The organism is Kitasatospora sp. NPDC002227 (genome assembly GCF_040296285.1).
In the GTDB taxonomy this organism is placed as follows: Bacteria; Actinomycetota; Actinomycetes; order Streptomycetales; family Streptomycetaceae; genus Kitasatospora.
On record NZ_JBEOWY010000054.1, the window covers coordinates 1 to 57006 of the forward strand.

Genomic DNA, 57006 nt, shown 5'->3' on the forward strand with positions numbered 1-57006 from the left:
CACTTCCCCATCAGCGCCGACGGCCTGAACGTCACCACCGACACCGCGGGCAACATCAGCCTCAAGGACGCCAAGGGCAAGACCCGCCTCCACGCGCCCACCCCCCTGCAGTGGGACTCCACCCCCGCCGCCCCGGTCCCGCCGCTGACCGGCGCCAAGACCACCAGGACCCTCTCGGCCTTCGCCGCCCCCGCCGCCGCTGCCACCCCGGCACCGACCGGGGAGTCCACCTCGCAGGGCCCCGGCGAGGGCGCCCACGAGGCGAAGATCGCCGTCAAGGCCGACAGCGCCGGCTTCGACCTGACCCCGGACCAGAACGTCCTCGGCAAGGGCACCGGCCCCTGGTACATCGACCCGACGATCAGCGCCGACAGCCCGACGGCCCACTCCGCGCAGGTGCAGGAGTACCACTCGACCACGTCGTACTACGACTCGGTCAGCGACCTCGGCACCGGCTACTGCGGCTACAGCGACTGCACCGGCTCCGGCCGCGAGCGCGCCTACTTCAGCATCGCCGTCAACTCGGCCATCTACAACCAGCCGAGCGGCGCCCCCTCCGCCCCCACCGTGTACAGCTCGACGCTGTACGCCAACGCGGACGGCGCCTCCAGCCCCGGCACCAACACCCCGCTCGGCCTGTACTGGACGAACGGCATCGGCCCCGGCGTCACCTGGGCGAACCAGCCCTGCGGTGGTTCGGGAACCTTCGGTGGCTGCAGCAAGATCGGCAACTCGTACTGGATCACGGGCACCGGCCCGATCAACTACGACGTGACCTGGCACATGCAGCAGGCCGCGATCAACAAGTGGGGCGCCCTCACCGTCGGCATCGCGCCCGACGACGAGAACAACAAGTACTACCGCCACCACATCGCCAGCAACCCGCACATCACCACCAACTACGACCTGCAGCCGAGCGCCTGGTACCCGCGCACCAGCCCCCAGCCGGGCTTCGCGAGCACCAACAAGCACAACGACTGCCAGACGCTGCAGCCCGACGGCAGCCCCGCGCCCTACGCCTGGTACAACCCGGGCTGGGTCGGCGCCAACCAGAACATCCAGCTCGCCCTCAACGACTGGTCCCCGGCGGGTCTGCCGCTGCACGGTCACTTCCACATGTGGGACGACAACGACAGCACCTGGTCGTTCGCCCAGGACACCGCGACCACCGGCTCGTACAACACCGAGGTCATGCCGGTCGGCTCGCTGACCGACGGCCACCAGTACGGCTGGGTCGGCAGCGCCAGCGACGGCCAGCTCACTTCGCCCGACACCTCCTGGTGCTACTTCCGGGTCGACAAGACCCCGCCGACGGTCGGCGTCAGCTCCACCGACTTCCCGCCGTCCGGCACGCCGAACCCCACCCCGGCCAAGTACGCCAGCGACACCGGCACCTTCACCCTCCAGGGCAACGACCCGGCGCCGGGCGCAGGCCTCAACGCCTCGGGTCTGGCCTGCTTCAAGGTCAGCACCAGCTCCACCCCCGTCACCGGCTGGCACTGCGGTGACCAGGGCACGGTGACCGCCGACGGCACCGGCAAGGCCTCGTACACCGCCCAGCCCACCGCCTGGGGCACCAACACCCTGTACGTCCAGGGTCAGGACAACGCCGGCAACTACAGCCAGCCGGCCGTCTACAACTACTACGCGCCCTGGAACCCCGCCTCCAAGCCGGTCTTCGGCGACGTCACCGGTGACGGCAAGCCCGACATCGTGCTGCCGGACGGCAACGGCAACCTGCGCACGATCCAGAACACCGGTGACCCGACCAACGCCGGCTGGGTCTCCGCCCTGGGCGTCGTCGCGCCCGGTGGTTCCTGGACCAACGCCCAGGTCACCCACCGCAGCACGCTGCGCACGCCGGTCTTCCCCAGCGACGACCTGGTCGTGCACAAGCCCGGTGACAAGATGATGTTCCTGTACACCAACACCGGACAGGGCCACTACGGGCAGGCGACGCCGTTCTACCCCAGCGGCAGTGCCACGCCGGTGCAGGTCAACTGTGTGGACACCAGCGGTGCCGCGGTCGACCCCACGGGTCCCCAGGGCTGCCCGACCGGCGTCGGCCTCGACTTCTCCCAGGTCAGCCAGGTGCTGGCGCTCGGCAACCCCGACAAGGAGAGCACGGCCGCTCCGCTCAGCAAGACCTCGCTGGTCGTCGTGATCAACGGCTCGCTCTGGCTGATGCCTCCGGGTGGCGCCGCGACGCTGCTCAAGAAGACCGACACCCAGCTCTCCAACAAGCCGTGGGACGGCTCCGCCAACACCGACGGCTACGACCTGATCGGCCCCGGCCCCGCCAGCGGCACCTGGGCCGCCAACGGGGTCACCAGCAATGGCGACCAGGCCACGCTCTGGGCGCGTGACCGCAGGACCGGCCAGATCCTCGCCTACGCGATCACCAAGACGACGGCCACCGGCGCCACCAACTACGGCAACCTGGCGGACCCGGCCGCGATCAGCACGCCGACAACTCCCGGTGCCACCGTCATCGGCGCCAATGTCGACCCGGCGACCTACCCCACGGTCGGATCCGTCGGCGACTTCACCGGTGACGGCGTGCCCGACCTGTACGCCCAGAACTCGGCCGGCAAGGTCGTCGTCTGGCCCGGTGTGGTCGGCGACCCGGCCCAGCACCCCGGCCAGGTCACCGGTTTCGGCCAGTCCTACGTCGTCGGCGACCCCCGTGGCCCGCAGGGGCGCTACCTGCTCGCCGGGAACGCCAACGACCTGACCGGGCAGAACAACGGCACCGTCAAGAGCGACGTCACCTTCACCTCGGCCAACCTCGGCGGCGGCACGGCTCCCGCCGGCAGCACCAACGCCGCGGTGTTCAACTCCGCCACGACCTTCGACCCCAAGACCAGCACCACCTGGGGCGAGGTGGACAGCGGCCTGCGGGTCGACACCCAGAAGTCCTTCACCGTCACCGCCTGGGCGAAGGAGGACCAGTCCACCGACGGTGTGGTGGTCAGCCAGGACGGGGCCTCGACCAGCAACTTCATGATCTGGCCGGGCACCTTCCAGACCGGTGTCACCACCTGGACCTTCGGTATGTCGACCTCCGACTCCGGCTGGTCCTACGACCACACCAACCCGCTCAACAACAACACCAACGCGACGCAGAACGCCGCCGCCCGCGTCCAGTTGGGCGTCTGGACCAAGCTGACCGCCAGCTACGACGCGACCACCGGCCAGATGAACCTGTTCGTCAACGGCGCGCTGGCCGCGACCGGCCGGCACACCACCACCATGGCCCCGACCGGCAGCCTGGTGATCGGCCGCTACCTCAACGGCGGCAAGCCGAACAACCCGTGGCTGGGCGGCATCGCCGACGTCGCCGTCTACCCGTACGCGACCTTGCCCGGCAGCACCGCCGGCCCGGTGGTCTCGGGTGTCGGCAGCAACCTGTGCATGGACGAGAACGGTGGCGTCCCCACCCCCGGCACGAAGATCCAGGTCTGGACCTGCAACGGCTCCTCGGCCCAGACCTGGACGTTCAACGCCGACGGCACGGTCAGCCTGCCCTGGGGCGGCTGCATGGACGCGACCAACTCGGGCACCTACGACGGCACGCCGATCCAGTGGAACACCTGCTGGGGCAACGCCCAGAGCAACAAGGCCCAGCAGTTCGTCCCCCGGGCGGACGGCACGATCTTCAACCCGGGTTCCGGGAAGTGCGTCTCCGACCCGAACGGGAACCTCACCCTCGGGACTCAGCTCGTGCTGTGGGCCTGCAACACCGCTCCCGACCAGAACTGGACGCTCAAGCCCAGCTCCTGACGGGTCCGCCTGAGAAGTGAGGCCTGCCTCCCGGTCGACCGGGAGGCAGGCCTCTTCTCGTTCCCCGCGACGGCAGGTCAGCCGCCGGACTCCGGGCCGTGGAAGGCCCCGCCCGGGCCGAAGACCCGGGCGGCGAAGTGCTCGGCGATGCGGCGGTGGCCGCCCTGGTCGGGGTGGAGCTGGTCCGGGAGCGGGTGGTCGGCGTGGTCGGCCTCGCCGTAGAGCTCGCGGCCGTCGAGGTGGTGGAGGTACGGGTCCTCGGCGGCGCGCTCGGCGGTGATCCGGGCCAGTTCGGCACGGATCACGGTGAGGGTCAGGCGGCCGGCGGCGGCCTCGGCCGGATCACCCGTGGCGCGGAAGACCGGCCTCGGGCCGGAGAAGTCCGGGGCGAGCGGGCCCGGGGTGGTCTCGTGGACCGGGCAGAGCAGCGGCGAGACCACCAGCAGCGGGGTGGTCGGGTGCCCCTCCCGGACGGTGTCGAGGAAGCCGTGCACGGCCGGGCCGAAGGCCCGCAGCCGCATCACGTCCAGGTTCACCAGGTTGATGCCGAGTTTGAGGCTGATCAGGTCGGCCGGGGTGTCCCGGATCGTCCGGGCCAGGAACGGGTCGAGCAGCGCGTTGCCGCCGAGGCCGAGGTTGACCAGGTCGGCCCCGGCGGCGGCCGCCGCCAGTGCGGGCCAGGTGCCGGTCGGGCTGTCGGCCGCCGAACCGTGGCTGATCGAACTGCCGTGGTGCAGCCAGACCCGACGCCCCGAGGGCGCGGCAGCCCGCACCGGCGCGTCGGTGCGCAGCGCGATCAGCTCGGCGGTCTCGTTGTGCGGCAGCCAGAGCTCGACCTCCTTCTCCCCGGCCGGCAGCCCGGCGAAGCGGACGGTGCCGGGCGGGCCCTGCTCCGTCGTCACGGCGCCGGTGGTGAGGTCGACGGTGTGGACGGTGCCGCCGCCGGCGGTGGCCTGGGCCACCAGCTCCCCGCCGACCAGCAGGTCGTAGCGGCCGGCCTCGAGCGGGGCGCCGACGTACGCCGTCCTGGTCGGGTGGACGTCGAGCTCGATGCTGCGCGCGCTGGTGCGGAAGACCAGCCGGACGCCGGAGGGCTTGGCCTCGGCGGCCAGCAGCCCCGGATCGGGGTACTGCCGCCGGGCGCGGGCCGGGAGGCGGTGCGGCAGCAGGCCGCGCCCGGTGCGCTCGGCCTCGAGCGCACCCCGGAGCAGCTCCGGGGCGACGGGGGTGGTGATCCACTTGGTCATGGCTGCGACTCCTCGTCGGCTCCGGTCGTCAGCTCCGGACGCGCTCGGCGAACTCGGCGATGCGCTCCATCATCCGGGCGACGCGCTCCTCGTTGGTCAGCGACTCCTGGGCGGCGTTGATGCCCTGGGGCTTGCGCAGGCGACGGGAGTAGAGCGGGCAGGCCAGGTCGGCGCAGATGTAGACGCCCACCGAGTTTCCCTCGCGCCCGGCCGGGCCGGCCTTGTTGGCGGCCATCAGGTTGACCCCGGTGCCGGGGTGCGTGGTCAGGCAGATCGAGCACAGGCTCCGGCGCACCGCGTTGCGCGGGCCGGTGGAAGTCCGCAGGGCGATGCCGACGGGCTTCTCCCCCTCGGCCCCGGGGATCACCAGATAGCCCCGGTCGGGCGCCGATGGATCTCGCCAACCGAGGAAGTCCAGGTCGTCCCAAGGGAGTTCGGACAGGCCTCGGGGGAGGTTGAGGCGCTTGGCCTCGCCCTGGGTGCAGTTGACGAAGGAGGTACGGATCTCGGACTCGCTGAGCGGCTTCATGGTGCTCACGCTACGTTTGCCTAGGAGCCCTAGGCAAACGACTTTTCTCCCTAGGTAGGATGGTCGGACCGACGCGACCCCGAAGGAGCCCCTGTATGACCGCACGCCCGGGCCTGTCCACCGACCGCGTGGTGGCGGCCGCCGCCGAACTCGCCGACCAGGTCGGGTTCGACAAGGTGACCGTGTCGGCGGTGGCCCGGGGGTTCGGGGTGAAGGACGCGAGTCTGTACTCGCACGTCCGCAGCCTGCGGGAGCTGCGCGAGCGGGTCGCGGTGCTCGCCGCCGAGGAGCTGGCCGGGCGGGTCGGCACCGCCCTGATGGGCCGCTCGGGCCAGCAGGCCCTCACCGCCTTCGCCGAGGCCTACCGCTCCTTCGCCCTGGAGCACCCCGGCCGGTACCGCGCGATCGAGATCCGGCTGACCCCCGAGCGCTGGGCCGAACTCGGCGGCAGGCAGCTGGGCGTGGACCACACCTACGCCCTCCTGCGCGGCTACGGCCTCACCGAGCCCGCCACCACCGACGCCGCCCGCTTCCTCCTCGCCACCCTCCACGGCTACGTCAACCTCGAACGCCACGGCGGCTTCGACCACCCCCGCCCCGTCCCCGCCTCCTGGCCCAGCGCCCTCCGCGCCCTCCACCAGACCCTCAGCACCTGGCCCACCGAGTAGCCGACCCACCGGCCGGACGGGCCCCAGGGCCGGTCCGGCCCTAGCGGGGGATCATCGGCCAGGCCGGCTCCACGAAGGCGGAGGGGTTGGAGGTCTTGCGCAGGTAGGCCTGGAGCGAGGCGGACTGCTCGGCGGCCGCCCTGGTCTGCAGGGTGTGCAGGTCGGCGGGGGCCAGCTCGCCGACCACGGCGTACGCCTCGCCCATCCGGCGGGCGACGCGGGCGGCGGCCAGGGCGTCGGCCCCGGCGTTGTGGGCGTCGTCGAGGCGGACGCCGTAGTGGTCGCAGAGCGCCTGCAGCGCCCGCTTGCCCCGGCGGTAGCGGTCCACGTGCTTGTCGAGCACCAGCGGGTCCACCACCGGCGCCGGCGTCCGGCCGAGCCGCTCGGCGAGCGAGGGCACGCCGTGCCGGCGGCACTCCCGGTCGAGCAGCGACAGGTCGTACCGTGCGTTCATCACCACCAGCGGCGTGCCCGCCGCCAGCACCTCGGCCACCGCCCCGGCGATCTCCGCCACCGCCGGGCCGGGCGCGGTGCCGTGCGCCCGGGCCCGGTCGGTCGATATCCCGTGGATCGCCGAGGCCTGCTCGGGTATCGCCACCCCCGGGTCGAGCAGCCAGGACCGCTCGGCCGTGACGGTGCCGTCCGCCTCCAGGCGGACCAGTGCGGCCGTGACGATCCGGTCCGTCTCCACGTCCGTGCCGGTGGTCTCCAGGTCGAAGCCCACCAGCGGCCCGCTCACCCAGCCCGTCGCACCGCTCGCCTCACCTGCCCGGCTCATCCCCGTGCCCCTTCCGACTTGCGACCTGCTCTCCGCGTCCAGCTGCCCCATCATCCCCGCCCGCTGTGACAGTGCCGCCGCTGCCCCCGGAGCTGACGGAGTACCGGCCGCACACCGACGGGCCCGGCGCCGCTCGCGACGGGCTGCCCGGCCCGGCCCGCACGTCATGTGCCCGACAAGATCTGTAAGGGAGCCTTAAGCACCCCCGGAAGCCTGTTGCCCCGGCGGCACGGGGTGTCCGATGCTTGGCCGAACCCGGCGGGTCGGCCCGCCGGAGAGCCACGGGGGTAGGCGTGCGTTTCGGCATCTTGGGTCCGCTGTCCGTCGGCACGGACGACGGCGAGGTGGTCGTCACCGGCGACCGGCAGCGGAGCCTGCTCGCGACCCTGCTGGTGCACGGCGGCGCGACGGTGCCCTTCGACACGCTGGCCGACGCGGTCTGGGACGGCCGCCCGCCCGAGGGCATCCGCAGCGCGCTGCACACCTGCCTGGCCCGGCTGCGCCGCCAGCTCGGCCCGGCCGCGGCCGCCCGGATCGTCCACCAGGCCCCGGGGTACCGCTTCGAACTGCTGCCGGGCGAGCTGGACCTGCACCGCCTCGACGCCGCCGCCGAGTCCGGCCGCCGGGCCGCCGCCCGGGGCGAGGACACCCAGGCGTACGCGCTGCTCACCGAGGCCGCCGCGCTCTGCCAGGGCACCCCGCTGGCCGACGTGCCCTCCGAGGTGCTGCGCGAGCGCTGGGCCGAACCGATCGGCCAGCGCCTGCTCGCCGTCCAGCTCGACCAGGTGGACGCCGGGCTGCGGCTCGGCCTGCCCGGCGAGGTGCTGCCCCGGCTGCTGACCCTGCGCCAGGAGCACCCGCTGGACGAGCGGGTGCACGAGCGCCTGATGCGGGCCCTGCACCAGGACGGCCGCACCTCCGACGCGCTGGCCGCCTTCCGCTACGCCCGCGGGCTGCTGGTCCGCGAGCTCGGCCTCGAGCCCGGGCCGGCCCTGCAGCGCCTGCACTCCCGGCTGCTCACCGACGCCCCCGAGCGGCCCGGCCCGGAGCCGGAGGAGCTCGCGGCCGAGGCGCCCGGCCCCTGCCCGCCGGCCCAGCTCCCACCCGCCCTGGCCGACTTCACCGGGCGCGAGGAGGAGCTGGAGAAGCTGGTCGGGCTGCTGGCCGAACCCGGCGGCGCGGTGCCGATCGCGGTGCTCTCGGGCTGCGGCGGCCTGGGCAAGAGCGCGCTCGCCGTGCAGGCCGCCCACCGGCTGCGCCGGCACTACCCGGACGGCCAGCTGCACGCCGCCTTCGCCAGCCACAGCGGGCGGCCCCGGACCACCGCCGAGGTGCTCGGCTCCTTCCTGACCGCGCTGGGTGCCGAGACCGTCCCGGCCGGGGACGAGGACCGCGCCGCGCTCTTCCGCAGCCTGGTGGCCGACCGCCGGGTGCTGATCGTGCTCGACGACGCCCCCGACGCCGCCGCCGTCCGCCCGCTGCTGCCCGGCGGGGCCGGCTGCGGGGTGCTGGTGAGCAGCCGGGACCGGCTCTCCGCGCTGTCCGGCGCCGCCCTCTTCGACCTCGAGGTACTGCCCGCCGGGCAGGCCCGCGAGCTGCTCGCCAAGGTCGCCGGGGCGGAGCGGATCGCCGCCGAGCCGCAGGCGGCCGAGCACATCCTGACCGCCTGCGCGGGCCTGCCGCTGGCGCTGCGGATCGCCGGCGCGCGGCTGGTGGCCCGGCCGGGCTGGAGCCTGGCGCACCTGGCGGCCCGGCTGGCCGACGAGCGCGGGCGGCTCGGCGAGCTGCAGGTGGGCGACCTCGCGGTGGGGGCGAGCTTCGCCGTCTCGTACACCTCGGTGCGGGCCGCCGACGCCACCCAGGGCTCGGCGGTGGCCCGGACCTTCCGGCTGCTCGGCCTGGTGAACGGGCCGACCATCGGGCTGAGCACCGCGAGCGCGCTGCTCGACCGGCCGGTGCCGGAGGTGGAGGAGGAGATGGAGCACCTGGTCGACGCCCACCTGCTGGAGTCGGCCCACCCGGGGCGGTACCGCTTCCACGACCTGCTGCGGGTCTACGCCAAGGGCGCCGCCCAGCGTGAGGAGGCCGAGCGCGACCGCGAGCAGGCCGTGCACCGCCTGCTCGGCTTCTTCCGCGAGGGCACGGCGGCCGCCGCCGAGCAGCTCAACCCCGGGCGCCGGGAGCTGGCCGCCGGCCCGGCCGCCGAGCGCTGGTCGCCCTTCCCCGACCGCGCGGCGGCGCTGCGCTGGCTGGACGCGGAGCACGAGAACCTGGTGGCCGCCGCCCGCCAGTCGGCCGAGCTGGGCCTGGACTCCTACACCTGGGAGCTGGCCCGCAACCTGGCCCAGTACTTCATGCTCGGCGGCCACGTGGACGACCACATCGACACCCACCGGCTCGCCCTGACGGCCACCCAGCGGCTCGGCGACCGGGCCGCCGAGCACACCTGCTCGGCCAACCTGGCCGCGCCGTACTGGCAGCTGGGCCGCTTCCAGGAGGCGCTGGCCGCCCTGCAGCACAGCCTGGCGCTGACCGTGGAACTGGGCGACGCCCAGGGCGAGGCCGCCTGCCTGCTGCGGATCGGCGTGGTGCAGGCGGCGACGGACGACCGCGAGGGAGCGGAGGCGACCTACCGGCGGGCGCTGCCGGTGCTACGGGCGCTGGAGCGCCGGCACGACGAGGCGATGCTGCTCGGCAACCTCGGCAACACGCTCTCCGAACTGGGGCGCCACGAGGAGGCGCTGACCACCCTGCGGGAGGCACTCGCGCTGGCCCGGGAGATCGGGAGCGTGCGCACCGAGGGCTCCGCTCTGGTCAGCATCGGGGAGCTCCTGCTGCGCCTGGGCCAGCCGGGCGAGGCGCTCGACCAGCTGCGGCAGGGGCTGGCGGCGGCCCGGACCGGCGGGTACCTCAGCGGCGAGGCCGAGGCGCTGATCGGCGTCGGCGAGGCCTTCCGCCAGCTGGAGCTGCCCGGCCCGGCCGAGGAGCACGTGCGCCAGGCGCTCGGCATCCTGGAACACCGGCTCACCCGCCCCGACCTGCACGCGGCGGCCGTCCGTACCCTGGAGGCGATCCGGGGAGGTGCCCGGCCGGTGCCCGCCGAGCTCACGTAAGCCGGAAGTAATCGATCGGTAAGGCCTCTCGGCGAAGGTGGTGGCCACGCCTCGGGAGCACGGGGGTCTCACGAGACGGCGGCACCCCTCCGGCCACGGCCGGAGGGGTGCCGTGGTTGTCAGGCGAAGAGCGCCCGGCCGAGCCAGTCGGCGTTGTCCTTCACGCCCGGCAGGACGAAGAAGTAGCCGCCGCCGGTCGGGGAGATGTAGTCGACCAGGGGTTCGTCGATCAGCCGGGTCTGGGTCGCCTCGAACTGGCGGACCACGTCCTGCTGGTAGCAGCAGAAGGCCAGGCCCATGTCGAGGTTGCCGACCTTGTCCACCCCGCGGTCGTAGTTGTAGCCGCGGCGCAGGATGCGCGAGTCGTCGGTCTTGTCGGTGCGCGGGTTGGCCAGCCGGATGTGCGCGTCCATCGGGATGGCCTTGCCGTCCGGGTCCTTGGCGTAGTCCGGGATGTCCAACTCGTCCGCGCCGTCCAGCGGGGCGCCGGTGTCCTTGCGGCGGCCGAACATCTTCTCCTGCTCGGCCAGCGAGACGCGGTCCCAGAACTCGACCAGCATCCGGATGATGCGGATGACCTGGTAGCTGCCGCCGACGGCCCAGGCGGGCTCGCCCGCGCCGTCCTTGACCCAGACCAGCTTGTCCATCTCGCGGCCGGACTTCACGTCCGGGTTGGCGATGCCGTCCTTGAAGCCGAGCAGGTTGCGCTGGGCGCCGTCCGGGCGGGACGGGCTCTGGAAGCCGTCGATCCGCCACTTGATCTGCATCGCGCCGCGGGTGTGCCGGGCGATGTCGCGCAGCGCGTGCAGCACGGTGTCCTGGCTGTCGGCGCAGATCTGCAGGCTCAGGTCGCCGTGGAGCTCGGCCTCCTGCAGGTTGTCGTTGGGGAAGGTCTTCATCGGCGCGAGCTTGACCGGCTTGAGCTTGGCCAGGCCGTAGCGCTCGTCGAAGAGCGAGGCGCCCAGGCCGACGGTGACGGTGAGGCTGTCGGTCGGCACGACCGGGCCCAGGATGCCGTTGTCCGCCGGCGGCGCGCCTACGCCCAGGTCCGGCGGGGTGCCGCCGGCGGTGAGGAAGCGGATCCGCTCGGTCAGGGTCTTGAGGAGCTCCTCGAGCGCCTTCCGGTCGGCGGCCGTCACCACGAAGGAGACGAAGATCGCGTACCCGGGGGTGGGGGTGAGCACACCCGCCTGGTGCTCGCCGTGGAAGGGCACCACCCGGCTCTTGGGGGTCGTGCTGCTGTCCGCGCTGGCCGTCCCGGAGGAGAGGGCGAAGGCTCCGCCGGCCAGGGCGGCCGCACCGGCGCCGGCGCCGAGCGCGGCCGTCAGGAAGCTGCGGCGGGCGGGCCCGGCCGGGCAGCCGTCCGCTACGGGAGCGACGGGGGCGGCGGCCATGGCGGCGTGCGGGAACGGGCAGGAGCCGGTCTCGGTCTGGTGAGTGGTCATCAGGCGGACTTCCGGATCTCGAGCAGGTCGGGTACGGGGGCGAGGTCTTCGAGCAGCTGGCCGGTGGCACCGTTCAGCTGGTGGCGGGCGGCGGGGGCGAGCCTGTCGACCGGGGTCCAGCTGCCGTCCGGCTGGTGCGCGGCGGTGAGCAGCGCGCCGACCCGGGCCACGCCGGCGTCGATTTTGGCGAGCAGCTCGGGCGAGCGCTGCTTGACCAGCGGCTGCAGGACGGTCAGCAGCTCCTGGGTGCCCGCCAGGTTGGCCTGGGCGGTGGCCAGGTTGGTGCCGCTGCCCTGGTCGGTGTCGCCGGTGAGCTCGAACTGGAGGGTGTTCTCCAGGATCTCGTGGGTGCGCAGCGGCAGGTCGCCCGGGTCGAAGTCCTGGGTCGGGAAGGCCTTGCCGAGGCCGTCCACGTCGGTGGCCAGCTGGTCGGCGATCGGGCCGAGGACGTCGGGCGCCTGGCCGTGCCAGAGGCCGTACTCGATGCGCAGGAAGCCGCTGAAGTCCTTGTCCTGCGCCTTGTCGGCGAGGCCGTCCGGGCGGCCGTTGATCTTCTTGTCGAAGTCGGCGAAGGTGCCGTAGGCGGCGCCCAGCGAGGCGTACTGGGTGTGCGCGGTGACCCAGTCGGCCTTGGCGGCGGGCAGGTCGCCGGCGTGGATGTCGGCCTGCAGCTTCTGGGTCTGGGTCAGCAGGGTGGCCAGGCCCTTGGTGACGTACGCCTTGTACGCATCCAGCGGGGCCTTGAGGTCGTCCTCGGCCACCGGGATCACGGACTTGACGGCCGCTCCGCCGGTGACGTGCACGGCGGCGGAGGTGACGGACTTGCCGCCGGTGGGCACGCAGCGCCAGGCGTAGTCGCCGGTGCCGATGGTCGCGGTGAGCGCGCGGGTGGTGGCCGGGGCCAGGCCCTCGATCTCGCCGTAGACCGAGCCGGTGGTCGGGTTGACCAGGTAGACCTCGGAGGTCTTGTCACCGGTGTTGTGCATCTGGAAGACCTGCTGGCCGGGCTGCGGGGCGGTGAAGCCCTTGCCGCACTCGGTCTCCGAGACGGCCACGGTGGCGGCCTCGGCCGGCTTGCCGTCGCTGACCGCGATGACGGTGACCGCGACCACGGCGGGGACGGCGACCAGCGCGGCCGGCACCAGCCAGCGCGGGCGGGTGGACTCCTTGACGGCCTCGGGCGCGGGAGCCGCCTCGGCCGCCGGCCTGCCCGCCCGCACGCCCGTCACGAACAGCGTCATGACGATCGCCAGGTAGGCGACGTACGCGACGACCTGCAGCCAGGTCATGGTGACGGTCAGGTTGAACACGCCCTGCACCAGGGTGGCGTACCAGGAGGAGGCGTCGATGCTGCCGCTGAGGTCGAAGGCGTAGGCGTGGCCGCCGGGCAGCACGCCGCCCTCCTGCAGGTCGCGCAGGCCGTAGCTGAGCACGCCGGCCGCGATGACGATCAGGACGGCGCCGGTGACGGTGAAGAACCGGGTCAGGTTGATCTTGAGCACCCGGCGGTACAGGCCCCAGCAGAGCCCGGCCGCGAGCACCAGGCCGACGGCCGCGCCGATCAGCGGGCCGGTCGAGCTCTTGGCGGTCTGGATGGTGCTCCACAGGAAGAGCGAGGTCTCCAGGCCCTCCCGGCCGACGGCCAGGAAGCTGGTCAGCACCAGGGTGCCCGCGCCCATCGCGAGCGCGGCCGTCACCTTCTCCCGGATCTCCGAGGAGAGGTTGCGGGCCGAGCGGCGCATCCAGAAGACCATCGCGGTGACGAACGCGACCGCGATCAGGCTCAGGGCCCCGCCGAACGCCTCCTGCGCGGTGCCGGACAGCTTGGCGGCGGTGAAGGTCAGCACCGAGCCGAAGCTCAGCGCCAGCGCGAGCGCGGCCAGCACGCCCGTCCAGACCTGCGGGAGCCGGTTCTTCTGCTCCGACCGCACCAGCGTCGCCACCAGGATGGAGACGATCAGCCCCGCCTCAAGGCCTTCCCTGAGACCGATCAGGAAACTTGGAAACGCTTCGTCCCACATGTCGCCGAGGGCTCCTCTCCGGGACCAGCCCGGCCTTACCTGTCCGTTTATGCCCAGCACGCAGCGGTGCCCCGGACGGACGTACCGGCCAGGGCTCCCTTGCTTAGCTTAGGCATACCTTAGAGACCCGCCGGTCGAGCGTCCACACCGGGGGTCGAACTATCGGACAAGCAGACCGACGCACCCTCAGGAGACGGCGCGCGAATCACCCCACACGCCCTCGAACTCCTCGCGGTAGGTCTCGAGCAGGCCGGGCTCCTGACCACCCGGGAGCTGACCGGCGCCGCCGCGCAGCACCAGGGCGGGGGACTCGATGCCGCGGGCCCGGCGCAGGTAGGGCTGGACCACGCCGATGTCGCCCGAGCGGCGGCGGGGGCCGGGCTGACGGGGGCCCTCGACCAGGTAGGCGGTGAAGCGCGGGGTCTCGTCGAAGACCCGGATCTCGAAGCCGCCCTGGTCCCGCAGCCGGGCCCGGACCCGGCGCACGTGCATGATGTTCATCTCGATCGAGCGGGCCAGCTCGCCCCGGCCCAGGCCCAGCTCGCGCTCGCGCCGGCGCACCGCACTGCTGGCCGGGTTGAGGAAGAGCAGCCGCATCCGGCAGCCCTCGGCGGCCAGCTGCACGAGCCGCTTGCCGGTGTAGTTCTGGCAGAGCATGCCGAGCCCGATGCCCACCGCGTCCAGCCGGCGGGCCCCGGCCAGCAGGTCCTCCACCGGCAGCTCGCGCTGCAGCCGCACCCGGTCCGGGTGGACGGCCACCACGTCCGCGTACCGGCCGGCGACCAGCTCCTCCACGATGTCGGCCGGCACCCCGCCCGCCCCGCCGTCGAGCACGGTGAGCAGCCGGGCCGCCGCCCGCTCGGCCTGGGCCAGCACCGTCTGGGAGAGGCTGCGGTTGCGCGAGACGACGTGCCGGGCCACCTCCAGCTCGTCCAGCGCCAGCTCCACCTCGCGGCGGTCGACCACGTACGGCTCGAAGCAGGGCCAGTGCTGCACCATCAGCTCGCGCAGCTGCGGCAGGGTCAGGAAGACCAGCGGGTCGTCGTCGGCCGGGTCGAGCAGGTACCCCTTGCGGCGGCTCACCTCGCGGACGGCCCCGGCCCGGTGCACCCACTCCTCCCCGGCGGGCCCGGCGGCGGCCGTCACCCAGTCCTCCCCGTGCGCGGGGGCGTAGACCGGGCGCAGCACCTCGTCCACCAGGGCGCGCAGCCGCTGCTCGACCAGGTTCAGCCAGACGTACGCGCGGCCGGTGAGCCGCACCCGCTGGTGGGCCAGCTGCCACTGCTCGGCCGACCAGGCCAGCGGCGCGCTCTCCGGGCCGGGCTGGGCGGGCAGGGAGGTCCGGGTGCCCGGGGCCGAGCGCATCACCATCGTGGGCGCCTCGCTCCGGCTCTCGGGCCCGCCCCGGCCGTCGGAGGGGACCACCATGCGCTACCTCACCTCTCGGCCCGCCGGGAGTGACGGGCCGTCCGCTGACAGAGTCTCAACCCTGGTGCCTGCGGCAGAGCCTGTCTGCGCACGGTGACCGCGGGCTCCGGACGAGCCGGAGCACACCGGAAGATCAAGGGTACTGCCCCCGCCGGGCGGCACGCAGCCCCTCTTGACGCTCCGTCTCAAGCGGCACTCAACACCCGCCCGGGACACTCCGCGGACACCCGTTCGGGCGAACAACAGCTGAATGAACCCCGACGGCGCACCCGCGTCGGTGAGTATGCCCCTTGTGCCGTACGTCACGGTGCGCGGGGTCAGGTCTAGCGGGGCAGCTCGCCGGGCAGAGCCCTGGGAGCATCAATTCCCAAGACGAAAAGGGAAGTTGAGGGACTATGCAGGTCTGGCCGGGGCAGCCGTACCCACTCGGCGCCACCTACGACGGGGCCGGTACCAACTTCGCCGTGTTCTCCGAGAGCGCCGACCGGATCGAGCTGTGCCTGCTCGCCGAGGACGGTTCGGAGACGACGGTGGAGCTGCGCGAGACGGACGCCTTCGTCCGCCACGCCTACCTCCCGGGCGTCCAGCCCGGCCAGCGGTACGGCTTCCGGGTGCACGGCCCTCACAACCCCGGCCTCGGCCAGCGGCACAACAGCTCCAAGCTGCTCCTCGACCCGTACGCCAAGGCGATGAGCGGCCACATCGACTGGGACGAGTCGGTCTACGGCTACCACTTCGGCGCCCCCGAGCGCCGCAACGACCTGGACTCCGCCCCGCACACCATGCACTCGGTGGTCATCAACCCGTACTTCGACTGGGGCAACGACCGCCCGCCGCGCACCGACTACCACCGCACCGTGCTGTACGAGGCCCATGTGAAGGGGCTGACCAGACTCCACCCCGGCATCCCCGAGGAGATCCGCGGCACCTACGCGGGCCTGGCCCACCCCGCGGTGATCGAGCACCTGGCCAAGCTGGGCGTCACCGCGATCGAGCTGATGCCGGTGCACCAGTTCGTCCGGGACCACCGGCTGCGCGACCTCGGGCTCTCCAACTACTGGGGCTACAACACCATCGGCTTCTTCGCCCCGCACTCCTCCTACTCCTCCCTCGGCGACCGGGGGCAGCAGGTGCAGGAGTTCAAGTCGATGGTCAAGGCGCTGCACGCGGCCGGGATCGAGGTGATCCTCGACGTGGTCTACAACCACACCGCCGAGGGCAACCACCTGGGCCCGACCCTCTCCTTCCGCGGCCTGGACAACGTCTCCTACTACCGCCTCGCCAAGGACCAGCGCTTCTACGAGGACACCACCGGCACCGGCAACAGCCTGCTGATGCGCTCGCCGCACGTCCTTCAGATGATCATGGACTCGCTGCGCTACTGGGTCACCGAGATGCACGTGGACGGCTTCCGCTTCGACCTCGCGGCCACCCTGGCCCGGCAGTTCCACGAGGTCGACCGGCTCTCCTCCTTCTTCGACCTCTGCCAGCAGGACCCGGTGGTCTCCCAGGCCAAACTGATCGCCGAGCCCTGGGACCTCGGCGAGGGGGGTTACCAGGTCGGCAACTTCCCCCCGTTGTGGACCGAGTGGAACGGCATGTACCGGGACACCGTCCGCGACCTCTGGCGCGGCGAGGACGCCAGCCTCGCCGAGTTCGGCTCCCGGCTCACCGGCTCCTCCGACCTCTACCAGGACGACGGCCGCCGGCCCATCGCCTCGATCAACTTCGTCACCTGCCACGACGGCTTCACCCTGCGGGACTTGGTCTCCTACAACGACAAGCACAACGCGGCCAACGGCGAGGACAACCGGGACGGCGAGAGCTTCAACCGGTCCTGGAACTGCGGGGCGGAGGGGCCTTCCGACGACCCGGCCGTGCTCGCCCTGCGGGCCCGCCAGCAGCGGAACCTGATCGCCACCCTGCTGCTCTCCCAGGGCGTGCCGATGCTCTCCCACGGCGACGAGCTGGGCCGGACCCAGGGCGGCAACAACAACGCCTACTGCCAGGACAGCGAGCTCTCCTGGGTCAACTGGGCCGACGCCGACGCCGAACTGCTCGAATTCACCCAGGGCATGATCTGGCTCCGCCGCGACCACCCCGTCTTCCGGCGCCGCCGCTTCTTCCACGGCCGCCCGGTCTCCGGCACCCACGACGACCTCACCGACATCGCCTGGTTCACCCCGGCCGGCGTCGAGATGACCGACCGCGACTGGTCCACCAGCTACGCCAAGTCCCTCACCGTCTTCCTCAACGGCCACGCCATCTCCGAGCCGGACCGGCGCGGCGGCAAGATCGTGGACGACTCCTTCCTGCTGATGTTCAACGCCCACTTCGAGCCCCTGGAGTTCACCGTCCCCGCCGACCACGGCCACGAGTGGTCCACCGTGGTCGACACCACCCTGGCGACCCTCCCCCGCCCGGGCACCGGCACCCAGGTCAAGGCGGGCGACACCCTCTGGCTGACGGAGCGCTCGCTGCTGGTGCTCCAGCGGCCTGCCTAGCCCCCCTGGATGTCGGTGGAGAGCGCCACCTCGCGCCACTGGTCGAGCTCCCGGCGGACCAGGGCCAGCTTCGCCTCCACCCGCTCCAGCGTGTCGGAGCCCAGCTGGAGGCGCAGCGGCGGCTCGGCGGCCTCGGTGACGTCGATGACGGCCTTGGCGGCCTTCACCGGATCGCCCGGCTGCCGGCCGTCGTAGTGGGCCAGTGCCTCGCGCACCGGCGCCGTGCCCTCGGCGTAGTCGGCGATGGAGGCGGGCTCGGTCCACAGGCTGGAGCTGCTCAGGAAGTCGGTCCGCAGCCCGCCCGGCTCGACGATCGTGACCCGGACCCCGAGCGGGGCCAGCTCACCGTGCAGCGCCTCCGAGATGCCTTCGAGGGCGAACTTCGAGGCGCCGTACAGGCCGATCGCCGGTGCGGTGGCGAACCCGCCTCCGGAGCTGATGTTCAGCACGTGCCCGGACCGCTGCGCCCGCAGGGTCGGCAGCGTCGCCCGCAGGGTGTTGAGCACCCCGAACAGGTTGACGTCGAACAGCGCCCGGGCCGCCGCGTCCGGGACTTCCTCGACCGCACCGAGCAGCCCGTACCCGGCGTTGTTGACCACCACGTCGATCCGGCCGAACCTGGCCAGCCCGGCCGCCACGGCGGCCGCCAGCTGCTCGGGCGCGGTCACGTCCGCGTCCAGCGCGAGCAGCCCCGCCGGCTGCTGCGGGTATGCCTTGAGCACCGCCGCCGCATCCCGCGCGGTGGCGATCACCTGATGCCCCCGCGCCAGCGCCTGCTTGGTGAGCTCCGCGCCGAGGCCCCGCGACGCTCCCGTGACGAACCAGACACTCATGTTCTCTCCCCTTCGAACCTGTCCGACGGGGGTCGACGCTAGGACTTGGAGTGCACTCAAGGTCAAGTTGCACTATTCAGGGGCGCGGGGCCCCTCTGAATTCACTGCGTGCGCGGCCGGCAATGCACTCTGCCGCAGCTCGTCCGGTGACCCAGTTGCACTATCCCTCCCACACAGGAGGGCTGATCGCTGCGGAAGGCTCTACAACGCCTCTTCCGGCACCGCGCAGTTCCCCGCGCCCCTGACAGTGCAGCCTCGGATAGTGCAGAAGGGTCATCTACGTTCGTCCCCGGCCGTTCCGGGTACGGATGCTCCCATGACCGACGCCCCACCGACGGCCAGCTACCGGCTCCAGCTCCAGCCCGGCTTCACCCTGCGCGACGCCGCCCGGGCCGTGCCGTACCTGGCCGCGCTGGGCGTCAGCCACCTGCACCTCTCCCCCCTGCTCGCCGCCGCCCCGGGCTCCACCCACGGGTACGACACCGTGGACCACACCCTGGTCAGCCCCCAGCTCGGCGGCGAGGAGGCGCTGCGCGAGCTCGCGGCGCAGGCGCACTCGCATGGCCTGCGCCTGCTCGCCGACGTCGTGCCCAACCACATGGCGCTGCCCGTCCCCGAACAGCTCAACCAGCCGCTCTGGCAGGTGCTCCGGGACGGCCCGGACTCGCCGTACGCGCCCTGGTTCGACATCGACTGGACCGCCCAGCCGGGCCCGCCGGACGCCCCCGACCGGGGCAAGCTGCTGCTGCCGCTGCTCGGCGGCCGCCTCGGCGAGGTGCTGGGCGAGCTGGCCGTCGAGGGCGACGTGCTGCACTACCACGACCACACCTTCCCGCTGCGGCCCGGCACCGCCCAGCTGCCGCTGCCCGAGCTGCTCGCCCGGCAGTGGTACCGCCTCGCCTGGTGGCGGCTGGCGGACGCCTCGCTGAACTACCGCCGGTTCTTCACCGTCAACGAGCTGATCGCCGTCCGGGTCGAAGTCCCCGAGGTGTTCGAGGCCACCCACCGCACCCTGCTGCGGCTGCACGCCGAGGGGGTGCTCGACGGCTTCCGGATCGACCACCCGGACGGCCTGGCCGACCCCCGCGGCTACCTGCGCCGCCTGGCCGGGGCCACCGGCGGGGCTTACACGGTGGTGGAGAAGATCCTCACCGGCCCCGAGGAGCTGCCCACCGACTGGCCCTGCGCCGGCACCACCGGCTACGACGCGCTGCGCCGGATCGACGGCGTACTCACCGACCACCTGGGCGCCGAGCGCCTGATCCACGCCTACCGCCACGACACCGGCGCGGGCACCGCCGAGGAGGCCGCCCGGCAGGGCCGCGCCGAGCTGACCGGCCCCGGCGGCGGCCTGGCCGCCGAGCTCGAGCGCCTGGCCCGGCTCGCCGAACGGATCTGCGCCGGCGAGCCCGCCCTCGCCGACCACCCGCCGCAGGCCCTGCGCACCGCGCTGCGCGAGCTGCTGACGGCCTACCCGGTCTACCGGCCGTACGTCCGCCCGGGCGAGCCCGCCCCGCCGGAGGCGGTCGCCGCCGTCGAGACGGCGCTGAGCGGTTTCGGCGCCACCGGCGAGCTGGTCCGCGACCTCGCCCTCGGGCGGCTCGGGCGCGGGGCGGCCAAGGACGAATTCTGCGTCCGGCTGGCCCAGACCGCCTCCGCGGTGGCCGCCAAGGGGGTCGAGGACACCGCCTTCTACCGGTGGAACGCGCTGCTCAGCCTGAACGAAGTCGGCGGCTCGCCCGCGCACCCGGGAGTCTCCCCCGAGGAGTTCCACCGCTGGTGCGCCCACCAGGAGCGCAACTGGCCGCAGTCGATGACGGCGCTGTCCACCCACGACACCAAGCGCAGCGCCGACGCCCGCGCCCGGCTCGCCGTGCTCGCCGAGCTCGGCACCGGCTGGGTCTCCGAGCGCGCCGCCTGGACGGCCGCCGCCGGACCCGGCCCCGATCCGGACACCGACTGGCTGCTCTGGCAGACCCTGGTCGCCGCCTGGCCGATCTCCGGCGAGCGCCTCACCGCCACCCTGCTCAAATCCGCCCGCGAGGCCAAGCGGCAGACCTCCTGGACCGACCAGGACACGGCGTACGAGCAGGCCCTGGCCACCCACGCCCACCGGGTGCTCGACCACCCGGGCCTGTGCCCGCGGATCGACGGGTTCGTCCGCACCCTCGCGCCGTACGCCCGCAGCAACACGCTGGCCGCCGCCCTCCTGCACCTCACCGTGCCCGGTGTGCCCGACCTCTACCAGGGCGGCGAGGAGCCGCTGTACACCCTGGTCGACCCGGACAACCGCGCGCCGGTGGACCTCTCCGCGCTGGCCGTCCGGCTCACCGACTCACCGAACCCCCGCCCCGGCGACCTGGCCCGGGAGAAGCTGCACCTGACCACCACCGCCCTGCACCTGCGCCGCACCGCGCACCTCGGCCCGTACCAGCCGCTCGCCGCCACCGGCCCGGCCGCCGCCCACCTGCTCGCCTTCGCCCGCGGCCCCGAGGTGATCACCGCCGTCACCCGTCTCCCGCACGGCCTCGCCCGCACCGGCGGCTGGCAGGACACCACCCTCGACCTCCCCCAGGGCAGCTGGACCGACCTGCTCACCGACCGCCCCGTCACCGGGCCCGTCGCCCTGGACGAACTGTTCACCCCGTACCCGGTGGCCCTGCTCACCCGGACGGCCCTGTGAGCGCTCACCTGGGCGGCCGTGTGAACGCTCACGCGGACGACCTTGTGAGCGCTCACGCGGACGGCCGTGTGAACGCTCACCCGAACCCACCCAGGAGGCCTCTGTCGTGACCGACTACCAGGTCTGGGCCCCGAACGCCCACGCCAGTGTCGAGGTCGAGGTGGACGGCACCCGGTACGCCCTGGAGCCGCTGGACGAGGTGGGCTGGTGGGGCGGCGAGGCCCCGGCGGGCGACTACGCCTTCCGCCTGGACGACGGCCCGGCCCTGCCCGACCCGCGCTCGCCGCGCCAGCCGTCCGGCCCCGACGGCCCGAGCCGCGCCGTGGACCACACCGACTTCGCCTGGTCCGACACTGCCTGGCGCGCCCGCCCACTGCCCGGCGCGGTGGTCTACGAGCTGCACATCGGCACCTTCACCCCGGCCGGCACCTTCGCCGCCGCCGTCGACCGGCTCGACCACCTGGTCGAACTCGGCGTCGACTTCGTGGAGTTGATGCCCGTCTGCCCCTTCCCCGGCCGGCACGGCTGGGGGTACGACGGGGTCTCGCTGTGGGCGGTGCACGAGCCCTACGGCGGGCCCGAAGGGCTCAAGCGCTTCGTGGACGCGGCCCACCGCAAGGGCCTCGGCGTGATCCTGGACGTGGTGCACAACCACCTCGGCCCCTCGGGCAACTACCTTCCGGTGTACGGCCCTTACTTCACCGACCGCTACCACACGCCCTGGGGCGCAGCGGTCAACCTGGACGGCCCGGGCTCCGACGAAGTCCGCGCCTACCTGCTCGGCAGCGCACTCGCCTGGCTGCGCGACTACCGGATCGACGGCCTGCGGCTGGACGCGGTGCACGCCCTCGCCGACAGCCGGGCGGTCCCCTTCCTCGAGGAACTCTCCACCGCCGTGGACACCTTGGCCGATGCCACCGGCCGGCCGCTGTTCCTGATCGCCGAGTCCGACCTGAACGACCCCCGCACCACCGCCCCCCGCGACGCGGGCGGCCTCGGCCTCACCGCCCAGTGGAGCGACGACTTCCACCACGCCCTGCACGCCCTGCTGACCGGCGAATCCACCGGCTACTACCGCGACTTCGCCGCCCGCCCGTTCGAAGCGCTGGCCCGCACCCTCACCCGCGGCTTCTTCCACGACGGCACCTGGTCCTCCTTCCGCCACCGCACCCACGGCCGCCCGTTCCCCGCCGCCCACGGGCACCGCCTGCTCGGCTACCTGCAGACCCACGACCAGATCGGCAACCGCGCCACCGGCGACCGCCTCTCGGCCACCCTCTCCCCGGGCCGCCTGGCCATCGGCGCGGCACTGGTCCTCACCTCGCCCTTCACCCCGATGCTCTTCATGGGCGAGGAGTGGGGCGCCACCACCCCCTGGCAGTACTTCACCAGCCACACCGACCCCCAGCTCGCCGAGGCCGTCCGCCAGGGCCGCCGCCGCGAGTTCACCGACTTCGGCTGGCCCCCCGAGGAGATCCCCGACCCCCAGGCCCCCTCGACCGTCCTCGCCTCCACCCTCGACTGGTCCGAGCCCGCCCTCCCCGGGCACGCCGACCTCCTCGCCTGGTACCGCAAGTTGATCCACCTGCGCCGCGCCCACCCGGCCCTCACCGACCCCGACCTCACCGCCGTCCGCGTCACCCACACGGACACCGCCCTCACCCTCCACCGCGGCCCCTACCGCATCCTCGCCACCCTCACCCCCCACACCTTCGCCCTCGAATCCCCCCACCCCGAAACCCTCGCCACCTTCGGCACCGCCACCCTCACCGACCCCCGTACGGTAAGACTGGCCGCCGATTCAGTGATCATCCTTCGCTGAGCCGCACCACCAGGGGCGCGAGGAACCGCGCGCCCCGCCGTGCACTGTCCGCAGCCCCGAAAACCCACCCCGGCCCCCACCCACGCCGGGCTACCAGAGCTGCGCGGTGATCCGCCCCCGCAGGGAAGCCGCGTCGAGCCCGTACGCCCGCAGGTGCTCCTCCATCGACCCGTAGCGCCGGTGCTCCTCCTTCGGCACACCGAGCCCGAGCACCCGGTGCGGCCGGTCCGCCAGGGCCGCGTGCACCTCACCCGCCGAAGTCCCCGCCAGGTACGGCTCGACCAGCACCACCTCCGCCCGGCCGTCGCCGATCGCCGCCCGCAGCCCCTCGCCGTCGAAGGGCCGCACCGTCGCCGCGTACAGCACCGTCACGTCCAGCCCCTCGGTGGCCGCGAGCACCGCGTCCAGCATCGGCCCGACCGCGACCACCGCCCCCCGCGACCCCTGCCGCAGCATCAGCAGCTTGCCCGGTGCCACCGGCCGGGCCGCCGCGTTCCGGTGGGCGGAGAGCCGGACGTACACCTTCTCGTCGCCGTCCGCCGCCGCGTGCCTCAGCAGCGCCTCGGCCTCGTCCGGGTGTCCGGGCACGTGGACCGTCCAGCCCGGCAAGGTGTCGAGCAGGGCGACATCCCCCGGCGCCATGTGGGTGCGACCGCCCGCCGGCCAGTCGTACGAACCGGCGGCGCTCACCAGGACCGCGCCGACCCCCTGGTGCCCGAGGTCCAGCTTCACCTGCTCGAAGGGCCGCTCGACCAGGAAGCTCGCGAAGGTGTGCGCGATCGGCCGCAGGCCGGTCAGGGCCAGCCCGCCCGCCGCGCCGATCATCAGCTGCTCGCGGATACCGACGTTGATCACCCGGTCCGGGTGTTCCTCGGCCGCCGGGGCGAACCCGGCCGCGCTGATGTCGGCGAGCACCACCGCGAGGCGCGGGTCCTCGTCCAGCAGGCGGGTGGTGACGTCGATGAAACGGTCGCGCATGGTCTCCATCGGAGATTCTCCCTCTGAAAGAAAGTCAGTTCTTCGGCTCGACGCGGGCGATGACCGCATGCGGGCGCCCCGGGTGCGGGGCCGTGTAGGCGGCGTACAGCTCGGCGTGGTCGCGGCCGTTGACGGTGGCCGTCGACCAGCCCTCGCCGGCGAAGCGGGCGGCGATGCCGCCGGTCCAGCCGTGGGTGGCCGAGGAGTTGTCGATCACCACCACGTTCAGCTGCTCGAGGCCCGCGGCCCCGGCGAAGGCCACCGCCTCGTGGTTGCTGCCCTCGTCGAACTCGGCGTCGCCGATCAGCACCCAGACTGCCTGCCCGGTCAGCCCCTGGGCCCGCAGCCCCAGCGCCGTGCCCACCGCGAGCGGCAGGCCGTGCCCGAGCGAACCGGAGCCGATCTCCACGCCCGGCACCAGCAGCCGGTCCGGGTGGTGGCCGAGCGGGGAGTCGTAGCCGCCGAAGCCGTCCAGGGTCTCGACCGGAAAGAAGCCCTTGGCCGCCAGCACGGCGTAGTAGGACATCGGCCCGTGGCCCTTGGAGAGCAGGAAGCGGTCCCGCTCGGGCTTCTCCCGGGTCTCGGGGGTCACCCGCAGTACCCGGTCGTACAGCACCCAGAGGGCGTCGAGGGTGGAGTTGGCGGCCGGCACGTGCTTCTCGGCGCCGGTCATCCGGGCGATCAGTCCCGGCAGGTCGGCGAACCCGTAGCTCTTCGTGGGAGTCTCAGCGATCTCTGCGGTGGTCATGAGAGAAGCGTGCAACTTCAAGTCAACTTGAAGTCAAGCGGCTATCCTGGCGACCGTGACCCTCTCCCGCCATGACCAGCTCACCATCGGGCAGCTCGCCGAGCGCAGCGGCCTGGCCACCTCCGCACTGCGCTACTACGAGAGCCTGGGCCTGATCCACGCCGAGCGCACCGCCGGCGGCCAGCGGCGCTACGCCCGGGCCACCCTGCGCCGGGTCGCCTTCGTCCGGGCCGCCCAGCGGGTCGGCCTCTCGCTCGAGGAGGCCGGCGAGGCGCTCGAGCGGCTGCCCGCCGAGCGGGCCCCCAGCACCGCCGAATGGAGCGGCGTGGCGGCCACCTGGCAGGACCGGATCGATCAGCAGATCGCCGAACTGGAACACCTGCGCCGCAAGTTGACCGGCTGCATCGGCTGCGGCTGCCTCTCGCTCACCCGCTGCGCCCTCTACAACCCGCAGGACCGCGCCGCCGCCACCGGCCCGGGCGCCCGCCACCTGGAGCTGCCCCGGCCCGAGGAGCTCGCCCCGTAGGCCGGGTCCGTCCCCTATGCTGCCTCCCGGCGCCACCGAACACCCGGCGGCGCCGAACCGCCCGGGGGAGAGACCGAGATGACCGCACATCAGCAGGTGTCGATGGACTGGCTGACCGATCCCACCGACGAGGGGCGCGCCCCGGCCGACCTCCGCCCCGAGGTGCCGCACCCCGCCCGGATGTACGACTACTACCTGGGGGGCAAGGACAACTTCCCCGCCGACCGCGAGGCCGCCGAGCGCGTCATGGCGATCAGCCCGATGGTGAGGATCAGCGCCCTGGCCAACCGGGCCTTCCTGCAGCGCGCCGTGCGCCACCTCGCCGAGCAGGGCGTCGGCCAGTTCCTCGACATCGGCACCGGCATCCCCACCGTGGGCAACACCCACCACGTCGCCCAGCAGGTGAACCCGCAGGCCCGGGTCGCCTACCTGGACAACGACCCGATCGTCCTGGTGCACAGCCGCGCCCTGCTGGCCAGCGCCAGCAAGGGCACCGCCACCGTCGTCCAGGCCGACCTGCGCGACCCGGCCGCCATCCTGGCCGACCCGCACGTACGCGGGGTGCTCGACCTCGGGCAGCCGGTGGCCCTGCTGCTCTTCGCCGTCCTGCACTTCATCGACGAGTCGGACGACCCGTACGGCCTGGTGAAGCAACTGGTCGACGCGCTGCCGTCGGGCAGCTACCTCGCCCTCTCGCACGGCACCGGCGACTTCGTGACCGCCGAGGACGCCACCAAGGGCCCGGCCGTCTACAGGAGCGCCACCGCGCAGCTGACCATGCGCACCCGCGAGCAGGTGCTGCGCTTCTTCGAGGGGATGGAGCTGGCGGAGCCCGGCCTGGTCACCGCCCCGCTCTGGCGCCCGGACCAGCCCGAGCAGCCCACCGACGCGACCACCGGCATCTGGGCCGCCGTGGGCCGCAAGCCGTAGCGCCGCACCCGGGCCGAACGGGCCGATCCGGACTGACGATGCGTCAGTTCCGGTCGGCCCGTCGTGCTTCCCAGTCCTGGAATTGCCTGACAGCGGACAGAAGTCCTCATAGAGTGCAGGCACCGGACACCCTGGAGGCATGATCGAATTGGCGTACGCGGCAGGAAAGTTGGCCCGTCGGCGAGTGTTCCTGCTCTGCCTGGCGATGCTCGTGCTGGGCAGCCCCTGGGTGCAGAAGGTGCTGCAGTCGCCGGACTCGCGCACGCCCGCCACCGCCTGGTACCGACGGGTGCTCGCCACCCCGGGCTGGGAGCCCTCCCTCGCCTTCGACCACTACACCCGACCCGTCCTGTACGACTGGTCCGCCGGCCTGTCGGTCCTGGTGCTGCTGCTCGGCTGCTACCTGCTGCTGCCGCGCCTGGTCCCCGCCGCCCCGGCCGGTCCGGTCCGCTGGATGACGGCCATCGGCACCTGCACGGCGGTCTCGGCGGTCTCCGCCCTGCCCGAGTGGGCGCTGAACAGCGGCCTCCAGGACCTCGGCACACCGGTGGCGGCGCTGCTCGCCACCTCCCTGGAGTACTCGATCGCCTTCGGCCTGCTGCTCGGCCTGGCCGCCGCCGCCACCCTCGCCCCCACCGCCGGGGCCGCTCTGCCCCGCCTCCTCCGCCGCCGCCCAGGACGGACCACCACCATGGCCGCACCCGCCACCCCCGCCCTCGGCAGCGCCCCGGGCGACGTCACCCGGTACCTCTGCGCCGCCGCCTACCTCGACCCGGCCTTCGCCCGGATCGTGGTGCAGGACGTGCTGAGCGACGAGTTCGGCGCGATCGCCCCCTCCCCCGGGGTGGACCTGGTGCCCGTGGCGCGGCACTGCCTGACCGCCCGCGAGCTGCAGCGACGGCTCCACCGGCGCATCCTGCCGGTCTGGTTCGCGCTACTGCTGATCTCCCCGCTCTGGCTGCTGATCGGCCGCCTCGCACTGACCGTCCTCGGCTACGGCGCCAAGCAGCCCGCCCCCCGGCACCCCGTGCGCGGCCGCGCCGAACCCGACGCCGAGGCCGCCCTGTGGCGGGTGGCCGCCGCCGCTCTGGCCGCGCTGGTGCTCACCGTGGGGATCGACCTGCTGCTCGGCCTGCTGCCGGTCGGCGGCGTGTTCAGCTGGCTGCTCGGCAGCTACCTGTTCGGCATACCGCCGGTGCTCGCGCTGATCGGCGCCGGGGCGTACGCGTACCGGCTGATGGCCGAGCACCTGGGCGACACCGACCAGCGGCTGCGCGCGCTGCGCCGGGAGACCTTCGACCCCGAGGCCGTCCCCCAGCCCGCCCCGCAGGCCGCCTGGATCAAGGACCGGCTGGCCGCCGTCGCCGAGACGCAAGCCGGCAACGTGAGCGTCTACAGCGGCTTCACCCCCTTCCTCGGCTACGCCGCCACCTACGGCACCGCCCGGATCGCCGCCCCGCTGCTGCCCGCCGAGCCGTTCGGCCGGCCGGCCGCCGAGATCACCGAGTTCGACACCTGGGAGCTGCTGACCGAGGTCCGCAACCGGCTCGCCGCCCTGGCCGAGGCCCCGCCCGCCGCCGATGAAGTGGCCCTCACCGGGCTGCTCCTGGAGGACCGGGTCTTCGTGGACGGCGCCACCCTGCACGGCGACCGGCGCTTCCTCGGTGACCGGCAGCTCACCCCGCTCACCCGCCTGACCCCCGAGCAGCTGCGCGAGGTGGCCGAGCGGCCGAGCGGCGCCGTCCGGCACTACCTCGCCGCGCACCTGCCGCTCTGGGGCGACGACGTGGTGCCCAGCCTGCTCCTGCACATGTCGCAGACCGGGCGCACCCTGCACATCCACGTCGAGCTGCACATCCTCGGCCCGGTGCACCGCCTGTACCACTCGGTGGACACCCTCCCGCCCCGGGCCACCGGCGAGACCAGGCGGGCCGCGCAGCTGGCCGCGCTCCGCTCGGCCTGGCCGCTGCTCGGCGGCGCGCTGAGCATGGTGCGGGCGTACCGGACCGCCGAGCGGCTGAGGGTCAAGCGCCTGGTGCGCGACCACACCGCCTTCGGCGCCGATCCGGGCTTCGACTACGGCGCCCGGGTGAGCCTGCGGGAGGCCGGCATGGCGCCGGAGTACCAGAACTACTTCCAACTCCTGGACGCCGAGCGGGTGCTCAGCGCGCTCTGGCGCCACGCCCTCACCGCCGTACGGGAATTCCTCGACGAGCACGGGGTGGACACCACCGAGTTCCGCCGCCAGCAGCAGACCATCCTCAACCAGGGCATCGTCCAGCAGGGCGGGGTCAGTTACGTGGGCAACCAGGCGGTCGGCGCCGGTGCCCAGGCCCACAGCCACGGTTTCGACCCCACCTCCGACGGGAGCCGATCATGACCCCCTCCTCCGACCCGGTCGTTCCCGGGCCCGCCGCTGCGCCGGCCAACGCCGGCGTCCAGCAGTTCGGCGGCCACAGCCAGGTGGGCAATCAGGCCGTCGGCACCAACGCCCAGGCCGTCGCGGGCAGCATCGGCTTCCAGACCGCGCTGCCCGCCGACCGGACCGACCCGGCCGAACTCCTCGCCCTGATCGCCCGGTTGCTGGACCAGCACCGCGCCGAACTGCCCGACCAGTCCGGCACCCAGGTCGAACTGCGCCGCATCCGCGAGGAGTTGGAGGAGTCGGAACCCCAACCCGGCATCCTGCGGCGCTCGCTGGACCGGATCTCCGCCTTCGTGCAGCCGGTCACCCCGCTGGTCGTCGCCGTCGGGCAGCTCACCACCGCCCTGCACGGCGCCCTGGGTTAACGGTCTGGGTTAGCGGTCCGCGGTCAGCTTGCCGGCGGCGCCCCAGTTCTCCGGCTGGTACTCCTGGATCCAGACGTAGACGCTCTCGGCGGGCACCGCCAGCGCCTCGACGAAGGCCGCGGTGACCTTCTCGACCAGCTCGCGCTTCTGCTCGACCCCGCGCGGACCCTGCTGGATGGTGACGATCGGCATCTTCTGCTCCCTGCTCTCCCGGCCGGTCTCTCCGGCTGGGAACAGTCCATCCGATCCGGGCGCCTGCACCCAGACTCGATTCGCTCTGGCAGCGATCACGGATCCTGATCGTCCTAGGGCCGGTCCGGCCGGTCTTGCCGGATCAGCGCGCGGCGTCGGGGGCCCGGCTGGGCGTGCGCCCGAGTCACCCTCGTACTGGGTCGTACTCGGGTGATTCGGGCGTGCGTCCAGGCGGGATTCCCGGCGTCGCGCGCCCGGCAAGGCCGGCCGGACCGGCCCTAGGTCAGCGCGGTGTCGCGGCAGGCCTCCAGAAGCAGCCGGGGCAGCGGGGCCGAGCGCCGGACGGCGACCGAAGTGGGCAGGGCGAGCGGCGTCCGGCAGGGGCGGAAGGCGATCCGCGGGACGTTCATCAGGCGGGCGTTGGCGGCGTACACCACCGTCCACATCGGGGTGCCGGTGCCGATCGAGGCCAGGGTGTCCTGCAGGGTGCCGTGCGGCGGGCCGAGCACCGGCCGGAAGCCGGCCTGCGCGCAGGCGTCCGTCACCAGGTCCACCAGCGCCGGGTGGTTGGCGCGCCCGGTGAGCCGCAGCGGCAGCTCGGCGAGGCCGGCGAGGTCGATCTGCGCCTGCCCGGCCAGCGGGTGCCGGGCGGGCAGCGCGATCACCAACTCGTCCTGCCAGACGGGCAGGAAGCGCAGCCCGGTGGACTCCTCCGGCACGGCGCCGCGCACGAAGGCGGCGTCCAGCCGCCCGTCCGCCAACCGGGCCAGCCGCTCCCGCACCGGCGCGGCCTGCAGCTCGACCCGCACGCCGGGGGCCCGCCGCTGGTAGGCGTCCAGGATCAGGTCCAGCCGCTCACCGAGCCCCGTGATCGTGCCGAGCCGGAACACGGCGGGCGCCGCCAGCTCGGCGGCCAGCGCCCGCGCGGCGTCCTCGGCCGCCAGCACGCCCCGGGCGGCGGGCAGGAACCGCTCACCGGCCGGCGTCAGCCGCACGTACCGGGGCGATCGGTCGAACAGCTCGACCTTCAACTCCCGCTCCAGCCGCCGCACCTGCTGACTCACGGCGGGCTGCCCGAGCAGCAGCTTCTCGGCGGCCCGGCCGAAATGCAGCTCCTCGGCGACGGCCACGAAACAGCGCAGCTGCCGCAGTTCCATACCCCTGCTCCTCCTCCGGTCCCGGCCGCCCATCCTCGCAGGCCCGCCGGAGTCACGGCCCACCGGAACCACGGCCCGCCGGAACCGCCCCCCGCCCGCCCGTCGTCGTACCGGCTACAAGATCACGAAGGAGCCCGGCCCATGCCGTCCACCCGCTACCTCTACCTGGCCCGCCACGGCGAGGCCCGGCCCGACGAGACCGGCCTCTCCACCGGCGGCCGCCGCCAGGCCGAGCTGCTCGGCGGCCGGCTCGCCACCCGGCCGATCACGGCGGTGCACCACAGCCCGCTCCCCCGCGCCGCCGAGACCGCCCGGCTGGTCGCCGCCCACCTGCCTGGCGCCACCCTCCAGGCCTGCGACGCCGCCGGCGACTACGTCCCGCACCGCCCCGCCCGCTCCGAGCTGCCCGCCGACTGCGCCGAGTACCTGCTCGGCTTCCTCGCGGGCTCCGAGGGGCAGGCGGACGGGCCCCGGCTGGCCCGCGAGGCGGTCGACCGCTTCACCGGCCCGGCGCCGGGCGACTCGGAACTGCACGAACTCCTCGTCACCCACAACTTCCTGATCGCCTGGCTGGTCCGCCACGCCCTCGACGCCCCCGCCTGGCGCTGGCTCGGCCTCAACCACGGCAACGCCTCACTCACCGTCATCCGCTGGACCCCGGGCCGCCCGGCCGCCGTCCTGGTGCGCAACGACATGCGCCACCTCCCCGACGAGCTCTGCTGGACCGGCTTCCCGCCCGAGGCCCGGGTCTAGGGTCCGTCTTCAAACCCCCGTCGTTCGCCCGGAGGGCGGGCGGGGCGGCGCCCAGTGACGCGCGGGCGGCGCCGACGCGGGGGCTCCTCCCGGCCGAAGGCTGGGGGAGAGTCCATGCGGAGCATCGGCGACTGAGGAGAAGCCGGCGAAGGGCCCCTCCTGCCCGATGCCGGACAAGGAGGGCGCGTGCCCCGGCGTCGGCCCGCAGACGGGGGTTTGAAGACGGACCCTGGCCTCAAGCGGCGCAGAACTCGTTGCCCTCCGGGTCGAGCAGGACGTACCAGTGGCCGGCCGGGCCCTGGCCCTCCTCGCGGAGGCGGGTGGCGCCCAGCGACTCGAGGCGGGCCACCAGCTCGGCCAGGCCGCCGGGCTCGGCGTGGACGTCGAGGTGGAGGCGGTTCTTGACCGTCTTCGGCTCGGGGACGTCCTGGAAGAGGAGGCGCCGGCCCTTGCCGATGCCGGTGAAGGGGTCGTACGGGTCCTCCGGGTGGCGGACGGCGGCGAAACCGCGGAAGTGCTTGCGGCCCCGGTGCTCGGCCACCGCCTCCGCCGGGAGCCGCCCGGCCGCGAGCAGCTGCTCGACGAGCGCGCTCGGGTCCTCCACCTCGTAGCCCAGTGCCTGGGCCCAGAAGTCCGCGAGGGCGGGGGCGTCGGCGGTGTCGATGACCAGCTTCCAGTGCAGTGCCATGCACCCGTTCCTAGCCGGTGCCACTGACACCGGCAACCCACCGCTGGTCAGGCCCGGTCCGAGGCCTCCGCCTGGTGGGCCTTCAGCTGCTCCCAGACCTCGCCGACCAGGGCGTCCAGCTCCTCGGGCGTGCCGCCGTTGTCGATCACCAGATCGGCCGCCGCGAGGCGCTGCTCCCGGCTCGCCTGGGCGGCCATCCGGGAGCGGGCCTCCTCCTCGGTCATGCCGCGCCGGCGCACCAGGCGGTCGAGCCGTACGTCGTCGGCGGTGTCCACCACGATCACCAGATCGTAGAGCGGGCCGAGGTTGTTCTCGACCAGCAGCGGCACGTCGTGCACCACCAGGTCGTCCGGCCCGGCCGCGCCCTCCAGCTCGGCGGAGCGGGCCCGGACCAGGGGGTGGACGATGGCGTTGAGCGCGGCCAGCTTCGCCGGGTCGGCGAAGACCACCAGCCCGAGCGCGGGCCGGTCCAGGGCGCCGTCCGGGCGCAGCACCTGCTCGCCGAACTCGGCCACCACGGCGCGCAGCCCTTCGCTGCCGGGGGCGACCACCTCGCGGGCGATCAGGTCGGAGTCCACGATCACCGCGCCGCGCTCGGCGAGCCTCGCGGAGACCGCGCTCTTGCCCGCGCCGATCCCGCCCGTCAGTCCGATCCTCAGCATGCCGCCAGGTTACCGGCCGGTCGCCACCGTCCTGACCCCAGGCCGCCCCAACCGAACCACCAGGTAAGCTCCGGCGAACTCTGAGCAAACATTGCCCACTTCCGCCCGAAAATGCCACTTCCCGCCACAGTGCCCCTGACCTGCGCCGTTAGGGTTCCGGGGAGCCCACGCCTGCACTCGAACGGAGCAGCCCCATGTCGAACGCCTCCTCCACCCTGTGGCCCGCCGGCCCCCGCCGCGTGCTGGTCGTCGGCATCGACGGCGTCCGCCTGGACCTGCTCCCCGAGCTGCACACCCCGCACCTGGACTCGGTGGCCGCCGAGGGCTTCCTCGCCCCGGTCGAGGTGGACGAGGTGACCCCGACCATGTCCGGCCCCTGCTGGGCCACCATCACCACCGGGGTCGGCGTGGCCAAGCACGGCGTGCTCGGCAACCACCTGGGCGGCAACCGCCTGGACGTCTTCCCCGAGTTCACCACCCGCCTGGCCGCCGTCCACCGCCGCCGCACCTTCGCCGCCGGCGGCTGGGAGCCGCTCTTCCTGGCCCGCAGCGGCGGCCCGCTGTTCGCCGCCCCCGGCCGCCTCTCCTACATCGCCCCGCTCGAGGACACCCCCGAGGCCTGGGAGGTCTGCGACGCCCGGGTGACGGCCGAGGCCGAGTACGTGCTGCGCGACAGCGACGACGACCCGCAGGCGAGCTTCGTCTACCTCGGCGCGGTGGACGAGACGGCCCACTTCCTCGGCTGCGGCGAGGAGTACCGCCGCTCGGTCGAGACCGCCGACCGGCACCTGGGCCGCCTGCTCGCCGCGCTCAAGAGCCGCCCGGACTACGCCGAGGAGCAGTGGACCGTCATCGTCGTCACCGACCACGGCCACGTCGACCACGGCGGCCACGGCGGCCGCACCCCGGTCGAGCGCACCGCCTGGATCGCGGCCGCGGGCCCCGACATCTCGGGCCCGCAGCCGCGCCCCCTGCACCACACCGACGTGGCCGCCCACGTCTACCGCGCCCTCGACATCGCCCCCGATCCGCACTGGACCCTCGACGGGCAGCCGTTCAAGTAGGCCCGGCCGCGGCGGCCGGTCAGCGCTTCGCGTCCAGCGCGACGGGCAGGATGTCCGGCCCCGCCTTCGTGTAGTAGGCGGCACTGGCCACGTAGGCGGTGCCGCCGCTGATCACCGGCGAGGTCGGGGTCTGCAGCCCGTCACCCCGCCGGACCACGGTGCTGGAGCCGTCGGGGTGGCCCTGCGGGTGGACCAGGACCACCTCGTCGCGGCCGGCCAGCGCGGCGAGCAGCTCGTCGCCGTGCCCCGTGAAGGCGAAGTCGTCGACCGTGGGCAGGCCGGTCGCCCGGACCTGCGGGTGACCGCCCCGGTTGCCCCCGAGCACGGGGATGCGCACGATCGTCCCCTGCACCGAGTTCGAGACCCAGACCGCGCCGTCGCGCAGCTTCAGCCCGTTGGCGGCGAACCCGTCGGCCTTCAGGGTGCCGTCATCCGCGAACACGGCGGGCTCCCCACCGGCGGCGGGCACCGTCCAGACCCGGCCGAGCGCGCTGTCGCTGAAGTAGAGCGCCCCGCTGCGCCCGTCCAGCGCGAGCCCGTTGGGCAGGCTCTCGGCGGGCAGGCGGGCGACGAGCTCCGGCTCCGCCGCGTCCGGGCGCAGCCGGTAGACGCCGGTACGGTCCGCGGTACCGCCGGGCACGGGCTCGGCGTCCGCGTACAGGAAGTACAGGGTGCCGTCCTCGGCCCGGGTGAGGCCCATGGTGACCGGCACGTGCAGCAGCGGTGTCCTGCTCCCGGTGCTCCCCTTCTCCGTCATGTCGGCGAGGACCTTCACCTGGCCGTCCGAACCGATCCGGGCCACCTGCTGGGCGAGGGAGAAGGTCACGTCGAAGGAGCCGTCGGGCTCCTGGACGATGTTCTCCGGCGTCTGGTGCCCGGCGAAGTCGAGGCAGACCACGACCTCGGGCGAGGTGCACTGCGGGGTGGCCGCCGAGGCCAGCCCGAGGCCGGTCACGCCGACGGCCAGGGCGAGAACGGTCGCCCTCGAGACCAACTTCTTCAAAACTCCCCCATGGAACCGATGGTGACGATCTCTCACGCCACTTCTGAGGCTCAAGCTGGCAGCCGTGGCTACTGTGCCCTGCGGTGCCTGAGGTTCACGGCCGCCGCCCGGCTCAGCGCCAGCGGGTTCAGGAACCGCGTCGGGCCGATCAGGCGTGAGGCGAAGCGGTGCATGTGCCGGGCCACCCCGGCGTCCCGCGCCGCCGCCGCGAACATCAGCCGCTCGCCCGGGTTGAACGGCCGCCCCTTGGCGTAGTCGGCGGCCAGGAACTGGTGCCCGCCCAACCGGCGCCGGTGCAGCCGCCCGTACGCCGCCAGCGCCTTGTCCAGGTCGCCCCGGCCGCCGAGCGCCGGGGTGACGGCCTCCGCCAGCCACTGCGCCGACTGCAGCGCCCACCCGCACCCCACGCCCCACAGCGGATCCCCGGTGAGGGCGGCGTCGCCGATCAGCGCGAGGCCCGGCGCGGACGGCTTGCGGCTGCGCAGCGGGTAGTCCACCGTCCCGATGATCTTCGAGATCCGCTCGGCGGAGTCGATGTCCGGCGCCTGGGGCAGCGCCCGCACGAAGGCGAGGAAGCTGCCCTCCAGGTCCTCCCGGAAGGCCGGCAGCCGCTCCTTGGCCGGGAGCACCGCGAGGACGGTCACCCCGTCCTCGTTCGGGAAGGCGTACGCCATGTCGGGCTCCAGGAACCAGGTCTGGCCGATCCCGCCGTGCAGCGGCAAGTTCCGGAACTGCGCCAGGTACCCGAAGCGCGCGTTCTCGTGAGTCCTGGTCCGCACCCCGGCCGCCTTCGCCACCGCCGAGTCCTTCCCGTCGGCCCCCACCACCAGCCGGGCCCGGATCTCCCGCTCCCCCACGGGGGTCGAGGCCCGCACCCCCGCCGGCCGCCCGCCCTCCCGGACCAGCCCGGTGACCTGGTGCCCGAGCAGCAGCTCAACTCCCGGCGTCTGCGCCGCCTTGGCCCGGATCATCGGATCGAGCGTGCTGCGGCGGATGTTGTACCCGTACGGCAGGTCCGGCCCCTTCGGCTCGATCCACCCCCAACGAGTCCACCACCGCGCGTCGCCCCGCACCGCGCCGGCCGCCTCGAGCTCGGCGACCAGGCCGAGCTTCGCCAGCACCGGGTACGCGTTGGCCGTGATGGAGTGCGTGCACAGCACCTTGTACGCCTCCGGGTCCGACCGCCGCTCCAACAGCGCCACCCGGGCGCCCCGTTGGGCGAGCAGGATCGCCGCCGCGCTCCCGGCCAGACTGGCCCCGCCGATCACGACGTCGTACTCGTGCTCCATGCTCGACCGCCCCCTTCGCGTCAACTACCGCATCAGAGCTCGAAGTCTCGCGCGAGATCGTCCCAGGCGATACCCCGCAGGCAGCCGTTGGCGCCCGTACCCGAGGGCAGTTCGGTGCTCTGCTGGAACCACACGACCCTCAGGGCGGAGTGGTGCAGCACCGCGTCCAGCTCCGGATCGACCGGCTTCGAGCTGAACACCCCGACGCACGTCACGGCGGGCAGCAGTTCCACCGGCCCGAACGCACCGTCCGGAAGGTCCGGCAACTCCCGCACCGGCTCGACCAGATGCACCGGCACCCCATCGCCCTCCTGCTCCACCCGCCCGACCAGACCCGCCACCTTGCGGTCGTTCCACCCCTGGAACGGATACCCCTCCAACATCCCGCTGTACGTCGAGGACAGCTCCAACCGCGAGAGTTCGATCACCCTGCCGGAGTTGAGGACCACGTGTGTCAGCGCCATGCCACCCAACCTAGCCACGCTACGGCCTCCGGCCCCACCGATTTTCCGACGCCCGGCGCGGCTCAGTCCTCCGGCAGGCCGTCGTCCTGCGGACCGGCACCGCTCAGCCCAGGCCCAGGAACTCCTGAACCGTCGCCAGGAATTCCTCCGGCGCGTCCTGGTGGATCAGGTGCCCGACCGGGACGGTCCGCAGTGCCGCGCCGGGGATCCGCCCGGCCAGCTCGGCCAGCCAGGACTGCGGGATGTGGCTGGCCGGGCCGCCGGAGAGGACCAGGGTGGGGGCGGTGATCAGCGGGAGCAGCTCCCGCCAGGCCGGGTCGGGGCGGTCGAGCTGGGCGCGGACGGCGAGGACCATCTCCCAGTCGAAGGCGAGATCGCCCTCGGGGCGGACGGGGGCGACGGCCACCCGGGGCCGTGGCACGGGGACGTCCTCCAGGACCAGCCGGCTGATCCGGGCGGGGTGGAGCGCGGCCAGCAGGTAGGCCACCACCCCGCCCATCGAGTGGCCCACCAGCTCGACCCGGGCGAGCCCCGCCCGGTCGAGCCAGGCCAGCACGTCGTCCCGCATCAGCTCCAGCGAGTACTCCCCGGGCCAGGAACTCGCCCCGTGCCCGCGCAGGTCCACCGCGTACACCCGCCGCCCGCGGGCGAGCGCGGGCAGCAGCGGCACCCAGCCGGCCGCGCCCTCGCCCAACCCGTGCAGCAGCACCAGCGGTTCACCCCCGGGCTCCCCGGCCGCCAACCCCGCCAGCCGTACCCCGCCACCCAGCTCCACCGCCCACCGCTCAGCCATGGGCACGAGCGTACGCGCTCAGCCCAGCTCGACCGACTCCCCGTCGGCGAGGCTGCGGTACGCCGCATCCGGCGCCAGCTGGCCGATCATCCGGGCCGCACCCTCCCGGCCCAGCTCGCTCAGCACCAGCTCGTGCACCGCCAGGGCCTGGGCGGGCTTCACCTCGCGGGTGTAGTCGATGAGTTCGGAGAGCTTGGTCCAGGGGCCGGAGACCGGGAGCAGCAGGGTCTCGACCGGCACCTCGGGCAGGGTGAGCGCGTCACCGGGGTGGAAGACCCGGCCGCCGAGCAGGAAGCCGATGTTGGTGACCCGCGGCAGGTCCGGGTGGATCACGGCGTGCCACTCGCCGTGAACGCTCACACTCAGCCCGTCGATCTCGAAGGCGTCGCCCTCGCCCACCACCGTGACCCGGGTGCCGAGGCCCTCCAACTGGCCGGCCACCGCCCGGTTGGTCCAGATCCGCAGGCCCGGCCGGGCCTCGGCGGCGGCCCGCAGCCGCTCCTCGGCGAAATGGTCGAAGTGCTCGTGGGTGATCAGTACGGCGTCGGCCCCCGCCATGGCCTCCTCGCCCGTGAACAGCCCGGGGTCGACGACGACCGCGCCCCCTTCGTGCTCGACCCGTACGCACGCATGTCCGAACTTGGTGAGTCGCATGCCTGAAACCATACAGCATTGCTGTACATATTCCTACAGCAATGCTGTATACCCACTCGATAGACTGACCCCATGACCCACCCCGCCCAGGACCCCGCCCAGGCCCTCGCCGAGGACCCCACCGAGGACCTCGCGATCGACCCGCTCGAACTCGCCGCCGAACTGCGCAACACCATCGGCACCCTGGTCCGCCGCCTGTGGACCGAGGACGTACTCCCGCAGAACCAGGCCGCCGTGCTCGGCCGGCTGGTCCGCGAGGGCCCCCACAGCACCAGCGAACTGGCCGTCCTGCAGCGCGTCCGCCACCAGTCGATGGCCCGCACCGTCGCCCTGCTCACCGAAGCCGGTCTGGTCGAGCAGCACCCTCACCCCACCGACGCCCGCAAATACCTGCTCACCCCCACCCCGGCCGGCACCCAGGCCCTCCACGACCAGCGCGCCCGCCGCGAGGCCACCATCGCCGCCGCCATCACCGGCCGCCTCACCCCGGCCGAACAGCGCCGGCTCAAGGAGGCCGTCGCCCTGATCGCCCGCCTCACCTGAGGCACGACCGAGCCCGGGCGCCCGCGGACGCGCCCCACGCTAGGCCACTCGGGTGAGCCCGGCATCCTTTCCGGCCCACCCCGCCGTTGTGCAGGGGGCTCGACCCACCTGCCCTCGAAGGGACACTCCATGACCAACGTCCGCAACGCCCTGCTGATCGCCGCCGCCCTCGCCGGGCTGATGTTCGGCACTGCGGGCAACGCCGCCGCGTGCAGCGCCCTGGACGCGATCGGCGGCCTCGCCCCGGGCTTCGGCAACTCCTGCGTCAACCGCTGAACCGCGGGTTACGAAACCCCCACCAGAGTCCGGTCCCGCTCGGCACGCGGGGCCGGGACGGCCGGCGCGGCCGGAGCGGCCGGGCCCAGCGGCGGCAGCACCACGTGCTCGGTCAGCCCGATCCGGCGGTGCAGGCGCCGCAGCGGCGCCGGCGCCCACCAGTTGAACTCGCCGAACAGCGTCATGGCGGCCGGCACCAGCAGGCACCGCACCAGCGTCGCGTCCACCGCGACGGCCACCGCCAGCGCGATGCCCATCTCCTTGACCATGAGCATCTGCCCGGCCGCGAACCCGGCGAAGACGATCACCATCAGCAGCGCCGCCGAGGTGATGATCCGGCCGCTGCGCTGCAGCCCCAGCTCCACCGAGCGGGTGCAGTCGTACCCTTCGTCCCGCAGCTCCTTGATCCGGGAGAGCAGGAACACCTCGTAGTCCATCGACAGCCCGAAGGCGAAGGCGAAGACCAGCACCGGTATGAAGGTCTCCAGGCCGCCGGTCGGGCTGAAGCCGAGCAGCGAGCTGAAGTAGCCGTGCTGGAAGACCAGGGTCAGCGAGCCGAGCGAGGCGCCGAGCGAGAGCACGTTCATCAGCAGCGCCTTGACGGGCATCACCACCGAGCCGGTCATCAGGAAGAGCAGCAGCAGCGTGCCGACCGCGACCAGCCCGAGGGCCCACGGCCCCCGGCCGGCGATCTCGTGCTGGAAGTCGACCACCGAGGCGGCGTCACCGGTCACGTACGTGGTCAGGCCGCCCCGCTCGGCCCGCAGCTCGTCGACCACCTGCTTGGCACCGGCACCCTGCGGGTCGCCGTGCACCAGCACCTCGACCGTGCTCACCCGGTCCGAGACGGGCGTGACGGCCCGGACACCGCTGACGCCCGGGGTCGAAGCGACCACCCGGTCCGCGTACGCCTGCGCCTGCGCGGTTCTGCCCTCGACCACCACGGTGACCGGGGCCGCGGCCTGCTGGGGGAATCGTTCCTGCACCGTCTCGGTGACCTGCCGCCCGGCCGAGGAGGCCGGCAGCACGGAGGCACCCGAGCTGCGCCAGTCGGAGCCGAGGAAGGGCGCTCCGGCGGCCAGCAGCAGCGCGGTGCACACCAGCACCACCGGTACGGCCCGCTTCTGCACCCGCCGCACCGTCCGGGCGAAGAAGCCCTCGTCGGGGACGGGCGCGGTCGGCGCCTTGACCCGGTGGCCGACGAAGCCGAGCAGCGCGGGGATGAGCGTGAGCGCGGCGGCCCCGGCGATCACCACCACGCTGACCCCGGCGGCGGCCACCGCCCGGAACACCGGGCTGGTGAAGACGAAGAGCCCCGAGAGCGCGACGGCGACGGTCAGCCCCGAGAAGAGCACCGTCCGCCCGGCCGTCGCCAGGGTGCGCTCCACGGCCTGGGCCACGGTCGCGCCGTGGCCGCGCTCCTCGCGGAAGCGGTTGACGATCAGCAGCGCGTAGTCGATCGAGAGGCCGAGGCCGAGCACGGTGGCGATCGGCAGCACGCTGGTGTCGATGTCCATGATCCGGCTGAAGCCGAACATCGCGAGCAGCGCCCCGCCCACCGAGCCGACCGCGCCGAGCACCGGCAGGCTGGCCGCGGCGAAGCCGCCGAACACCAGCACCATCACGATCAGGGTCAGCGGCAGGGTGACGATCTCGCCGAACTGGGTGTCCTTGGCGGTCTGGTCCTTGACCTCCTGCTGGAGCACCAAGTCCCCGCCGACGGTGACCTTGGCGCCCTCGGCCTGGATCGCGCCGAGCCGCTGCTCGACGGCCTTCTGCTGCGCGGAGCTCGAACCGTCGGCCATCCGGACGGCGACCAGGCTCGCCCTGCCGTCCTTCGAAACCATCGCCTGCCCGGCCGGACCGTAGGCATCGGTCACCGAGACCACGCCCGGCAGCTTCGCGAGATCGGCGGCGGCGCTCGAAACAGCCGTCCGTACCGCCGCGTCCTGCACCGAGGGGCCGTCCACCACCGCGGTCACGGTGCCCTTGGCCGGATCGGCCGCGGCCACCACCGAGGAGCCGCGCGCGGACTCCGAGCCGCCGGCCGAGGAGGAGGCGACCGTACCCTCGAACACCCGACCGCCGATCAGTACCCCGAGGGCCAGCACCAGCACCCAGAAGCCGACCACCCAGCGCCGGTGGCGGTGGCAGAACCTGCCGAGAGCGGCGAGCCGCCCGCGGACCTGGGCGGTCGTCGCGGGCGCAAGGGGTGCCACTGCGGGGGTCGCGCGCATAAGTACCTGAGCCTTTCGGGCAGTTCCCCTCAAAGCTAGGTGTAAACGGAGAAAACCCCTAGAGGCTTCCGGTGCGCTTCATATCACACACTTCCCCCACATTTTGCGGAACCCGGGGCGAACGGCACCAAAACGTCCTGTCGAAGGCCCCGAACGCAGAAGGACCCCCTGCCCGGTCTCCCGGGCAGGGGGTCCTTCTCAGCTGTCAGACCTCAGACGAGGCTGCGATCAGCTCTGGCCACCGGCCAGCTTCTCGCGCAGCGCGGCGAGCGCCTCGTCCGAAGCGAGAGCGCCGGAGCCCTCGTCGCTGGAGGAGGAGTACGAGCCACCAGCGGCGGCGGCGACGGCGTCGCCACCCTCGGCAGCGGCCTCGGCGTCGGCCTCACGGCTCTTGATGACCTGGGCCTGGTGCTGCTCGAAGCGGGTCTGCGCCTCGGCGTACTGGCGCTCCCACTCCTCACGCTGCTTCTCGTAGCCGGGCAGCCAGTCGTTCGCCTCGGGGTCGAAGCCCTCCGGGTAGATGTAGTTGCCCTGGTCGTCGTACGAGGCAGCCATGCCGTACAGGGTCGGGTCGAACTCGACCGACGCCGGGTCGGCACCGAGGGACTCGTTGGCCTGCTTCAGCGAGAGGCTGATGCGACGACGCTCGAGGTCGATGTCGATGACCTTGACGAAGATCTCGTCGCCGACCTGGACGACCTGCTCCGGGATCTCCACGTGGCGCTCGGCCAGCTCGGAGATGTGGACCAGACCCTCGATGCCCTCGTCCACGCGGACGAACGCACCGAACGGAACCAGCTTGGTGACCTTACCCGGGACGACCTGGCCGATCTGGTGCGTCCGGGCGAACTGCTGCCACGGGTCCTCCTGGGTCGCCTTCAGCGACAGGGAGACGCGCTCGCGGTCCATGTCAACGTCGAGAACCTCGACGGTGACCTCCTGGCCGACCTCGACAACCTCGGACGGGTGGTCGATGTGCTTCCAGGACAGCTCGGAGACGTGGACGAGACCGTCGACGCCGCCCAGGTCCACGAAGGCACCGAAGTTGACGATCGAGGAGACGACGCCGGAGCGCACCTGGCCCTTCTGGAGGGTGGTGAGGAAGGTCTGGCGGACCTCGCTCTGGGTCTGCTCCAGCCAGGCACGGCGGGACAGGACCACGTTGTTGCGGTTCTTGTCCAGCTCGATGATCTTGGCCTCGAGCTCCTTGCCGACGTACGGCTGGAGGTCGCGGACGCGGCGCATCTCGACCAGCGAGGCCGGGAGGAAGCCACGGAGGCCGATGTCGAGGATGAGACCACCCTTGACGACCTCGATGACGGTACCGGTGACGATGCCGTCCTCTTCCTTGATCTTCTCGATCGTGCCCCAGGCACGCTCGTACTGAGCGCGCTTCTTGGACAGGATCAGACGACCCTCCTTGTCCTCCTTCTGGAGGACCAGGGCCTCGATGTTGTCACCAACGGAGACAACCTCGTGGGGGTCGACGTCGTGCTTGATCGAGAGCTCGCGCGACGGGATGACACCCTCGGTCTTGTAACCGATGTCGAGGAGCACCTCGTCACGGTCGACCTTCACGATGACGCCCTCAACGATGTCGCCATCGTTGAAGTACTTGATGGTCTCGTCAATGGCGGCGAGGAAGGCCTCGGCATCGCCAATGTCGTTGACCGCAACCTGCGGGGTGGTGCTGACAGAGGTGTCGGTGGGGCTCGTCATTAGGAAAAGGGCTCCGGTACGGACATGAAGTCGTAGGTAATGCCACGCGGAGGGCCCGTATCGCTCCCACCGAAAGCCGGACAGCCAAGAACACGGCCCACCTGCTGATACGAGAACCAGTGGTGTCCGTCTTGCGACCGTGGGGTCTTCGACAGATGCGAGCGCGACCTGCTCCGTCCGAGGCGCGCAGGCCCGCAGCGCAACTTGTAGCATACGGGGACAGCCGAGCACGGTCAACGCCAGAAACGGCGAGACGGTGGAGGCCGGGACGGATCAGGTCATATCCTCTCCCCGACCCCGGGATCCCCGGATGCCACGGCCCGGCCCACCCCCAGCTTTCAGGGGCGGTCCGCGCAGCAGCGCTTCCGCTCCCCATACCCTACTTGACAGGTTTCATGATCTTGGCCACCACCCCCGCCTCCGAGGCCGCCGCGCAGTACGACGAGGAGGACGGCGACGCCGTCCGCCGCGAGGCCGCGCTGGAGGAGAGCAGCCGGGCCAGCCGGCACTGGTGGGACCGCAACGCGGACGAGTACCAGGACGAGCACGGCGCCTTCCTCGGCGACGACCGCTTCACCTGGTGCCCGGAGGGCCTGGACGAGGCCGAGGCCGGCCTGCTCGGCCCGGTCGCCGGGCTCACCGTGCTCGAGCTCGGCGCGGGCGCCGCCCAGTGCTCGCGCTGGCTGGCCGCCCAGGGGGCCCGGCCGGTGGCGCTGGACATCTCCCACCGGCAGCTGCAGCACTCGCGCCGGATCGACCTCGGGCGGGGCAGCGAGCCGGTGGCCGTGGTGCAGGCCGACGCGGCGGTGCTCCCGTTCGCCGACGGCTCCTTCGACCTGGCCTGCTCGGCGTACGGCGCCGTGCCGTTCAGCGCGGACACCGCGCTGCTGATGCGGGAGGTGCACCGCGTACTGCGGCCGGGGGCCCGCTGGGTCTTCTCCGTCACCCACCCGATCCGCTGGGCCTTCCCCGACGAGCCGGGCGTGGAGGGCCTCACCGCCACCTCCTCCTACTTCGACCGCACCCCGTACGTCGAGCAGGACGCGGCCGGCCACGCCACCTACGTCGAGCACCACCGCACCCTGGGCGACCGCGTCCGCGAGCTGACCGCCGCCGGCTTCCGGCTGCTGGACCTGGTCGAGCCCGAGTGGCCAGAGCAGCTGGACCAGGAGTGGGGCGGCTGGAGCCCCCTGCGGGGCAAGCACATCCCTGGCACGGCGATCTTCGTCGCCGAACGTTAGGCACCCCGTCCAGTGGCAGCGCCCAGGGGCGCGGGGAACTGCGCGACCAGCCCGCTACGAAGGTGCACGGTTGCGCGCGCCGTTCCTCGCGCCCCTGATGTGGTTGCTCTCAGCTGAAATCCTCTCCGGCAGAATGCTGCTGGTGACCCCCGCCTGGCAGGACCTCCCCGTCCGGACCGCCCTCCCCGCGCTGCATGCCGCCCTGGACGACCGCGGCGTAGCCGTCCTCGCGGCCCCGCCCGGGACGGGCAAGACCACGCTCGTGCCCCTCGCGCTGGCCGGCCTCCTGGGCGAGGGGCCCGTACGGCGGGTGCTGGTCGCCGAACCCCGCCGCCTCGCCGCCCGGGCAGCGGCCAAGCGGATGGCCTGGCTGCTGGGCGAGGGCGTCGGCGGCCGGGTCGGCCACACCGTACGCGGGGACCGGAAGGTCGGGCCGGGGACGGTGGTCGAGGTGGTGACCACCGGGGTGCTGCTGCAGCGGCTGCAGCGGGACCAGGAGCTGGCCGGGGTCGACGTCGTGGTGCTCGACGAGTGCCACGAACGGCACCTGGACGCCGACACCGCCCTCGCCTTCCTGCTCGACGTCCGGGCGACACTCCGCCCCGAGCTGCGGCTGCTCTGCGCCTCCGCCACCTCCGACACCGCCGCCTGGGCGGAGCTGCTCGGCTCCTCGGACGAGCAGGACACCCCCGCCCCGGTGGTCGAAGCGCACGGCGTCTCGCACGCCGTCGAGGTGATCTGGGCGCCCCCGCCGCGCCCCGTCCGCCCCGCGCACGGCACCCGGACCGACCCCGCCCTGCTCGACCACCTGGCCGCCACCGTCCGCCGCGCCCTCACCGAGCAGGACGGGGACGTGCTCTGCTTCCTGCCCGGCGTCGGCGAGATCGCCCGCGTCGCCGGGCTGCTCGGGACGCAGCCGGGCGTCGAGGTGCTGCAGCTGCACGGCCAGGCCCCGCAGGCCGTCCAGGACGCGGCCCTCTCGACCGGCTCGAGCCGCCGCGTCATCCTCGCCACCTCCGTCGCCGAGTCCTCGCTGACCGTGCCGGGCGTGCGGGTGGTGGTGGACTCCGGGCTGGCCCGGGAGCCGCGGACCGACCACGCCCGGGGGCTGGCCGGGCTGGTGACCGTGCGGGCCTCGCTGGCCGCCGGGCGGCAGCGGGCCGGGCGGGCCGGGCGTGAGGCACCGGGGGCGGCGTACCGCTGCTGGTCGGAGGCGGAGGACGCGCTGGCCGCGCGCTTCCCCACCCCCGAGATCGCCCTCGCCGACCTGACCGCCTTCGCCCTGCAGGCCGCCTGCTGGGGCACCCCCGACCCGGCCGGGCTCAGCCTCCCCGACCAGCCGCCGACCGGGGCGATGGCCGCCGCCCGGCAGACCCTGCTCGCCCTCGGCGCGGTGGACCAGGCCGGCCGGGCCACCCCGCGCGGCCGGCTGATCGCCCGAGCCGGCCTGCACCCGCGCCTGGGCCGGGCCCTGCTCGACGGCACCCCGCTGGTCGGCGCCCGCCGCGCCGCCGAGCTGGTCGCGCTGCTCTCCGAGGAGCCGCCCCGCGCGCTCGGCGACGACCTGCCGGCGGTCCTGCGCTCCGTCCGCTCGACCCGCGACGGGTACGCCGCCCGCTGGCGCGAGGAGACCAGGCGGCTGCGCAGCGGGGACACCCCCGACACCGCCCTGCCGGACGCCGCGGCCGCCGGTCTGGTGGTCGCGCTCGCGCACCCCGAGCGGATCGCCCGGGCGCGCTCGGCCGAGGGGCCGTACCTGATGGCCTCCGGGACGGCGGCCGAGACGGCGCCCGGCTCCGGGGTGGCCGGGGCGCCGTGGCTGGCGGTGGCGGTGGCCGACCGGGCGGCGGGGGCGCACTCGGCGCGGGTGCGGCTGGCGGCGGTGCTCGACGAGGAGACCGCCCGGCTGGCCGGGGCGCCGCTGCTGAGCGAACGCACCGAGGTGGTCTGGTCCGGCGGGCGGCGCGGCGACGTGGTGGCCCGGCGGGTGGCGGCGCTCGGCGCGATCGAGCTCGAATCGAAGCAACTGGCTGCCCCGGAAGCCGAGTTGGTCCGCGAGGCGCTGCTCGAGGGCCTGGCCCGCGAGGGCGTGGACAGCGTACTGAACTGGACCCAGGCCGCCGTGGCTCTGCGCGAGCGGCTGGCCTTCCTGCACCGCGAGCTCGGCGCGCCCTGGCCCGACGTCAGCAGCGCGGCCCTGGCCGACCCTGACTGGCTGGAGCCCGAGCTCTCCCGGGCCCGCCGCCGGGCCGATCTGGAGCGGATCGACGTGAGCGCCGCCCTGCAGCGGCTGCTGCCCTGGGCCACCGGCGAGGCCGGGCGGCTGGACGAGCTGGCGCCCGAGCGCATCCTGGTCCCCAGCGGCTCCCGGGTGCGGGTCGACTACTCCACCGAACGCCCGGTGCTGGCCGTGAAGTTGCAGGAGCTGTTCGGCTGGCAGGCCGCCCCGGCGCTGGCCGGCGGGCGGGTACCGCTCACCGTCCACCTGCTCTCCCCGGCCGGCCGGCCGGCCGCCGTGACCGGCGACCTCGCGACCTTCTGGCGCGAGGGCTACCGCGCCGTCCGCGCCGACCTGCGCGGCCGCTACCCCCGCCACCCCTGGCCGGAGGACCCGACCGAGGCCCAGGCCACCCGGCACACCAACCCTAGGCGATGAACTCCCGCACCAACGGCCCGGCCACGGACCGGAATTCGTCGAAGTAGGCGTGCCGCGCCCCCGGGATCAGCTCGAGCCTGGCCCCGGGGATGCGCTCCACCAGCAGGTGGGCGTTGGCCGCCGGGTTGAGCAGGTCGTCGGTGCCGTGCAGGACGAGGGTCGGGCAGCTGATCCGCGCCAGCACGTCCCAGGCGTCGTGCCGGTTGCTGGCCACCAGGTGACGGCCGCGCGCGTAGGCGGGCATGGCAGGGTCGCCGACCACCTGGTACGGCCCGGGGTGGGCGGCCAGCCAGCCGGGCGTGTACATCAGGTCGAGCAGCGCCGCCCGGGAGGCCACCGGATCGTCGTCGGCCAGCGCCCGCCGCACCTCCTTGCTCCGCTCGACGGCCCGCGGCCCGCCGGGCGAGGTGCAGCCGAGCACCAGCGAACGGACCCGCTCGCCGTGCTCCGCCGCGAGCCACTGGGCGACCCGGCCGCCCATCGAGGTGCCGTACACATCGGCCCGGTCGATGCCGAGCTCGTCCAGCACCGCCCGCACGTCCTCGGCCAACTGCCGGGTGCTGTACGGCACATCGGGCTTGTCACTGGCGCCGGTGCCACGCCAGTCGAGGGTGATGGTGGCGCGCTCGGGGTGGAAGTCCTCCCGGACCCCGTCCCACCAGTGGTGGTTGTTCGCCTGCCCGGAGAGCAGCACCAGCGGGGCGCCCGTGCCCTGGAGCTGGTAGGCGATCTTGACCCCGTCCGGAGTCACGGCGTACGGCATGTGGTCCCCCTCTGGTCCGAAAAACTCAGCAGAAGGTGCGGGAACCCGTCCGGATTCCCGCACCTCCCAAGCAACCCCCGCACGGCGTCAGTGCGCCGCGACCTCCCAGTTGGCGCCGACACCGACGGAGACGTCGAGCGGGGCGCGCAGCGGGTAGGCGGCGGCCATCTGCTCGCGGACGATGGCCTCGGCCTGCTCGCGCTCGCCCGGGGCGAGTTCGAGGACGATTTCGTCGTGCACCTGGAGCAGCATCCGGGTCTTGAGGCCCGCCTCGCGCAGGGCGGTGTCGACGTGCAGCATGGCGATCTTGACGATGTCGGCGGCCGAACCCTGGATGGGGGCGTTGAGGGCCATCCGCTCGGCCATCTCGCGGCGCTGGCGGTTGTCGCTGGTGAGGTCCGGCAGGTACCGGCGGCGGCCGAGCAGGGTCTCGGTGTAGCCGACCGCGCGGGCCTCCTCGACCACGCGGTGCAGGTAGTCGCGCACCCCGCCGAAGCGCTCGAAGTAGGTGTCCATCAGGCCCTGGGCCTCGCCCGGCTTGATGCCGAGCTGCTGGGAGAGCCCGTAGGCGGAGAGCCCGTACGCGAGGCCGTAGGACATCGCCTTGATCTTGCGGCGCATCTCGGCGTCCACCTCGCCGGGCTCCACCGAGAAGACCTGGGAGGCGACGGTGGTGTGCAGGTCCTCGCCGCTCTCGAAGGCCTCGATCAGAGCCGCGTCCTCGGAGAGGTGGGCCATGATGCGCAGCTCGATCTGCGAGTAGTCGGCGGTGAGCAGCGACTCGTACCCCTCGCCGACCACGAAGGCGCGGCGGATCATCCGGCCCTCCTCGGTACGGACGGGGATGTTCTGCAGGTTCGGGTCCTGCGAGGAGAGGCGGCCGGTGGCGGCGACCATCTGGTTGAAGGTGGTGTGGATGCGGTTCAGCGGGGAGACCGTCTTGAGCAGGCCCTCGACGGTGGTGCGCAGCTTGGCCTGGTCGCGGTGGCGCAGCAGGATGACCGGCAGCTCGTTGTCGGTCTGGCCGGCCAGCCAGGCGAGCGCGTCCGCGTCGGTGGTCCAGCCCGTCTTGATCTTCTTGGTCTTGGGCAGGTTGAGCTCGCCGAAGAGGATCTCCTGGAGCTGCTTGGGCGAGCCCAGGTTGAACGGGCGCCCGGCGGCGGCGTGCGCCTCCTCGACCACGCGGGCGATCTCGGCGGCGAACTGGGCCTCGATGGTGGTGAGCCACTCGCGGTCGGCGGCGATGCCGGTGCGCTCCATCCGGGCCAGCAGCTCGGCGATCGGCAGCTCCATCTCGTGCAGCAGCTTGGTCGCGCCGACCTCGGCGAGGCGGGTCTCGAAGAAGGTGGCGAGGTCGAGCACGGCGCGGGCCTGGGTCATCAGGGCCTGGGCGCCGGCGGCCGGGTCGTGCTCGGGCTCGTCGAAGGAGAGCTGGCCGCTCTCGGCCGCGGCGGCGGGGGCGAGCGAGCGGGCCAGGTACTCCTCGGCGAGCACGTCGAGGGTGAAGGTGCGCCGGCCGGGCTTGTCGAGGTAGGCGGCGAGCGCGGAGTCGGCGGTGACGCCGTTGATCTGCCAGCCGTGCTCGGCGAAGGCGCGCATGACCTGCTTGGCGATGTGCAGAGCCTTGGGCTGCTCGGCGTCGGCCAGCCAGGCGGCGAAGGCCCGCTCGTCCTCCTCCACCAGCTTGGCCGGGTCGAACCAGGCGGCGTCCTCGCCGGTGGCGAGCGCGATCTCGCTCACCGAGCCGCTGCCCAGCGCCCACTCGTACAGCGCGGCGACGGCGATCCGGCCCTCGGTGTGCGCGGCCAGCCAGGCGGCCAGTGCGCCGGGCTCGGTCAGCAGGTCACCCTCGACGGCGACGCCGGGAGCGGCTTCCGAAGCCTCCTCGGCCGCGCCGCCCACGTCGATGCCGTGCACCCGGTCGCGGAAGTTCGGGTTGCGGAACTCCAGGCTCTCCAGGATCTGCGAGACGCCCTCGCGGTCGAACGGGGTGCGCTCCAGGTCGGCCACGCCCAGCGGCAGTTCGACGTCGCGGACCAGCTCGGTGAGCACCCGGTTGCGCTTGACCGAGTCGAGGTGCTCGCGCAGCTTCTCGCCGATCTTTCCCTTGACCTCGTCGGCGTGGGCGACCAGCTCGTCGAAGGAGCCGTACTGGTTGACCCACTTGGCGGCCGTCTTCTCGCCGACGCCGGGGATGCCGGGCAGGTTGTCCGACGGGTCACCCCGCAGGGCCGCGAGGTCCGGGTACTGGGTGGGGGTGACGCCGTACTTCTCGGCGACCTTCTCCGGGGTGTAGCGGGTGAGCTCGGAGACGCCCTTGGTCGGGTAGAGCACCGTCACCTTGTCGCTCACCAACTGCAGCGAGTCGCGGTCGCCGGTGACGATCAGCACCTCGAAGCCCTCGGCGGCCGCGGCGGTGGCCAGGGTGGCGATGATGTCGTCCGCCTCGAAGCCCTCCACCGACATCCGGGGGATCTTCATCGCGTCGAGCAGCTCGCCGATCAGGCCGATCTGGCTCTTGAACTCGTCCGGCGTCTTGGCCCGGTTGGCCTTGTACTCGGGGAACTCCTCCGAGCGGAAGGTCTTGCGGGAGAGGTCGAAGGCGACGGCGAGGTGGGTGGGCTGCTCGTCGCGCACCGTGTTGGCGAGCATCGAGGCGAAGCCGTACACCGCGTTGGTCGGCTGGCCGGTGACGGTGTTGAAGTTCTCCACGGGCAGGGCGAACCACGCCCGGTACGCCATGGAGTGACCGTCGAGCAGCATCAGCCTGCCACTCGCCGCACTCTTCCCTGCACTCTGGGTAGCCACGTCAACGTCCGTTCCTGCCGATGTCCACTGCCAGTGACGATCCTAGGGCCCTGCACCGACAACTCCGGCGACCCACCGTCCCCCGACGGGCGGCCGGTCGTACGATCAAGCGGTTGACCCCACACCCTCGTACGCCAGGAGCTGCGCCATGACCGACTCCACCCCGGTGCTGAAAGTGCCGCAGGACGTCCTCGACCACTTCGCCAAGCTCGGCGTCGACGCCTCCACCTTCAGCGGCGGCCACCTCGGCGAGAAGCTGGGCATCAAGATCGTGGAGGCCTCCGGCGACCGCGTGGTGGGCACCATGCCGGTCGAGGGCAACCAGCAGCCGTACGGACTGCTGCACGGCGGCGCCTCCGCCGCGCTGGCCGAGACGCTCGGCTCGATCGGGGCGATGCTGCACGCCGGCCCCGGCCGCTACGCCGTCGGCGTCGACCTGAACGCCACCCACCACCGCTCGGCCACCTCCGGCCTGGTCACCGGCGTGGCGACGGCCGTCTTCAAGGGCCGCACCGCCGCCACCTACGAGATCGCCATCACCGACGACACCGGCAAGCGGATCACCAGCTGCCGGCTCACCTGCATGCTGCGCGACATCTGATCCCAATCGTTAGCGGCCCGCCGTTTGCCTCCTCCCCCACCGGGGCAGGCCCTGCCTCGTGGTGGTGGAGCTGGACGAGGACGGCGCGGCGGCCCCGGACGGGGCGCCGCACCGCAGCCTGACGCGCCGTCAGAAGTGGACGGTGGCCGCGATGCTGCTGGCCGTGGTCACCCTGCTGGTGCTGCGGCACGTCTTCGACCGCCCCGCCCAGGCCGCCAACTCGCCGCCACCGTACCCCTCGTCGGTGGCGGCTTTCGGCTATCTGGGCGCCCAGCGCGACGCCGTGCCCGGCGGCCACGACTTCGCCCTGAAGGTGCGGGCCACCGCCCTCGGCGAGCCGCCGTACGAGCTGGTCTCGGTCCGCCAGGACTACGCGGGCGTCACCACCGCCGTCGGCGGCACCGCACTGCCCCGGCAGGTCACCACGGCCGCCCCGGTGGAGTTCACGGTGGTGTACACCGTCACGGACTGTGCCGCCGCGCCCCGGGACGCGGGCATGCCCTTCCTCGATGTAACGCTGCGTAACACGCGGGGTCTCCAGACGCTCAGTCAGATCCTGGGCCCCACGTACGCCCGCGACCTCTCCAGGAACCTGCACATCACCTGCCCGGATTCCGCTATCCGGACAGCCACGCCCGTTTCAGCCGTCGCGGACACTGGTGTCCGATATTCGGACCGCCCCAGCATTTACCGCGTTTCCGAGCTCGACAACGTCCCACCGACCGGGACAGCCTCTATCATCCCGCGTCCGCTCAGGCGGAAATGACCAGAATCCGAGATCACTGCGTCAGCTCCGCATAACAAGAGAATCACAGCATGCCCACACCCCTGCCCGAGCCGCCGAAGCCGGTTTAGAGTCACGGCCAGTCACCGCGCCAACGGATTGGGCCTGGCCCCAGCGCGCGACCCGGCACCCCGCCACGTCCGGCCCGGTGTCTTCCTCAGAAAGGGAACCCTCGTGCGTAATCGTGCAACCCTTGCCGTGAGCATCGCCGTCATCGGAGCCCTCTCCCTGACCGCCTGCGGCTCGCGTGGTGGCAGCAAGAGCGGCGGCGACAACGCCGGCGGCTCCACCACCGTCACCATCGGTGTCGACGCCCCCCTCACCGGCGACCTCTCCGCCCTGGGCCTCGGCATCAAGAACTCGGTGGACCTGGCGATCAAGCAGGCCAACGACAACAACGAGGTCCCCGGGGTCAAGTTCAAGATCCAGGCGCTGGACGACACCGCCAAGCCGGCCCCCGGCCAGCAGAACGCCACCCAGCTCGTCGCCGACAAGTCGGTGCTCGGCGTGGTCGGCCCGCTGAACTCCTCCGTCGCCCAGTCGATGCAGCAGATCTTCAACGACGCTCACCTGACCGAGGTCTCCCCGGCCAACACCGGTGTCGCCCTCACCCAGGGCGAGGCCTGGGCCAGCGGCAAGAAGGTGCGCCCCTTCGCGTCCTACTTCCGCACCGCCACCACCGACGCCGTGCAGGGCCCCTTCGCCGCCCAGTACCTCTTCAACACCGCGTCGAAGAAGAAGGTCTTCCTCATCGACGACCAGAAGACCTACGGCGCCGGCCTGGCCGCCACCTTCAAGGGCGAGTTCACCAAGCTCGGCGGCCAGATCGTCGGCGAGGAGCACGTCAACCCGGACGACCGCGACTTCAACGCCATCGTCACCAAGGTCAAGGCCGCCGGTGCCGACGCCGTCTACTACGGCGGTGAGTACCCGGCCGCCGGCCCGCTCTCCCAGCAGCTCAAGGACGCCGGCGTGGCCATCCCGCTGATGGGCGGCGACGGCATCCAGAGCGGCGACTTCATCAAGCTCAACACCAAGAGCGCCGGCGACCTCGCCACCGCGGTCGGCCTCCCGGTCGAGTCCCTGCCCTCGGCCGCCAAGTTCATCGCCGACTACAAGGCCGCCGGCTACAAGGACGCCTACGAGACCTACGGCGGCTACTCCTACGACTCCGCCCGCGCCATCATCCTCGGCGTCAAGGCCGTCGTGCAGGCCAACAACGGCAAGCTCCCGGACGACGCCCGCGCCAAGGTCGTCGACGCCGTCCAGAAGATCTCCTTCGACGGCGTGACCGGCAAGGTCTCCTTCGACGAGTTCGGTGACACCACCAACAAGCAGCTCACCGTGTACGTCGTCAAGGACGGCAAGTGGGCCGTCGAGAAGTCCGGCACCTTCACCGCCAGCTGACCCAGCCTCACCTTGCAGGACCCGCGCGGGGGCGCCAGAAGCGCCCCCGCGCACCCACATCCACCCCCAGAAACGCGTACAACGCCCACGGAGGCCGAGCGGTGAACGAACTACCGCAGCAGCTGGCCAACGGCCTGATCCTGGGAGCCCTCTACGGGCTCGTGGCGATCGGCTACACAATGGTCTACGGCATCGTCCAGCTCATCAACTTCGCCCACGGCGAGATCTTCATGGTCGGCGGCTTCGGCGCGCTGACCGCCTACCTCGCCCTCCCCGGCGGCACCACCATGTGGCTGGCCATCCCGCTGATGCTGCTCGCAGGCATCCTGGTCTCCGTCCTGGTCGCCGTCGCCGCCGAGCGCTTCGCCTACCGCCCGCTGCGCACCGCACCCCGGCTCGCCCCGCTGATCACCGCGATCGGGCTGTCACTCGCCCTGCAGCAGTTGGTCTTCTCCTTCTACCCGGACGCCAAGAAGGCCCGGGTCTTCCCGAAGATCCCCGGCGACCCGTTCAACTTCGCCCACATGACCATCCAGCGCAGCGACATCTTCCTCATAGTCGCCGCCCCGCTCTGCATGGTCGCCCTCGGCTGGTTCGTCTCCAAGACCCGCTCCGGCCGCGCCATGCAGGCCACCAGCCAGGACCCGGACACCGCCAAGCTGATGGGCATCGACACCGACAAGATCATTGTGATGGCCTTCGCCATCGGTGCCGCCTTCGCCGCCGTCGCCGCCGTCGCCTACGGGCTGCGCACCGGCCAGGTCGACTTCAAGATGGGCTTCATCCTCGGCCTCAAGGCCTTCACCGCCGCCGTGCTCGGTGGCATCGGCAACATCTACGGCGCCATGCTCGGCGGACTCGTCCTCGGCCTCGCCGAAGGCCTCGCCACCGCCTACATCCAGCACATCCCCGGCATGCACCTCTTCGGTGGCGGTGCCTGGAAGGACGTCTGGGCCTTCGTACTCCTCATCGTCGTCCTGCTCGTCCGGCCCCAGGGCCTGCTCGGCGAGCGCGTCGCGGACAGGGCGTGACCACCATGACCACCGAGACCACCCCGGTCATCCCCCTCCCCGCCGCACGGATCATCACCGCCGTCGGCGCCGTCGCCACCACCGCCAGCGCCTTCCTCGCCTGGACCTGGACCAGCGACTTCCCCGGCGACCTCACCGTCACCGGCTACCCCGGCGGCCTCCAGTGGCTGACCCTCACCGCCGGACTGCTGACCCTGCTGCTCGCCCTCGCCGCCTCCGGCACCCCCGGTCTGCGCTGGGCCGCCCCGAGTCGCAGCCACAACGCGACCCTCCTCGCCGCCGTCGGCGCCGCCGCCGTCACCTGGTTCACCCTGATCGCCATCTCCGTCGAGCTCGGCGGCCTGGCCAACCTCGAACCCGGCGGCTGGGTCGCCGGCGCGGCCTCTCTGGTCGCCCTCCTCGGTGCCCTCTCGCTGCCGCTGGAGCGCCACCCGGACGGCAACTTCGGCGGACTCACGAAGAAGAGCGACCAGCCGCTGCCGGCCGCGCGCCAACTGCCCTCCTGGGCCGAGGTGCTGCTCATCATCGCGGCCTTCGCCATCGGCCTGTTCGTGGTCACCTTCGGCCTCGACGCCGAGGGCGGCGAACTCTTCGTCGGGTACCTGATCACCCTCGGCTTCGCCGTCGCCGCACTCACCCGCTCCGGGCTCACCGCCCGGCTGCGTGGCCTGACCACCAAGCACCGCCAGGTCACCACCGGCGCCGCTTTCGCCGCGGCGGCCGCCTTCCCGTTCAGCCAGACCAGCGACCAGTACACCTCGGTCGCCGTCAACATCCTGATCTTCGCGACGGTCGCCCTCGGCCTCAACATCGTGGTCGGCCTGGCCGGTCTGCTCGACCTCGGCTACATCGCCTTCCTCGGCGTCGGCGCCTACGCCGCGGCCCTGGTCTCCGGCTCCCCCGCCTCCCCGATCCACGTCCAGTTCCCGTTCTGGGCCGCGGTGCTGACCGGCGCCGTGGTGGCCATGATCTTCGGTGTGGTCATCGGCGCCCCCACCCTGCGGCTGCGCGGCGACTACCTCGCCATCGTCACCCTGGGCTTCGGCGAGATCTTCCGCATCACCATGAACAACCTCAACGGGACCACCGGGCCGAACGTCACCAACGGGTCCAACGGCATCCCGCGCATCCCGGACCTGCAGATCCTCGGCTTCGACCTCGGCAAGGCGCACAGCGTCGGCGGGATCGAACTCGGCCGGTTCTCCAACTACTACCTGCTGATGCTCCTCATCACCATCGTCGTGGTGCTGGTCTTCTCCCGCGTCGGCAACTCCCGCATCGGCCGCGCCTGGGTCGCCATCCGCGAGGACGAGACCGCCGCCGAGGCCATGGGCATCAACGGCTTCCGCCTGAAGCTTCTGGCCTTCGCCCTCGGTGCCTGCCTTGCCGGCACCGCCGGCACCATCCAGGCCCACGTCCAGTACACCGTCACCCCCGACCAGTACACCTTCGCGGACGCCCTGCCGCCGAACTCCGCCTTCTTGCTCGCCGCCGTCATCCTCGGCGGCATGGGCACCATCAGCGGCCCCCTCGTCGGCGCCACCATGCTCTTCCTCATCCCGAAGAAGCTGCAGTTCCTCTCCGACTACCAGCTGCTCGCCTTCGGCATCGCGCTCATCGTCCTGATGCGCGTCCGCCCCGAGGGCCTGATCCCGAACCGCCGCCAGCAGCTGGAATTCCACGAGGCCGACATCCCCGCGCAGGCGGTCCCCGCCGAGGCCGCGGCCACCAAGGCAGGGGCGTGAAAGGCACCATGACCACCAACACCCCCGTCCTCGAGGCCTCCGGCGTCATCATGCGGTTCGGCGGCCTGACCGCCGTCAACGACGTCTCCCTCACCGTCAACAGCGGCGAGATCGTCGGCCTGATCGGCCCCAACGGCGCCGGCAAGACGACCTTCTTCAACTGCCTCACCGGCCTGTACGTGCCCACCGAGGGCACCGTCAGCTACAAGGGCACCGTCCTGCCGCCCAGGCCCCACCTGGTCACCCAGGCCGGCATCGCCCGCACCTTCCAGAACATCCGGCTCTTCTCCAACATGACCGTCCTGGAGAACGTCCTGGTCGGCCGCCACAGCCGCACCAAGGAGGGCCTCTTCTCGGCCATCCTGCGCGGCCCCGGCTACCGCCGCGCCGAGGCCGAGAGCCGCGAGAAGGCCATGGAGCTGCTCGAGTTCGCCGGCCTCGCCAACAAGGCCGACCACCTCGCCCGCAACCTCCCCTACGGCGAGCAGCGCAAGCTCGAGATCGCCCGCGCCCTCGCCAGCGAGCCCGGCCTCCTCCTGCTCGACGAGCCCACCGCCGGCATGAACCCCCAGGAGACCCGCGCCGCCGAGGACCTCGTCTTCGCGATCCGGGACAAGGGCATCGCCATCCTGGTCATCGAGCACGACATGCGGTTCATCTTCAACCTCTGCGACCGCACCGCCGTCCTCGTCCAGGGCCAGAAGATCGTCGAGGGCGACCGCGAGACCGTCCAGAACGACGAGCGGGTCATCACCGCGTACCTCGGGGCGCCGCTCGAAGGCACCAGCACTACGGAGGACAGCCAGTGACCGCGCTCCTTGAGGTCGAGGACCTCCGCGTCAGCTACGGCAAGATCGAGGCCGTCAAGGGCATCAGCTTCACCGTCAACCAGGGTGAGGTCACCACCCTCATCGGCACCAACGGCGCCGGGAAGACCACCACGCTGCGCACCCTCTCGGGCCTGCTCAAGCCGACCGGCGGGAAGATCACCTTCGAGGGGAAGCCGCTCTCCGGCGTCCCCGCCCACAAGATCGTCTCGCTCGGCCTGGCCCACTCCCCCGAGGGCCGCCACATCTTCCCCCGGATGACGATCGAGGAGAACCTCCTCCTCGGCGCCTTCCTCCGCCGCGACCCGGCGGGCGTCCAGGAGGACGTCGAGCGTGCCTACACGCTCTTCCCCATCCTCGGCGAACGCCGGAAGCAGGCGGCCGGCACCCTCTCGGGCGGCGAGCAGCAGATGCTCGCCATGGGCCGCGCGCTGATGTGCCGTCCGAAGCTCCTCATGCTGGACGAGCCCTCCATGGGCCTCTCCCCGCTGATGATGCAGAAGATCATGGCCACCATCGTCGAGCTCAAGGCCTCCGGCATGACCATCCTGCTCGTCGAGCAGAACGCCCAGGCCGCCCTCTCCCTCTCCGACCAGGGCTACGTCCTGGAGGTCGGCAAGGTCGTCCTCACCGGCACCGGCCAGGACCTCCTGCACAACGACGAGGTCCGCAAGGCCTACCTCGGCGAGGACTGAGCACCCGCTGCACACAGAAGGGCCCGGCCGCTGTTCTTGGGTTCTAGTGGTCGTCGCAACACCCCAGCTCAAGGGGTGCGATGGACTTCGAGATCCGTGAGGACCGGACACCGCAGGGTCCTCGGAAG

At 72.8% G+C, this 57006-nt stretch carries 45 protein-coding genes; 23 read left to right on the forward strand and 22 right to left on the reverse strand.

What is annotated here, in order from left to right; genetic code table 11:
• On the forward strand, positions 1 to 3783 hold a 3783-nt coding region (locus ABT095_RS32270), incomplete at its 5' end, for a ricin-type beta-trefoil lectin domain protein (protein ID WP_350533117.1).
• Positions 3784 to 3860: 77 nt separating this feature from the next.
• Here the strand turns inward: ABT095_RS32270 and ABT095_RS32275 are convergent.
• Positions 3861 to 5030, reverse strand: coding sequence for a GDSL-type esterase/lipase family protein (locus tag ABT095_RS32275; RefSeq protein ID WP_350533118.1), 1170 nt, complete (start codon positions 5028 to 5030; stop codon positions 3861 to 3863).
• Between the two features lie 28 nt (positions 5031 to 5058).
• Complete coding sequence (locus ABT095_RS32280; protein ID WP_350533119.1) at positions 5059 to 5559, reverse strand: FBP domain-containing protein; 501 nt, start codon at positions 5557 to 5559, stop codon at positions 5059 to 5061.
• 95 nt (positions 5560 to 5654) lie between these two features.
• Here ABT095_RS32280 and ABT095_RS32285 point away from each other — a divergent pair, with 95 nt between their 5' ends.
• The gene (locus ABT095_RS32285; RefSeq protein ID WP_350533120.1) at positions 5655 to 6227 is read left to right on the forward strand and encodes a TetR/AcrR family transcriptional regulator; all 573 of its coding nucleotides are present in this window, start codon (positions 5655 to 5657) and stop codon (positions 6225 to 6227) included.
• A 40-nt stretch (positions 6228 to 6267) separates the two neighbouring features.
• Here ABT095_RS32285 and ABT095_RS32290 read toward each other — a convergent pair whose 3' ends face one another.
• The gene (locus ABT095_RS32290; RefSeq protein WP_350533121.1) at positions 6268 to 7005 is read right to left on the reverse strand and encodes a 3'-5' exonuclease; all 738 of its coding nucleotides are present in this window, start codon (positions 7003 to 7005) and stop codon (positions 6268 to 6270) included.
• A 293-nt stretch (positions 7006 to 7298) separates the two neighbouring features.
• Here ABT095_RS32290 and ABT095_RS32295 point away from each other — a divergent pair, with 293 nt between their 5' ends.
• Complete coding sequence (locus tag ABT095_RS32295) at positions 7299 to 10118, forward strand: AfsR/SARP family transcriptional regulator (protein ID WP_350533122.1); 2820 nt, start codon at positions 7299 to 7301, stop codon at positions 10116 to 10118.
• A gap of 119 nt (positions 10119 to 10237) precedes the next feature.
• Here the strand turns inward: ABT095_RS32295 and efeB are convergent, their stop codons facing one another.
• From efeB to ABT095_RS32310, 3 genes are all read right to left on the reverse strand, one after another.
• Positions 10238 to 11512 carry an iron uptake transporter deferrochelatase/peroxidase subunit gene (gene efeB / locus ABT095_RS32300; protein ID WP_350533159.1) on the reverse strand — a complete coding sequence of 425 codons (1275 nt, stop codon included), beginning with the start codon at positions 11510 to 11512 and terminating at the stop codon, positions 10238 to 10240.
• 50 nt (positions 11513 to 11562) lie between these two features.
• Entirely contained in the window at positions 11563 to 13584 is a 2022-nt protein-coding gene (efeU, locus tag ABT095_RS32305) for an iron uptake transporter permease EfeU (protein WP_350533123.1), read from the reverse strand.
• Positions 13585 to 13770: 186 nt separating this feature from the next.
• Positions 13771 to 15012: a DUF5919 domain-containing protein gene (locus tag ABT095_RS32310; protein WP_350533124.1), complete on the reverse strand. Its 1242-nt coding sequence runs from the start codon at positions 15010 to 15012 to the stop codon at positions 13771 to 13773.
• Between the two features lie 395 nt (positions 15013 to 15407).
• On the opposite strand from ABT095_RS32310, the gene glgX reads away from it, so the two are divergent.
• The gene (glgX, locus tag ABT095_RS32315) at positions 15408 to 17516 is read left to right on the forward strand and encodes a glycogen debranching protein GlgX (RefSeq protein WP_350533125.1); all 2109 of its coding nucleotides are present in this window, start codon (positions 15408 to 15410) and stop codon (positions 17514 to 17516) included.
• Here the strand turns inward: glgX and ABT095_RS32320 are convergent.
• Entirely contained in the window at positions 17513 to 18349 is an 837-nt protein-coding gene (locus ABT095_RS32320; protein WP_350533126.1) for an oxidoreductase, read from the reverse strand. The two genes, glgX and ABT095_RS32320, sit on opposite strands and share 4 nt — an antisense overlap.
• A 316-nt stretch (positions 18350 to 18665) precedes the next feature.
• Between ABT095_RS32320 and treY the strand changes: the two genes are divergently transcribed.
• Both treY and treZ read left to right on the forward strand, forming a co-directional pair.
• A complete protein-coding gene (gene treY, locus ABT095_RS32325; RefSeq protein WP_350533127.1) occupies positions 18666 to 21032 on the forward strand; it encodes a malto-oligosyltrehalose synthase in 2367 nt (788 codons plus the stop codon).
• Positions 21033 to 21138: 106 nt separating this feature from the next.
• Positions 21139 to 22854 carry a malto-oligosyltrehalose trehalohydrolase gene (gene treZ, locus ABT095_RS32330; RefSeq protein ID WP_350533128.1) on the forward strand — a complete coding sequence of 572 codons (1716 nt, stop codon included), beginning with the start codon at positions 21139 to 21141 and terminating at the stop codon, positions 22852 to 22854.
• A gap of 90 nt (positions 22855 to 22944) precedes the next feature.
• On the opposite strand, the gene ABT095_RS32335 is transcribed toward treZ, so the two are convergent.
• Positions 22945 to 23841: a transketolase family protein gene (locus tag ABT095_RS32335; RefSeq protein WP_350533129.1), complete on the reverse strand. Its 897-nt coding sequence runs from the start codon at positions 23839 to 23841 to the stop codon at positions 22945 to 22947.
• A gap of 25 nt (positions 23842 to 23866) precedes the next feature.
• A complete protein-coding gene (locus tag ABT095_RS32340) occupies positions 23867 to 24580 on the reverse strand; it encodes a thiamine pyrophosphate-binding protein (protein WP_350533130.1) in 714 nt (237 codons plus the stop codon).
• Positions 24581 to 24635: 55 nt separating this feature from the next.
• Between ABT095_RS32340 and soxR the strand changes: the two genes are divergently transcribed.
• The 4 genes from soxR to ABT095_RS32360 all read left to right on the forward strand — a co-directional run bounded on the left by soxR (position 24636) and on the right by ABT095_RS32360 (position 28826).
• Positions 24636 to 25106: a redox-sensitive transcriptional activator SoxR gene (gene soxR / locus ABT095_RS32345; RefSeq protein ID WP_350533131.1), complete on the forward strand. Its 471-nt coding sequence runs from the start codon at positions 24636 to 24638 to the stop codon at positions 25104 to 25106.
• Between the two features lie 78 nt (positions 25107 to 25184).
• The gene (locus tag ABT095_RS32350; RefSeq protein ID WP_350533132.1) at positions 25185 to 26036 is read left to right on the forward strand and encodes an SAM-dependent methyltransferase; all 852 of its coding nucleotides are present in this window, start codon (positions 25185 to 25187) and stop codon (positions 26034 to 26036) included.
• Between the two features lie 139 nt (positions 26037 to 26175).
• On the forward strand, positions 26176 to 28416 hold the full coding sequence (locus ABT095_RS32355; RefSeq protein WP_350533133.1) for an AbeC-like domain-containing protein: 2241 nt from the start codon (positions 26176 to 26178) through the stop codon (positions 28414 to 28416).
• A complete protein-coding gene (locus ABT095_RS32360; RefSeq protein WP_350533134.1) occupies positions 28413 to 28826 on the forward strand; it encodes a DUF5955 family protein in 414 nt (137 codons plus the stop codon). Before ABT095_RS32355 ends, ABT095_RS32360 begins: the two co-directional genes overlap by 4 nt.
• A 9-nt stretch (positions 28827 to 28835) precedes the next feature.
• Here the strand turns inward: ABT095_RS32360 and dmpI are convergent, their stop codons facing one another.
• On the reverse strand, positions 28836 to 29117 hold the full coding sequence (gene dmpI / locus ABT095_RS32365) for a 4-oxalocrotonate tautomerase DmpI (RefSeq protein ID WP_350533135.1): 282 nt from the start codon (positions 29115 to 29117) through the stop codon (positions 28836 to 28838).
• A gap of 179 nt (positions 29118 to 29296) precedes the next feature.
• The gene (locus tag ABT095_RS32370; RefSeq protein WP_350533136.1) at positions 29297 to 30175 is read right to left on the reverse strand and encodes a LysR family transcriptional regulator; all 879 of its coding nucleotides are present in this window, start codon (positions 30173 to 30175) and stop codon (positions 29297 to 29299) included.
• A 141-nt stretch (positions 30176 to 30316) separates the two neighbouring features.
• Between ABT095_RS32370 and ABT095_RS32375 the strand changes: the two genes are divergently transcribed.
• The gene (locus ABT095_RS32375; RefSeq protein WP_350533137.1) at positions 30317 to 30928 is read left to right on the forward strand and encodes a histidine phosphatase family protein; all 612 of its coding nucleotides are present in this window, start codon (positions 30317 to 30319) and stop codon (positions 30926 to 30928) included.
• A gap of 235 nt (positions 30929 to 31163) precedes the next feature.
• On the opposite strand, the gene ABT095_RS32380 is transcribed toward ABT095_RS32375, so the two are convergent.
• On the reverse strand, positions 31164 to 31616 hold the full coding sequence (locus tag ABT095_RS32380) for a VOC family protein (RefSeq protein ID WP_350533138.1): 453 nt from the start codon (positions 31614 to 31616) through the stop codon (positions 31164 to 31166).
• A gap of 47 nt (positions 31617 to 31663) precedes the next feature.
• Positions 31664 to 32278: a dephospho-CoA kinase gene (gene coaE, locus ABT095_RS32385; protein WP_350533139.1), complete on the reverse strand. Its 615-nt coding sequence runs from the start codon at positions 32276 to 32278 to the stop codon at positions 31664 to 31666.
• A 194-nt stretch (positions 32279 to 32472) separates the two neighbouring features.
• Here coaE and ABT095_RS32390 point away from each other — a divergent pair, with 194 nt between their 5' ends.
• Positions 32473 to 33342 (forward strand): alkaline phosphatase family protein, encoded by an 870-nt coding sequence (locus ABT095_RS32390; RefSeq protein ID WP_350533140.1) that lies wholly within the window; start codon positions 32473 to 32475, stop codon positions 33340 to 33342.
• Between the two features lie 19 nt (positions 33343 to 33361).
• Here the strand turns inward: ABT095_RS32390 and ABT095_RS32395 are convergent, their stop codons facing one another.
• The 5 genes from ABT095_RS32395 to ABT095_RS32415 form a co-directional block, all read right to left on the reverse strand.
• Positions 33362 to 34336 carry an SMP-30/gluconolactonase/LRE family protein gene (locus ABT095_RS32395; RefSeq protein ID WP_350533141.1) on the reverse strand — a complete coding sequence of 325 codons (975 nt, stop codon included), beginning with the start codon at positions 34334 to 34336 and terminating at the stop codon, positions 33362 to 33364.
• Between the two features lie 77 nt (positions 34337 to 34413).
• Positions 34414 to 35634, reverse strand: a complete 1221-nt coding sequence (locus tag ABT095_RS32400; protein ID WP_350533142.1) for an NAD(P)/FAD-dependent oxidoreductase — start codon at positions 35632 to 35634, stop codon at positions 34414 to 34416.
• A gap of 32 nt (positions 35635 to 35666) precedes the next feature.
• Positions 35667 to 36098, reverse strand: a complete 432-nt coding sequence (locus tag ABT095_RS32405; RefSeq protein ID WP_350533143.1) for a hypothetical protein — start codon at positions 36096 to 36098, stop codon at positions 35667 to 35669.
• Positions 36099 to 36201: 103 nt separating this feature from the next.
• Positions 36202 to 36891, reverse strand: a complete 690-nt coding sequence (locus ABT095_RS32410; RefSeq protein ID WP_350533144.1) for an alpha/beta fold hydrolase — start codon at positions 36889 to 36891, stop codon at positions 36202 to 36204.
• Between the two features lie 18 nt (positions 36892 to 36909).
• A complete protein-coding gene (locus tag ABT095_RS32415; RefSeq protein WP_350533145.1) occupies positions 36910 to 37545 on the reverse strand; it encodes an MBL fold metallo-hydrolase in 636 nt (211 codons plus the stop codon).
• Positions 37546 to 37617: 72 nt separating this feature from the next.
• Here ABT095_RS32415 and ABT095_RS32420 point away from each other — a divergent pair, with 72 nt between their 5' ends.
• Both ABT095_RS32420 and ABT095_RS32425 read left to right on the forward strand, forming a co-directional pair.
• Positions 37618 to 38088: a MarR family winged helix-turn-helix transcriptional regulator gene (locus tag ABT095_RS32420; RefSeq protein WP_350533146.1), complete on the forward strand. Its 471-nt coding sequence runs from the start codon at positions 37618 to 37620 to the stop codon at positions 38086 to 38088.
• 129 nt (positions 38089 to 38217) lie between these two features.
• The gene (locus tag ABT095_RS32425; protein WP_350533147.1) at positions 38218 to 38364 is read left to right on the forward strand and encodes a hypothetical protein; all 147 of its coding nucleotides are present in this window, start codon (positions 38218 to 38220) and stop codon (positions 38362 to 38364) included.
• Positions 38365 to 38372: 8 nt separating this feature from the next.
• On the opposite strand, the gene ABT095_RS32430 is transcribed toward ABT095_RS32425, so the two are convergent.
• Together ABT095_RS32430 and rpsA are read right to left on the reverse strand one after the other, a co-directional pair.
• The gene (locus ABT095_RS32430; RefSeq protein ID WP_350533148.1) at positions 38373 to 40601 is read right to left on the reverse strand and encodes an MMPL family transporter; all 2229 of its coding nucleotides are present in this window, start codon (positions 40599 to 40601) and stop codon (positions 38373 to 38375) included.
• Positions 40602 to 40829: 228 nt separating this feature from the next.
• Positions 40830 to 42320, reverse strand: coding sequence for a 30S ribosomal protein S1 (rpsA, locus tag ABT095_RS32435; protein ID WP_350533149.1), 1491 nt, complete (start codon positions 42318 to 42320; stop codon positions 40830 to 40832).
• Positions 42321 to 42715: 395 nt separating this feature from the next.
• Between rpsA and ABT095_RS32440 the strand changes: the two genes are divergently transcribed.
• Together ABT095_RS32440 and hrpB are read left to right on the forward strand one after the other, a co-directional pair.
• Positions 42716 to 43561 carry a class I SAM-dependent methyltransferase gene (locus ABT095_RS32440; protein ID WP_350533150.1) on the forward strand — a complete coding sequence of 282 codons (846 nt, stop codon included), beginning with the start codon at positions 42716 to 42718 and terminating at the stop codon, positions 43559 to 43561.
• 133 nt (positions 43562 to 43694) lie between these two features.
• Complete coding sequence (gene hrpB, locus ABT095_RS32445) at positions 43695 to 46217, forward strand: ATP-dependent helicase HrpB (RefSeq protein WP_350533151.1); 2523 nt, start codon at positions 43695 to 43697, stop codon at positions 46215 to 46217.
• Here the strand turns inward: hrpB and ABT095_RS32450 are convergent.
• Both ABT095_RS32450 and polA read right to left on the reverse strand, forming a co-directional pair.
• Positions 46207 to 46980: an alpha/beta fold hydrolase gene (locus ABT095_RS32450; protein ID WP_350533152.1), complete on the reverse strand. Its 774-nt coding sequence runs from the start codon at positions 46978 to 46980 to the stop codon at positions 46207 to 46209. The two genes, hrpB and ABT095_RS32450, sit on opposite strands and share 11 nt — an antisense overlap.
• 87 nt (positions 46981 to 47067) lie before the next feature.
• Positions 47068 to 49743 (reverse strand): DNA polymerase I, encoded by a 2676-nt coding sequence (gene polA, locus ABT095_RS32455; RefSeq protein WP_350533160.1) that lies wholly within the window; start codon positions 49741 to 49743, stop codon positions 47068 to 47070.
• 193 nt (positions 49744 to 49936) lie between these two features.
• On the opposite strand from polA, the gene ABT095_RS32460 reads away from it, so the two are divergent.
• The 7 genes from ABT095_RS32460 (at position 49937) to ABT095_RS32490 (ending at position 56878) form a co-directional block, all read left to right on the forward strand.
• Positions 49937 to 50389: a PaaI family thioesterase gene (locus ABT095_RS32460; RefSeq protein ID WP_350533153.1), complete on the forward strand. Its 453-nt coding sequence runs from the start codon at positions 49937 to 49939 to the stop codon at positions 50387 to 50389.
• A gap of 58 nt (positions 50390 to 50447) precedes the next feature.
• Positions 50448 to 51155, forward strand: coding sequence for a hypothetical protein (locus tag ABT095_RS32465; protein WP_350533154.1), 708 nt, complete (start codon positions 50448 to 50450; stop codon positions 51153 to 51155).
• Positions 51156 to 51371: 216 nt separating this feature from the next.
• Positions 51372 to 52580, forward strand: coding sequence for a branched-chain amino acid ABC transporter substrate-binding protein (locus tag ABT095_RS32470; protein WP_502885084.1), 1209 nt, complete (start codon positions 51372 to 51374; stop codon positions 52578 to 52580).
• Between the two features lie 101 nt (positions 52581 to 52681).
• Complete coding sequence (locus ABT095_RS32475) at positions 52682 to 53611, forward strand: branched-chain amino acid ABC transporter permease (protein WP_350533156.1); 930 nt, start codon at positions 52682 to 52684, stop codon at positions 53609 to 53611.
• Positions 53612 to 53616: 5 nt separating this feature from the next.
• Positions 53617 to 55356 carry a branched-chain amino acid ABC transporter permease gene (locus ABT095_RS32480; protein WP_350533161.1) on the forward strand — a complete coding sequence of 580 codons (1740 nt, stop codon included), beginning with the start codon at positions 53617 to 53619 and terminating at the stop codon, positions 55354 to 55356.
• A gap of 8 nt (positions 55357 to 55364) precedes the next feature.
• Positions 55365 to 56165, forward strand: coding sequence for an ABC transporter ATP-binding protein (locus ABT095_RS32485; protein WP_350533157.1), 801 nt, complete (start codon positions 55365 to 55367; stop codon positions 56163 to 56165).
• Positions 56162 to 56878 carry an ABC transporter ATP-binding protein gene (locus ABT095_RS32490; protein ID WP_350533158.1) on the forward strand — a complete coding sequence of 239 codons (717 nt, stop codon included), beginning with the start codon at positions 56162 to 56164 and terminating at the stop codon, positions 56876 to 56878. Before ABT095_RS32485 ends, ABT095_RS32490 begins: the two co-directional genes overlap by 4 nt.
• Positions 56879 to 57006: the final 128 nt, after the last annotated feature.

What these genes read in the sequence shown, in the direction of transcription:
- ABT095_RS32320 (WP_350533126.1), bottom strand. Translation starts at nt 18,349, where the DNA reads ATGAGTGTCTGGTTCGTCACGGGAGCGTCGCGGGGCCTCGGCGCGGAG.
- ABT095_RS32410 (WP_350533144.1), bottom strand. Translation starts at nt 36,891, where the DNA reads ATGGCTGAGCGGTGGGCGGTGGAGCTGGGTGGCGGGGTACGGCTGGCG.
- ABT095_RS32460 (WP_350533153.1), top strand. Translation starts at nt 49,937, where the DNA reads ATGACCGACTCCACCCCGGTGCTGAAAGTGCCGCAGGACGTCCTCGAC.
- ABT095_RS32430 (WP_350533148.1), bottom strand. Translation starts at nt 40,601, where the DNA reads ATGCGCGCGACCCCCGCAGTGGCACCCCTTGCGCCCGCGACGACCGCC.
- ABT095_RS32285 (WP_350533120.1), top strand. Translation starts at nt 5,655, where the DNA reads ATGACCGCACGCCCGGGCCTGTCCACCGACCGCGTGGTGGCGGCCGCC.
- coaE (WP_350533139.1), bottom strand. Translation starts at nt 32,278, where the DNA reads ATGCTGAGGATCGGACTGACGGGCGGGATCGGCGCGGGCAAGAGCGCG.
- ABT095_RS32360 (WP_350533134.1), top strand. Translation starts at nt 28,413, where the DNA reads ATGACCCCCTCCTCCGACCCGGTCGTTCCCGGGCCCGCCGCTGCGCCG.
- ABT095_RS32380 (WP_350533138.1), bottom strand. Translation starts at nt 31,616, where the DNA reads ATGGCACTGCACTGGAAGCTGGTCATCGACACCGCCGACGCCCCCGCC.
- ABT095_RS32480 (WP_350533161.1), top strand. Translation starts at nt 53,617, where the DNA reads ATGACCACCGAGACCACCCCGGTCATCCCCCTCCCCGCCGCACGGATC.
- ABT095_RS32290 (WP_350533121.1), bottom strand. Translation starts at nt 7,005, where the DNA reads ATGAGCCGGGCAGGTGAGGCGAGCGGTGCGACGGGCTGGGTGAGCGGG.
- ABT095_RS32440 (WP_350533150.1), top strand. Translation starts at nt 42,716, where the DNA reads ATGATCTTGGCCACCACCCCCGCCTCCGAGGCCGCCGCGCAGTACGAC.
- ABT095_RS32405 (WP_350533143.1), bottom strand. Translation starts at nt 36,098, where the DNA reads ATGGCGCTGACACACGTGGTCCTCAACTCCGGCAGGGTGATCGAACTC.
- ABT095_RS32350 (WP_350533132.1), top strand. Translation starts at nt 25,185, where the DNA reads ATGACCGCACATCAGCAGGTGTCGATGGACTGGCTGACCGATCCCACC.
- efeB (WP_350533159.1), bottom strand. Translation starts at nt 11,512, where the DNA reads ATGGCCGCCGCCCCCGTCGCTCCCGTAGCGGACGGCTGCCCGGCCGGG.
- efeU (WP_350533123.1), bottom strand. Translation starts at nt 13,584, where the DNA reads ATGTGGGACGAAGCGTTTCCAAGTTTCCTGATCGGTCTCAGGGAAGGC.
- ABT095_RS32400 (WP_350533142.1), bottom strand. Translation starts at nt 35,634, where the DNA reads ATGGAGCACGAGTACGACGTCGTGATCGGCGGGGCCAGTCTGGCCGGG.
- rpsA (WP_350533149.1), bottom strand. Translation starts at nt 42,320, where the DNA reads ATGACGAGCCCCACCGACACCTCTGTCAGCACCACCCCGCAGGTTGCG.
- ABT095_RS32415 (WP_350533145.1), bottom strand. Translation starts at nt 37,545, where the DNA reads ATGCGACTCACCAAGTTCGGACATGCGTGCGTACGGGTCGAGCACGAA.
- ABT095_RS32335 (WP_350533129.1), bottom strand. Translation starts at nt 23,841, where the DNA reads ATGGAGACCATGCGCGACCGTTTCATCGACGTCACCACCCGCCTGCTG.
- ABT095_RS32425 (WP_350533147.1), top strand. Translation starts at nt 38,218, where the DNA reads ATGACCAACGTCCGCAACGCCCTGCTGATCGCCGCCGCCCTCGCCGGG.
- ABT095_RS32275 (WP_350533118.1), bottom strand. Translation starts at nt 5,030, where the DNA reads ATGACCAAGTGGATCACCACCCCCGTCGCCCCGGAGCTGCTCCGGGGT.
- ABT095_RS32340 (WP_350533130.1), bottom strand. Translation starts at nt 24,580, where the DNA reads ATGACCACCGCAGAGATCGCTGAGACTCCCACGAAGAGCTACGGGTTC.
- ABT095_RS32420 (WP_350533146.1), top strand. Translation starts at nt 37,618, where the DNA reads ATGACCCACCCCGCCCAGGACCCCGCCCAGGCCCTCGCCGAGGACCCC.
- ABT095_RS32390 (WP_350533140.1), top strand. Translation starts at nt 32,473, where the DNA reads ATGTCGAACGCCTCCTCCACCCTGTGGCCCGCCGGCCCCCGCCGCGTG.
- treY (WP_350533127.1), top strand. Translation starts at nt 18,666, where the DNA reads ATGACCGACGCCCCACCGACGGCCAGCTACCGGCTCCAGCTCCAGCCC.
- ABT095_RS32485 (WP_350533157.1), top strand. Translation starts at nt 55,365, where the DNA reads ATGACCACCAACACCCCCGTCCTCGAGGCCTCCGGCGTCATCATGCGG.
- ABT095_RS32450 (WP_350533152.1), bottom strand. Translation starts at nt 46,980, where the DNA reads ATGCCGTACGCCGTGACTCCGGACGGGGTCAAGATCGCCTACCAGCTC.
- polA (WP_350533160.1), bottom strand. Translation starts at nt 49,743, where the DNA reads ATGCTGCTCGACGGTCACTCCATGGCGTACCGGGCGTGGTTCGCCCTG.
- hrpB (WP_350533151.1), top strand. Translation starts at nt 43,695, where the DNA reads ATGCTGCTGGTGACCCCCGCCTGGCAGGACCTCCCCGTCCGGACCGCC.
- ABT095_RS32310 (WP_350533124.1), bottom strand. Translation starts at nt 15,012, where the DNA reads ATGGTGGTCCCCTCCGACGGCCGGGGCGGGCCCGAGAGCCGGAGCGAG.
- ABT095_RS32375 (WP_350533137.1), top strand. Translation starts at nt 30,317, where the DNA reads ATGCCGTCCACCCGCTACCTCTACCTGGCCCGCCACGGCGAGGCCCGG.
- ABT095_RS32280 (WP_350533119.1), bottom strand. Translation starts at nt 5,559, where the DNA reads ATGAAGCCGCTCAGCGAGTCCGAGATCCGTACCTCCTTCGTCAACTGC.
- ABT095_RS32355 (WP_350533133.1), top strand. Translation starts at nt 26,176, where the DNA reads ATGATCGAATTGGCGTACGCGGCAGGAAAGTTGGCCCGTCGGCGAGTG.
- glgX (WP_350533125.1), top strand. Translation starts at nt 15,408, where the DNA reads ATGCAGGTCTGGCCGGGGCAGCCGTACCCACTCGGCGCCACCTACGAC.
- ABT095_RS32370 (WP_350533136.1), bottom strand. Translation starts at nt 30,175, where the DNA reads ATGGAACTGCGGCAGCTGCGCTGTTTCGTGGCCGTCGCCGAGGAGCTG.